Annotated in this window: 52 protein-coding genes (2 of these 52 running past the window's edge); 29 read left to right on the top strand and 23 right to left on the bottom strand. The window is 72.4% G+C overall.

Features of this window, described 5'->3' with window-relative positions; all coding sequences use genetic code 11:
• Nucleotides 1-330, top strand: partial view of a hypothetical protein gene (locus ACIQPT_RS15775; protein ID WP_401156268.1) — the final stretch only. Its footprint begins 660 nt before the window's first position; only the last 330 of its 990 coding nucleotides appear in the window; the start codon falls outside the window, past its left edge; it ends in the stop codon at nt 328-330.
• Nucleotides 331-348: 18 nt separating this feature from the next.
• On the opposite strand, the gene ACIQPT_RS15780 is transcribed toward ACIQPT_RS15775, so the two are convergent.
• The 6 genes from ACIQPT_RS15780 to ACIQPT_RS15805 form a co-directional block, all read right to left on the bottom strand.
• Entirely contained in the window at nt 349-837 is a 489-nt protein-coding gene (locus ACIQPT_RS15780) for a DUF3180 domain-containing protein (RefSeq protein WP_401156270.1), read from the bottom strand.
• A gap of 236 nt (nt 838-1,073) precedes the next feature.
• A complete protein-coding gene (folK, locus tag ACIQPT_RS15785) occupies nt 1,074-1,685 on the bottom strand; it encodes a 2-amino-4-hydroxy-6-hydroxymethyldihydropteridine diphosphokinase (RefSeq protein WP_401156272.1) in 612 nt (203 codons plus the stop codon).
• Nucleotides 1,682-2,041: a dihydroneopterin aldolase gene (gene folB, locus ACIQPT_RS15790; protein ID WP_003968268.1), complete on the bottom strand. Its 360-nt coding sequence runs from the start codon at nt 2,039-2,041 to the stop codon at nt 1,682-1,684. The genes folK and folB overlap by 4 nt, the downstream gene beginning before the upstream one ends.
• A gap of 209 nt (nt 2,042-2,250) precedes the next feature.
• Nucleotides 2,251-2,724, bottom strand: a complete 474-nt coding sequence (locus ACIQPT_RS15795) for a nuclear transport factor 2 family protein (protein ID WP_401156273.1) — start codon at nt 2,722-2,724, stop codon at nt 2,251-2,253.
• Entirely contained in the window at nt 2,721-3,521 is an 801-nt protein-coding gene (gene folP / locus ACIQPT_RS15800) for a dihydropteroate synthase (protein ID WP_401156360.1), read from the bottom strand. The genes ACIQPT_RS15795 and folP overlap by 4 nt, the downstream gene beginning before the upstream one ends.
• 104 nt (nt 3,522-3,625) lie before the next feature.
• Entirely contained in the window at nt 3,626-5,449 is a 1,824-nt protein-coding gene (locus tag ACIQPT_RS15805; protein WP_401156275.1) for a phosphatidylglycerol lysyltransferase domain-containing protein, read from the bottom strand.
• A gap of 177 nt (nt 5,450-5,626) precedes the next feature.
• Between ACIQPT_RS15805 and ACIQPT_RS15810 the strand changes: the two genes are divergently transcribed.
• Nucleotides 5,627-6,748 (top strand): alpha/beta hydrolase, encoded by a 1,122-nt coding sequence (locus ACIQPT_RS15810; protein WP_401156277.1) that lies wholly within the window; start codon nt 5,627-5,629, stop codon nt 6,746-6,748.
• An 11-nt stretch (nt 6,749-6,759) separates the two neighbouring features.
• On the opposite strand, the gene ACIQPT_RS15815 is transcribed toward ACIQPT_RS15810, so the two are convergent.
• A complete protein-coding gene (locus tag ACIQPT_RS15815; RefSeq protein ID WP_401156278.1) occupies nt 6,760-7,962 on the bottom strand; it encodes an ABC transporter ATP-binding protein in 1,203 nt (400 codons plus the stop codon).
• 152 nt (nt 7,963-8,114) lie between these two features.
• Here ACIQPT_RS15815 and ACIQPT_RS15820 point away from each other — a divergent pair, with 152 nt between their 5' ends.
• From ACIQPT_RS15820 to ACIQPT_RS15835, 4 genes are all read left to right on the top strand, one after another.
• Complete coding sequence (locus ACIQPT_RS15820) at nt 8,115-8,861, top strand: ABC transporter permease (protein WP_401156280.1); 747 nt, start codon at nt 8,115-8,117, stop codon at nt 8,859-8,861.
• Between the two features lie 3 nt (nt 8,862-8,864).
• Nucleotides 8,865-9,539, top strand: coding sequence for an ABC transporter permease (locus ACIQPT_RS15825; RefSeq protein WP_401156282.1), 675 nt, complete (start codon nt 8,865-8,867; stop codon nt 9,537-9,539).
• An 82-nt stretch (nt 9,540-9,621) separates the two neighbouring features.
• Nucleotides 9,622-10,593, top strand: coding sequence for an ABC transporter substrate-binding protein (locus ACIQPT_RS15830; RefSeq protein WP_401156284.1), 972 nt, complete (start codon nt 9,622-9,624; stop codon nt 10,591-10,593).
• A gap of 151 nt (nt 10,594-10,744) precedes the next feature.
• Complete coding sequence (locus ACIQPT_RS15835; protein WP_401156286.1) at nt 10,745-11,902, top strand: hypothetical protein; 1,158 nt, start codon at nt 10,745-10,747, stop codon at nt 11,900-11,902.
• Nucleotides 11,903-11,915: 13 nt separating this feature from the next.
• Here the strand turns inward: ACIQPT_RS15835 and ACIQPT_RS15840 are convergent, their stop codons facing one another.
• Complete coding sequence (locus ACIQPT_RS15840) at nt 11,916-13,058, bottom strand: NADH-quinone oxidoreductase subunit D (protein ID WP_401156288.1); 1,143 nt, start codon at nt 13,056-13,058, stop codon at nt 11,916-11,918.
• Nucleotides 13,055-14,077, bottom strand: coding sequence for an SAM-dependent methyltransferase (locus ACIQPT_RS15845; RefSeq protein ID WP_401156290.1), 1,023 nt, complete (start codon nt 14,075-14,077; stop codon nt 13,055-13,057). The genes ACIQPT_RS15840 and ACIQPT_RS15845 overlap by 4 nt, the downstream gene beginning before the upstream one ends.
• Nucleotides 14,078-14,173: 96 nt before the next feature.
• Here ACIQPT_RS15845 and ACIQPT_RS15850 point away from each other — a divergent pair, with 96 nt between their 5' ends.
• A complete protein-coding gene (locus ACIQPT_RS15850) occupies nt 14,174-15,376 on the top strand; it encodes a sensor histidine kinase (protein WP_401156292.1) in 1,203 nt (400 codons plus the stop codon).
• Nucleotides 15,377-15,459: 83 nt separating this feature from the next.
• Nucleotides 15,460-16,140 carry a response regulator gene (locus tag ACIQPT_RS15855; protein WP_401156294.1) on the top strand — a complete coding sequence of 227 codons (681 nt, stop codon included), beginning with the start codon at nt 15,460-15,462 and terminating at the stop codon, nt 16,138-16,140.
• Between the two features lie 50 nt (nt 16,141-16,190).
• On the opposite strand, the gene ACIQPT_RS15860 is transcribed toward ACIQPT_RS15855, so the two are convergent.
• The gene (locus tag ACIQPT_RS15860; RefSeq protein WP_401156362.1) at nt 16,191-17,303 is read right to left on the bottom strand and encodes a DUF5937 family protein; all 1,113 of its coding nucleotides are present in this window, start codon (nt 17,301-17,303) and stop codon (nt 16,191-16,193) included.
• Nucleotides 17,304-17,407: 104 nt separating this feature from the next.
• On the opposite strand from ACIQPT_RS15860, the gene ACIQPT_RS15865 reads away from it, so the two are divergent.
• Nucleotides 17,408-17,617 (top strand): hypothetical protein, encoded by a 210-nt coding sequence (locus ACIQPT_RS15865; protein ID WP_401156296.1) that lies wholly within the window; start codon nt 17,408-17,410, stop codon nt 17,615-17,617.
• Nucleotides 17,618-17,766: 149 nt separating this feature from the next.
• Here the strand turns inward: ACIQPT_RS15865 and ACIQPT_RS15870 are convergent, their stop codons facing one another.
• Nucleotides 17,767-18,921 (bottom strand): threonine aldolase family protein, encoded by a 1,155-nt coding sequence (locus ACIQPT_RS15870; protein WP_401156298.1) that lies wholly within the window; start codon nt 18,919-18,921, stop codon nt 17,767-17,769.
• A gap of 167 nt (nt 18,922-19,088) precedes the next feature.
• Here ACIQPT_RS15870 and ACIQPT_RS15875 point away from each other — a divergent pair, with 167 nt between their 5' ends.
• The 10 genes from ACIQPT_RS15875 (at nt 19,089) to ACIQPT_RS15920 (ending at nt 27,540) form a co-directional block, all read left to right on the top strand.
• Nucleotides 19,089-20,039: a Rossmann-like and DUF2520 domain-containing protein gene (locus tag ACIQPT_RS15875; RefSeq protein ID WP_401156300.1), complete on the top strand. Its 951-nt coding sequence runs from the start codon at nt 19,089-19,091 to the stop codon at nt 20,037-20,039.
• A 37-nt stretch (nt 20,040-20,076) separates the two neighbouring features.
• Nucleotides 20,077-21,141 (top strand): pantoate--beta-alanine ligase, encoded by a 1,065-nt coding sequence (panC, locus tag ACIQPT_RS15880; RefSeq protein WP_401156302.1) that lies wholly within the window; start codon nt 20,077-20,079, stop codon nt 21,139-21,141.
• The gene (locus tag ACIQPT_RS15885; RefSeq protein ID WP_401156304.1) at nt 21,138-22,829 is read left to right on the top strand and encodes an L-aspartate oxidase; all 1,692 of its coding nucleotides are present in this window, start codon (nt 21,138-21,140) and stop codon (nt 22,827-22,829) included. The genes panC and ACIQPT_RS15885 overlap by 4 nt, the downstream gene beginning before the upstream one ends.
• A 139-nt stretch (nt 22,830-22,968) precedes the next feature.
• Nucleotides 22,969-24,051, top strand: coding sequence for a carboxylating nicotinate-nucleotide diphosphorylase (nadC, locus tag ACIQPT_RS15890; RefSeq protein WP_401156306.1), 1,083 nt, complete (start codon nt 22,969-22,971; stop codon nt 24,049-24,051).
• On the top strand, nt 24,051-24,848 hold the full coding sequence (locus tag ACIQPT_RS15895) for a type III pantothenate kinase (protein WP_030087892.1): 798 nt from the start codon (nt 24,051-24,053) through the stop codon (nt 24,846-24,848). The genes nadC and ACIQPT_RS15895 overlap by 1 nt, the downstream gene beginning before the upstream one ends.
• A 163-nt stretch (nt 24,849-25,011) precedes the next feature.
• Entirely contained in the window at nt 25,012-25,596 is a 585-nt protein-coding gene (locus ACIQPT_RS15900) for a hypothetical protein (protein WP_401156364.1), read from the top strand.
• 91 nt (nt 25,597-25,687) lie between these two features.
• The gene (locus ACIQPT_RS15905) at nt 25,688-25,867 is read left to right on the top strand and encodes a hypothetical protein (protein WP_401156308.1); all 180 of its coding nucleotides are present in this window, start codon (nt 25,688-25,690) and stop codon (nt 25,865-25,867) included.
• A 131-nt stretch (nt 25,868-25,998) separates the two neighbouring features.
• Nucleotides 25,999-26,481: a BlaI/MecI/CopY family transcriptional regulator gene (locus tag ACIQPT_RS15910; protein WP_401156309.1), complete on the top strand. Its 483-nt coding sequence runs from the start codon at nt 25,999-26,001 to the stop codon at nt 26,479-26,481.
• A gap of 9 nt (nt 26,482-26,490) precedes the next feature.
• Complete coding sequence (locus ACIQPT_RS15915) at nt 26,491-27,060, top strand: amino-acid N-acetyltransferase (protein WP_401156310.1); 570 nt, start codon at nt 26,491-26,493, stop codon at nt 27,058-27,060.
• 144 nt (nt 27,061-27,204) lie between these two features.
• Nucleotides 27,205-27,540 (top strand): Lsr2 family protein, encoded by a 336-nt coding sequence (locus tag ACIQPT_RS15920; protein WP_003968298.1) that lies wholly within the window; start codon nt 27,205-27,207, stop codon nt 27,538-27,540.
• Here the strand turns inward: ACIQPT_RS15920 and ACIQPT_RS15925 are convergent.
• Nucleotides 27,519-28,121, bottom strand: coding sequence for an SCO3374 family protein (locus tag ACIQPT_RS15925; RefSeq protein WP_401156312.1), 603 nt, complete (start codon nt 28,119-28,121; stop codon nt 27,519-27,521). The two genes, ACIQPT_RS15920 and ACIQPT_RS15925, sit on opposite strands and share 22 nt — an antisense overlap.
• Before the next feature lie 450 nt (nt 28,122-28,571).
• On the opposite strand from ACIQPT_RS15925, the gene ACIQPT_RS15930 reads away from it, so the two are divergent.
• A complete protein-coding gene (locus ACIQPT_RS15930) occupies nt 28,572-31,100 on the top strand; it encodes an ATP-dependent Clp protease ATP-binding subunit (RefSeq protein ID WP_069757166.1) in 2,529 nt (842 codons plus the stop codon).
• 78 nt (nt 31,101-31,178) lie between these two features.
• Here the strand turns inward: ACIQPT_RS15930 and ACIQPT_RS15935 are convergent, their stop codons facing one another.
• Entirely contained in the window at nt 31,179-34,436 is a 3,258-nt protein-coding gene (locus ACIQPT_RS15935; RefSeq protein WP_401156314.1) for an NACHT domain-containing protein, read from the bottom strand.
• Nucleotides 34,433-34,819: a trypco2 family protein gene (locus ACIQPT_RS15940; RefSeq protein WP_401156316.1), complete on the bottom strand. Its 387-nt coding sequence runs from the start codon at nt 34,817-34,819 to the stop codon at nt 34,433-34,435. Before ACIQPT_RS15940 ends, ACIQPT_RS15935 begins: the two co-directional genes overlap by 4 nt.
• A gap of 456 nt (nt 34,820-35,275) precedes the next feature.
• On the opposite strand from ACIQPT_RS15940, the gene ACIQPT_RS15945 reads away from it, so the two are divergent.
• On the top strand, nt 35,276-35,992 hold the full coding sequence (locus tag ACIQPT_RS15945; protein ID WP_401156317.1) for a M23 family metallopeptidase: 717 nt from the start codon (nt 35,276-35,278) through the stop codon (nt 35,990-35,992).
• A gap of 235 nt (nt 35,993-36,227) precedes the next feature.
• Here the strand turns inward: ACIQPT_RS15945 and cseC are convergent, their stop codons facing one another.
• From cseC to ACIQPT_RS15970, 5 genes are all read right to left on the bottom strand, one after another.
• The gene (cseC, locus tag ACIQPT_RS15950; protein ID WP_401156366.1) at nt 36,228-37,565 is read right to left on the bottom strand and encodes a two-component system sensor histidine kinase CseC; all 1,338 of its coding nucleotides are present in this window, start codon (nt 37,563-37,565) and stop codon (nt 36,228-36,230) included.
• A 78-nt stretch (nt 37,566-37,643) separates the two neighbouring features.
• The gene (cseB, locus tag ACIQPT_RS15955) at nt 37,644-38,357 is read right to left on the bottom strand and encodes a two-component system response regulator CseB (RefSeq protein WP_401156319.1); all 714 of its coding nucleotides are present in this window, start codon (nt 38,355-38,357) and stop codon (nt 37,644-37,646) included.
• Nucleotides 38,358-38,440: 83 nt separating this feature from the next.
• Nucleotides 38,441-39,118, bottom strand: a complete 678-nt coding sequence (locus ACIQPT_RS15960) for a hypothetical protein (RefSeq protein ID WP_401156321.1) — start codon at nt 39,116-39,118, stop codon at nt 38,441-38,443.
• Between the two features lie 137 nt (nt 39,119-39,255).
• Nucleotides 39,256-39,927 carry a SigE family RNA polymerase sigma factor gene (locus ACIQPT_RS15965; RefSeq protein ID WP_401156323.1) on the bottom strand — a complete coding sequence of 224 codons (672 nt, stop codon included), beginning with the start codon at nt 39,925-39,927 and terminating at the stop codon, nt 39,256-39,258.
• Nucleotides 39,928-40,105: 178 nt separating this feature from the next.
• Nucleotides 40,106-41,020: an A/G-specific adenine glycosylase gene (locus ACIQPT_RS15970; protein ID WP_401156324.1), complete on the bottom strand. Its 915-nt coding sequence runs from the start codon at nt 41,018-41,020 to the stop codon at nt 40,106-40,108.
• A gap of 303 nt (nt 41,021-41,323) precedes the next feature.
• Between ACIQPT_RS15970 and ACIQPT_RS15975 the strand changes: the two genes are divergently transcribed.
• The gene (locus ACIQPT_RS15975) at nt 41,324-42,076 is read left to right on the top strand and encodes a hypothetical protein (RefSeq protein ID WP_401156368.1); all 753 of its coding nucleotides are present in this window, start codon (nt 41,324-41,326) and stop codon (nt 42,074-42,076) included.
• A gap of 396 nt (nt 42,077-42,472) precedes the next feature.
• Here the strand turns inward: ACIQPT_RS15975 and disA are convergent, their stop codons facing one another.
• Nucleotides 42,473-43,597 carry a DNA integrity scanning diadenylate cyclase DisA gene (gene disA / locus ACIQPT_RS15980; protein ID WP_003968311.1) on the bottom strand — a complete coding sequence of 375 codons (1,125 nt, stop codon included), beginning with the start codon at nt 43,595-43,597 and terminating at the stop codon, nt 42,473-42,475.
• Nucleotides 43,598-43,677: 80 nt separating this feature from the next.
• Nucleotides 43,678-45,099, bottom strand: a complete 1,422-nt coding sequence (gene radA, locus ACIQPT_RS15985) for a DNA repair protein RadA (protein WP_401156326.1) — start codon at nt 45,097-45,099, stop codon at nt 43,678-43,680.
• Between the two features lie 227 nt (nt 45,100-45,326).
• Here radA and ACIQPT_RS15990 point away from each other — a divergent pair, with 227 nt between their 5' ends.
• Entirely contained in the window at nt 45,327-47,243 is a 1,917-nt protein-coding gene (locus ACIQPT_RS15990; protein WP_401156328.1) for a hypothetical protein, read from the top strand.
• Nucleotides 47,244-47,327: 84 nt separating this feature from the next.
• Here the strand turns inward: ACIQPT_RS15990 and ACIQPT_RS15995 are convergent, their stop codons facing one another.
• Complete coding sequence (locus ACIQPT_RS15995) at nt 47,328-48,191, bottom strand: hypothetical protein (RefSeq protein WP_401156329.1); 864 nt, start codon at nt 48,189-48,191, stop codon at nt 47,328-47,330.
• A 39-nt stretch (nt 48,192-48,230) separates the two neighbouring features.
• Here ACIQPT_RS15995 and ACIQPT_RS16000 point away from each other — a divergent pair, with 39 nt between their 5' ends.
• From ACIQPT_RS16000 to ilvD, 4 genes are all read left to right on the top strand, one after another.
• Entirely contained in the window at nt 48,231-49,181 is a 951-nt protein-coding gene (locus tag ACIQPT_RS16000) for a Ppx/GppA family phosphatase (protein ID WP_401156331.1), read from the top strand.
• Nucleotides 49,182-49,274: 93 nt separating this feature from the next.
• Complete coding sequence (locus ACIQPT_RS16005) at nt 49,275-50,138, top strand: sugar phosphate isomerase/epimerase family protein (RefSeq protein WP_401156370.1); 864 nt, start codon at nt 49,275-49,277, stop codon at nt 50,136-50,138.
• Complete coding sequence (locus ACIQPT_RS16010; RefSeq protein WP_401156332.1) at nt 50,135-50,752, top strand: TetR family transcriptional regulator; 618 nt, start codon at nt 50,135-50,137, stop codon at nt 50,750-50,752. Before ACIQPT_RS16005 ends, ACIQPT_RS16010 begins: the two co-directional genes overlap by 4 nt.
• A gap of 157 nt (nt 50,753-50,909) precedes the next feature.
• Nucleotides 50,910-52,760: a dihydroxy-acid dehydratase gene (ilvD, locus tag ACIQPT_RS16015; protein ID WP_401156334.1), complete on the top strand. Its 1,851-nt coding sequence runs from the start codon at nt 50,910-50,912 to the stop codon at nt 52,758-52,760.
• Nucleotides 52,761-52,878: 118 nt separating this feature from the next.
• Here ilvD and ACIQPT_RS16020 read toward each other — a convergent pair whose 3' ends face one another.
• On the bottom strand, nt 52,879-55,062 hold the full coding sequence (locus tag ACIQPT_RS16020) for a protein kinase (RefSeq protein ID WP_401156372.1): 2,184 nt from the start codon (nt 55,060-55,062) through the stop codon (nt 52,879-52,881).
• A 132-nt stretch (nt 55,063-55,194) separates the two neighbouring features.
• Between ACIQPT_RS16020 and ACIQPT_RS16025 the strand changes: the two genes are divergently transcribed.
• Nucleotides 55,195-55,560 carry an SH3 domain-containing protein gene (locus ACIQPT_RS16025; RefSeq protein WP_401156335.1) on the top strand — a complete coding sequence of 122 codons (366 nt, stop codon included), beginning with the start codon at nt 55,195-55,197 and terminating at the stop codon, nt 55,558-55,560.
• Nucleotides 55,561-55,604: 44 nt separating this feature from the next.
• On the top strand, nt 55,605-56,059 hold the 5' portion of the coding sequence (locus ACIQPT_RS16030) for a hypothetical protein (protein WP_401156337.1). It continues 73 nt past the right edge of the window; 455 of the gene's 528 nt are visible here — the first part of the coding sequence; its start codon is at nt 55,605-55,607; the stop codon falls past the right edge of the window.

Here is a 56,059-nt window from a genome sequence, read left to right on the forward strand (position 1 = left end):
GACGGGTGCCGGGCCAAGCACTGGGCCGGCCGGACTCTGGTCAGCGCCAACGTGCCGTTTCTCGTCGACCTGGCCGCGATCATCGGGGCGCGGTTCACTCCCGCCAGGAAGGGCCTGGCGTCGCATCTGACCGTAGTGGACCGCTGGGCGGCCCGCGGCACGTTCCGGCCGGAGCATCACGACGCCGATCCGGTGGAATCGAGCTGGGTGACGGTCGAGTCCGTACGGCCGCGCACCGCGCCGGGCAAGCCGTTCACCCTGTACGGATACCGTCTCCGGCCGCATCCCACGTTTCTGGTGAACGGGCACCTGGCTCGCGAGGCGGCGTGACCCGGCGCGGCGACCGCTCTAGGCGGCTGCCGCGCCCGTGCCGTCGTGGTCGTTGCCGTCCTCCGGGAGGCGGCAGACGCGCTCCAGGAAGAGGGCGGTCGCGATGACCGCGATGCCGGCCACCACCGCCGCGCCCGCGTAGATGGCCTGGTCGCGGCGGGGCGGGATGTCGAGGTAGCTCAGGAGGAAGACGCCGGTGCCGCCGTACACTCCGGCGACCAGGGCGGCGACCAGGGCGCTCGCCTGGCCGAAGACGACCGCGCGGGCCGCGAACAGGGGCTCCACGCCCTTGGCGCCGGGGCGGCGTTCGCGCTGGGCGCGGAGGCGGGCGCGGGTGGAGAGGGCGGTCGCGAGGAGGATCGCCGCGATGACGGCGAGCACGATCGACGCGGCCAGCGGGACGCTCGGCAGGGTGCCGAGGGAGTCCCAGAGGCGGGCTCCGCCCCAGGAGAGGACACCGGCGGCGGTGAAGAGGCCCGCCAGCACCCCGAGCCGTAGTTGCTTCACCGAGTGAGCCGCCCTTCGCGCCGCCTGTGCCCGGTCCGGCCGTGTGCCGGACCACCGTCCGTCGAGCTTAGGGCCTGTCGTTTGGATCAGGCCGGGCTCGCGGGCCCCGGCACGCGCATCTGCGGCGTTGTCGTCAGTCGCCAATGCTCCGCAGTGACTCCCTCCTCCGCCTTGCAGCTGCACGCACCGGACCCCGCTCCCTGATCCGGCCTGATCCAAACGACAGACCCTAACGATTACTCCGGCAGGCGCAGTTCCAGGTCGGCGCGGGGCAGCACGCTGTCGCGGCCGACCTCGGCGAGCAGCTGGGCCACCGGCCCGGCGCCGGGCAGCTGGGCCTCGGGGTCCACGTCGTGCCAGGGGGCGAGGACGAAGGCCCGCTCGTGGGCGCGCGGGTGGGGGAGCGTGAGCACCGGGTCGTCGGAGAGGACGTCGGCGTACGCCACGATGTCGACGTCGATGGTGCGCGGGCCCCAGCGCTCCTCGCGGACCCGGTCGAAGGCCTCCTCGACGGCCTGGCCGCGCTCCAGCAGGGAGGCGGGGGGCAGCGTCGTCTTCACGAGGATGACCGCGTTGAAGTACGAGGGCTGGGAGTTCGCCTCGACGCCCCAGGGCTCCGTCTCGTACACCGGGGAGACGGCCTTGACCCGCAGGCCCGGGGTGTCCTCCAGGGCGTCGACGGCCCCCTGGAGGGTCTCCAGGCGGTTGCCCAGGTTGGAGCCGAGGGCGATCACGGCCATCTTGGGGTTGGAGAGCGTGACGTCCGCGGCGTCCACCTGCCGGACGACGGCGGTCGGGACCGGCTGTACGGTCGGGTCGCTCTGCCCTTCGGTGGAAAATGCAGTCATGCTCGGCTCCGGGTGATGGTGATGGTCACGTCGTCGAAGGGGACGGTGATCGGCGCGTCCGGCTTGTGCACCACCACCTCGACCTCCTGGACGCCTTCGTGCTTCAGGCACTGCTGGGCGATGCGCTCGGCGAGCGTCTCGATCAGATCGACGGGTTCACCGGTCACCACGTCGACGACCTCCTCGGCCACCACGCCGTAGTGCACGGTGCGGGCCAGGTCGTCGGTGGCTGCCGCGGGGCGGGTGTCGAGGCCGAGCACCAGGTCGACGATGAAGGTCTGGCCCTCTTCCCGCTCCCGGGGGAAGACACCATGGTGCCCACGGGCCTTGAGGCCGCGCAGCGCGACACGATCCACGCGAATCACTCCTGCTGTCGTTGGTCGAGAGGCACCCGGCCGCGTGCGGGCGGCGAGGTGCCTTTTTCCGAATCTACCTGCGAGCACCGACAGTGCTCGCCCGTGGGGGCCTCGGACAGCGCCTCACCTGGCTGATAGCCGCCCATACCCGGTGGGCGCCGGTTCCAATCCCTATCGGTCCCGTACCCACTCGGGAGGGTGTTTCCTCCTCAGGAGGGTGTTTCCTCGTCGTCGTCCTCATCGGATTCCGTCAGGACGGGTGACCCGTGGTGGGACCAGAGCTTCCAGCCGTCGGCGGTGCGCCGGAACACGTTCGTGGCGACGACCAGCTGGCCCACGAGCGGGCCCAGCGCGTTGCCCTCCTCGGCGGGGCCGCCGCTGAGGATGTTCTCGGTGCAGGTCACCAGAGCGGTGTCGCCGGTCATCGAGACGTTGACGTCGGTCAGGAAGAACTGGATGTACTCGGTGTTCGCCATGATCAGGGCGTAACTGCGCAGCACCTCGCCCCGGCCCGTGAGCACCGGCCAGCCCGGGTGGACGCAGGAGACGGTGAGGTCCTCGCCCGGCAGCCAGGCGGCGGTGAGCGCGTCGTGGTCGCCGCGTTCCAGCGCCTCGTAGAAGGCGGTGTTGGCCGCTTCGACCTCCGCGATGTCGGCGGCGGCCTGTGCGTGTTCCTCGTTCACGCGGCTCCCTCGACCGCGCGGGCGACGCGGACGGCGTCGGCGGTGGCCCGTACCTCGTGGACCCGGACCGCCCAGGCGCCGGCCGCCGAGGACAGCGCGGAGACGGCCGCGGTCGCCGCGTCCCGTTCGCGGGCGGGCGGCGGCGGGGCCGAGCCCGGACCGGCCAGGACGTGTCCGAGGAAACGCTTGCGGGAGGCGGCCACCAGCAGCGGGCGGCCCAGTACGTGCAGGTCGGCCAGGTGCGCGACCAGCGACAGATCGTGGCCGGCGTCCTTCGCGAAGCCGAGGCCGGGGTCGATCACGACGCGCTCCGGGGCGACCCCGCCCGCGATCACCGCGTCCATCCGCTGCCGCAGCTCGTCGAGGACCTCGGCGACGACGTCCCCGTACACCGCGCGGCTGTTCATCGACTCGCTGAAGCCGCGCCAGTGCATCACGACGAACGGGACCTCGGCGGCGGCGACGGCCGGGATCATGTCGGGGTCGGCGAGGCCGCCGCTGACGTCGTTGACCAGGGCGGCCCCGGCGGCGACGGCCTGCTCGGCGACGCGGGCGCGCATGGTGTCCACGGAGACGGTGACGCCCTCGGAGGCCAGCCCCTTGACGACCGGGACGACCCGGCGCAGCTCCTCGGCCTCGTCCACCCGGCTGGCGCCCGGGCGGGTCGACTCACCGCCCACGTCCACCAGGTCCGCACCCTCGGAGACCAGGTGCAGACCGTGCTTGACCGCGGCCGTGGTGTCGAACCAGCGGCCGCCGTCGGAGAAGGAGTCGGGCGTCACGTTGACGACCCCCATGACCGCACAGCGGTCCCACTCCGGCAGTCCTCGGACCGTGCCCCGCGTGCGTGACGTACTCATACGACCAGACTAGGACCTGCCGTGGACCCTGTGTGCCGCGCTCATGCCGCGCTCACCGTGTGCTCCGACGGCGTACGCGGGGCGTGGCCGCACGGGCGCGGGCCCCGTGAGCGGAACGGCCGGGGCAGCGAGAAGTTCACGAAGCCCTCCGCCCGCATCGCCGCGATCCCGATGCGGGGCAGGTCGCGGCTGGTGCGGAAGACCACGAAGCGGGGCTCCCAGCGGGGCTGGAACTTGGCGTTGAACTTGTACAGCGACTCGATCTGGAACCAGCGCGAGAGGAAGATCAGGAGCCCGCGCCAGCAGCGCAGCACCGGTCCCGCGCCGAGCCGCTCGCCGCGGGCCAGCGCGGAGCGGAACATCGCGAAGTTCAGCGAGACCCGGGCGACGTCGAGCTTCCCGGCGGCCTGGAGGGCGGCGACGATCAGCAGCTCGTTCATGCCGGGGTCGGCCGAGCGGTCGCGGCGCATCAGCTCCAGGGACATCCCGTCCTTCCCCCAGGGGACGAAGTGGAGGACGGCCTTCAGGTCGCCGTGCGGCCCGTCCTCGGAGCCCGGCAGGTGGGCGGTGGCGATCACGCAGTCGCCGTCGGCCGGGTCGCCGATCCGGCCCAGCGCCATGGAGAAGCCGCGTTCGGTGTCGGTGCCGCGCCAGTCGGCGGCGGCGCGGCGGATCCGGTCCAGCTCGGTGTCGCCGATGTCACGTGCCCGCCGGACCCGGGTCTCGTAGCCGCCGCGCTCGATGCGCTTGACCATCTGGCGCACGTTCCGCATGGCGCGCCCGGAGAGGGAGAAATCCGCTACGTCCACCACCGCCTCGTCGCCCAGTTCCAGGGCGGTGAGGCCGGTCTCGCGGGTCCAGACCTGGCCGCCGGTCTCGCTGCAGCCCATCACGGCGGGGGTCCAGGAGTGCGCCTGCGCCTCGTCCATGAAGCGCTCGATCGCACCCGGCCAGGCCTCCACGTCCCCGATCGGGTCGCCGCCGGCCAGCATCACCCCGGAGACGACCCGGTAGCAGACGGCCGCCTTGCCGCTGGGGGAGAAGACGACGCCCTTGTCGCGGCGGAGCGCGAAGTGGCCGAGCGAGTCCCGGCCGCCGTGCCGCTCCAGCAGGGCCCGCAGCCGGCTCTCGTCGTCCTCGGTGAGGCGGGCGGCCGGGTGCTCGGGGCGGAAGGCGAGGTAGATGGTGGTGACGGCGGTCAGCAGGCCGAGCGCGCCCAGCGAGTAGGCCACGGTCCAGGTGGTCCGCCCGGCGTAGTCGACGGGCCCCTCGACGCCGAACAGGCCGTACAGCACGTGCTGGAGGCGGTCGGCGATGGACGGGTCTCCGACGACCCGGCCGGGGTGGACGCTGACGATGATCAGCCCGAGCCCCAGCGAACCGGCCCCGAGCAGGACGAAGTTGGCGAGCGCGCGCCAGCGGCTGCGCGGGTCGGGCAGCGCCCGGAACTGGTCCCGGTGGCGCAGCAGCAGCCAGCAGAGCGTCAGCGAGACGAGCACCCCGACGATCGAGTGGCGGTACGCGAACTGGGCCACGGCCCCCGCGGGCAGCAGGGCCACCGCCGCCCGCCAGGCCCGCCGTTTGCGCCGCTTCAGCCCGTGCGCGAGCAGCAGCAGGAGCATGCCCGCGCTCAGCGAGAGCGCGGCGGCGAACGGGCCGAGCGCGCCGGGGAGCACTTCGGCGACGGTGTGCATCCGACTGTGCCGGAAGCGGGGGAAGACCCCGGCGGCGATGTCGATCAGCCCGACGACGGTGCAGGCGGTACCGACGAGCGTCGGTACGGATTCCGGGCGCGGCCCGTGGAACAACCGGCGGACGCGCTGCGGAACCGACACCGAATTATCCCCATCTAGCGTGACAGACATCGCTTCCCGTGGCTTCGCAAGAGATTCGTCGAGTCCGCCGGCCGGAGCCCCACGGACGATGTGCGCCCTCTAGGACGTGGGTTGTGGAGCGAGGGTTCACCCACATTCCGGAAATTTCCCGCTCCCGGCCCTGGTCCGGAATCACGTCTTGTACGGAATCACGGAGAAAGCTCACTCATGGGTCTCACCAGCACAGCAGTGCTCGCCGTCGTGGCGGTGCTGGCCGTCGCGCTGTTCGCCGCCACGGTCCGGTTCTGGCCACGCCTGGCCCGGCCGGGCGTGGCCGCGGTGTCGGGCAGGATCGGGCTGCTGCTGGCCACCCAGCTGACCCTGTTCGCCGCGGTCGGTCTGGCGGCCAACAACGCCTTCCTCTTCTACGGTTCCTGGGCCGACCTCTTCGGCCGTCAGCAGGAGCTGGGTGTGGTCACCGACCATGCGGGGAACGGGTCCGGCTCGCGGCACATGGCGCGGATCGGTACCCAGCACCCGGACGTGCCGGGCGGCCGGGTCCCGTCGGTCGGCGGGCGGATCGACAAGGTGGTCGTCTCGGGGCGGATCTCGGGCATCGAGTCACCGGCGTACGTCTATCTGCCGCCGGAGTACTTCCAGGCGGCGTACGCCGGGCGGAAGTTCCCGGCGGTCGTGGTGCTCACCGGCTACCCGGGCACGGCGGAGAACCTGCTGAAGGGGCTGCGCTACCCGCAGACCGCGCACGAGCGGGTGAAGGCGGGCACGGCGCAGCCGATGATCCTGGTGATGCTGCGGCCGACGGTCGCGCCGCCCCGGGACACCGAGTGCGTGGACGTTCCGAAGGGCCCGCGGACCGAGACGTTCTTCGCGAAGGACCTCCCCGAGGCCATCACGGGGTCCTACCGGGTCGGCAAGAAGGCCCGTAACTGGGGGATCATCGGCAATTCGACCGGCGGCTACTGCGCGTTGAAGGTCGGGCTGCACCACCCGGACCGGTACGCGGCGAGCGCCGGGCTCTCCGCGTACTACAAGGCGGCCGAGGACCCGACGACGGGCGACCTGTTCCACGGGGACCAGGAGCTGCGCAACCGCGCCGACCTGATGTGGACCCTGGAGAACCGGCCGCCGTCCGGCGGTTCGTTCCTGGTGACGACGTCCCGGCAGGGCGAGGGCAACCTCAGGAGCACGATGAAGTTCATCGAGAAGGTGAAGGCGCCCGCGAAGGTGTCGTCCATCGTGCTCGACAGCGGCGGGCACAACTTCACCACCTGGCGGCGGGAGATCCCGCCGGCCCTGGAGTGGCTGAGCGCCCGCCTCAGCGAGAACTGAGCCCCTGCCGCCTAGGCGGTGGTGGCGATCGTCGCCACCGTCTCCACGGCGACCTCGGCGCGCGGTACGTCCTGGGCGTCGGCGTCGATCGAGCGGCGCAGGGCCTCGTGCAGCCGGGCGGGGGTCAGCACGCCGAGGAAGCGGCCCTCGCTCTCCTTGTCGATGACCGCGATCCAGCCCGCGTCGTGCTGGAGCATGGTGGCGAAGGCCTGCTTGAGGGGTGCGCCGAGCGGGAGCCAGGCCTCCATCCGGCGGGCGTGTTCGCGGACGGTGCCCTTGGTGGCGCCTTTGGCGTTGCCGCTCGCGTCGGCGGTCGCGTCGGCGGGGATCCAGCCGTGGAGGTTGTCCCGGCCGTCCAGGACGACCGCCCAGCGCGCGCCCTGGGACCTGAGCCGTTCGGTGGCGGTGGCCAGCGGGTCGTCGAGGTGGACGACCGGCGGCTGGTCGAGGTCGCTCTCCTCGATGGGCGTCACCGAGAGCCGCTTGAGCCCGCGGTCCGCGCCGACGAAGTCGGCCACGTACGGGGTCGCGGGGGCTCCGAGCACGGTGGCGGGGGAGTCGAACTGCTCGATGCGGCCCTGCCCGTAGACGGCGATCCGGTCGCCGAGGCGGACGGCCTCCTCGATGTCGTGCGTGACGAACAGCACGGTCTTACGGACCTGGGCCTGGAGTTTCAGGAATTCGTTCTGGAGACGTTCGCGGACGACCGGGTCGACCGCCCCGAAAGGCTCGTCCATCAGGAGAACGGGCGGATCGGCTGCCAATGCGCGGGCCACGCCCACGCGTTGGCGCTGGCCGCCGGAAAGCTGTTCCGGATAGCGGTCGCCATAAACGGAGGGGTCGAGTCCTACGAGGTCGAGGAGTTCGGCGGCGCGTTCGCGCCCCTTTCCGCGCTTCCAGCCCAGCAGATGGGGAACGGTCGCGGTGTTCTCCAGCACGGTCTTGTGCGGGAAGAGTCCCACCTGCTGGATCACATAGCCGATACGGCGGCGCAGTTGGACGGGATCGATGGTGGATATGTCGTCCCCGTCGAGGAATATCCCGCCCTCGGTCGGTTCGATCAGCCGGTTCACCATCTTCATGGTGGTCGTCTTGCCACAACCGGAAGGTCCGACGAGCGTGACCAGTTCACCCTCGGCGACCTCGAAGGAAAGGTCGTCGACGGCGGTGGTGCCGTCGGCGTACCGCTTGGTGACGTGCTCGAAACGGATCATGGTTCCCCATTGTGGAGGGCGTTCTGTGAAGGGCATGTTGCCGGAATGCGACAGCCTCCGCGATTGTCAGTGGTCGAGGATAGGCTCGCCAGTCATCAGTTCGATCCGGGGCGATCCGGGCCGGCGGGAGGGAAGCAGGAGGTGAGGGGCGGATGGCCGAGCAGAGCTGCCTGGTGACGAACGACTGGATCTGCGGGGAGTATGTCCGCTCCCGCAGCCAGGAGTTGACCGATGCGACCGTGCAGCACATCGGGATCACGGTGGTCTCGGTGCTGATCGGGCTCGCGGTGGCCCTTCCGCTGGCGCTGCTCGCCCGCCGGGGCCGGCGGTTCGCCGGACCGGTGCTCGGGCTGACCACCGTGCTCTACACCGTGCCCTCGCTGGCGATGTTCTCGCTGCTGCTGCCCCTGTTCGGGCTGTCGGCCGCGCTCGTCGTCACGGGCCTGGTGCTCTATTCGCTGACCATCCTCGTCCGCAACATCCTGGCGGGGCTCGAAGCGGTGCCGCAGGAGGCCAAGGAGGCCGCCCGCGGCATGGGATACGGGCCGGCGCGGCTGCTGTGGGAGGTGGAGCTCCCGCTGGCGCTGCCCGCGGTGATGGCGGGGCTGCGGATAGCCACCGTGTCGACGGTCGCGCTGACCACGGTCGGCTCGCTCGTCGGCAAGGGGGGCCTCGGCAACCTCATCGAGGACGCGCTGCCCAGCTTCTTCAAGGCCCAGGTGCTGACCGCCTCGGTGCTGTGCGTGCTGCTCGCGGTGGCGGCGGACCTGCTGCTGCTCGGCCTCCAGCGGCTGCTGACGCCCTGGACCCGAATATCCGGGGCGTCCGGTTCATCAGGGGCATCCGTGGCGAAGACGGACGCGGGGCCGCCCGCCGTGGCGAAGGTGGAGGCGGGCTGACCCGTGGGAGTCATCGGCGATGCCTGGACCTGGCTGACCACCGGGGCCAACTGGTCGGGGGACGGCGGGGCCGCGCACCGGCTCGGCGAGCATCTGTACGTGAGCGGGGTCGCCCTGGCGGTGGCCTGCGCGATAGCCCTGCCGCTCGCCCTGTATCTGGGGCACATCGGCAGGGGCGGCGCGCTCGCGGTCAACATCTCCAACGTGGGGCGGGCCATTCCGGTCTTCGCGGTGCTGGCCCTGTTCATGGTCACGCCCCTGCGCAACTCGGGGTACTGGCCCACGATCATCGCGCTGGTGCTGTTCGCGGTGCCGCCGCTGCTGACCAACGCCTACGTCGGGATGCGGGAGGTGGACCGGGCCGTGGTGGAGGCGGCGCGCGGCATGGGGATGTCGGGCGGGCAGCTCTTCGTCCGGGTCGAGCTGCCGCTCGCCTACCCGATGATCATGACCGGGCTGCGGTCCGCCGCGGTCCAGGTCGTGGCCACCGCGTCGATCGCCGCGATGGTCGGCCTCGGCGGTCTCGGCCGGATCATCACCGCCGGGTTCAACACCTACGACACCGCCCAGGTCTTCGCGGGCGCTGTCCTGGTCGCCGGTCTCGCCCTGCTGGTGGAGGGCGTGCTGGTGGGCCTGGACCGGCTGCTCTCACCGCTGCGCCGCCGGCGGACCGCGTGAGCGCACATCCTTCTTCCGGTCGCTCTGCTTCCGGTCGCGTTTCTTCTGGTTACTTTTCTTCTGTTCGGACGGAGAACAACACATGAGCAGGACCTCGCGGATAGCCGGAGCGGTCATCGGCATGGTGGCGCTGGCCGGGTCGCTCGCGGCCTGCGGCGGCGACAGCCTGGAGAAGGAGAAGGGCGGCTCCGGCTCCTCGGCGGGCGACGGCAAGAAGGGCTCCCTGGTCGTCGGCTCGGCCGCGTTCACCGAGTCCAAGGTGCTCGCCGAGCTGTACGCGCAGGTTCTGGGCGACGCCGGATACAGCACCTCGGTCACCACGGTGAAGAACCGTGAGCTGTACGAGCCGTCGCTGGAGAAGGGCGAGATCGACGTCGTACCGGAGTACGCGGCCACGATCGCCGAATTCCTCAACGCCAAGGTCAACGGGGCCGACAAGGCCCAGGCGGAGCCGGTGGCCTCCGGGGACGCCGACGCCACGGTCGCCGCCCTGGAGAAGCTCGCCGGGCCGCTGGGCCTCACGGTCCTCCCGGCCGGGAAGGCCGTTGACCAGAACGCCTTCGCGGTCTCGAAGGAATTCGCCGAGAAGAACAGCCTCAAGACCCTTTCCGATCTCGGGAAGTCGAAGCTCAAGGTCAAGATCGCGGCGGGCGACGAGTGCGAGGTGCGGCCGTTCTGCGCACCCGGTCTGAAGAAGACGTACGGCATCGACGTCACGGGTATCGACCCCAAGGGCGTCGGCACCCCGCAGTCCAAGCAGGCCGTCCGCGACGGCAAGGTCCAGCTGGTCCTGACGACCACCACGGACGCCGTGCTGGACGGGCTGGTGTTCCTGGAGGACGACAAGAAGCTCCAGAACGCGGACAACGTTCTTCCCGTTCTGAATACCAAGGACGCGGGCGCGCCGGAGATCGCCGACGCGCTGGGCAAGCTCACGGCCGCGCTCACCACGGAAGATCTCGCCGAGCTGAACCGGAAGGTCGACGCCGAGCGCGCCAAGCCGGTCGACGTGGCCAAGGAGTATCTGGAGTCGAAGGGTCTGATCAAGAAGTAGATCTTGATCAAGGAGTACCAGAGGTAACCGGAGATAAAAGAGGCGAGCGGCGGGCCCGGGAAGGACTTTTGGGGGGCCGTGAGGTAACCGGCGGGGAACAGATTGCCGGGCGGCCCCCCAAGTGACGCGTACACACGGTAAATTTCAGGCCATGCCACGTGGACGCCACCGCCATTCGCCGCCCCTCCACAGAATCCTGCCGCCTTCCGTGGTGGCGGGAGTGTCGGTCGTCGGTGCCGCCGGCGCCTGGTTGCTGGCCGAACCCCTGGTCCTGCGCGGCCTGGTGGCCGCCGTGGCGGCCACCGCCGTCACCGGCGCGTATCTGATGCGCAGCTGGGACCGGGCGGCGGGGCTGCGGGTCGCCGAGCTGACGCGGGCCCGCGCCAGTGACGAATGGCGGGCCGAGGAGCGGATAGCCGAGCTGGAGCAGGATCTGGAGGAGTCGCGCGAGCTGCGCACCCGTCTGGAGACCAAGCTCCGCCGCAAGCGGGTGGAGCTCGCGGGGCTGCGCGGGGAGCACGCCGGACTGCTGCGCCGCTACGCCAACGCCGAGACCGAGCGGGCCAGCGCGCTGGAGGGCCGCAGGCAGCTCGCCATCGAGGCCGCGGCTCCGAAGGAGCTGCCGCCCGCGAGGTCCACGCCGACGCCGGAGTCGTACCGCCGCGCGGACGAGGCCCTGATGAACCTCACGCGCAACGCGGCGCTCCAGGAGACCCGCCGGACGGTGGAGGCGGTCCGGCAGCGTCAGCTGGCCGTCCAGGACCGGCACCGGGACGCGGACGCGGAGGCGGAGGACCCGAAGGGGAAGCACGCGGCGGCCACCGGGGCGGGCGAGCACCTGGACCACCAGCACCGCCGCCCCACGACCACTCCGCCCGCCCCGGCCCCTGCCGCCCCGGCCGTCAACACCCCGGCCCCCGACGCTTCCGCGCTCCCGAGCGCGAAGGCCCCGGCCTCCATCGCGCCGGTGCGCGTGCCGCGCGCGATCCAGGCCGCATCGGCCGTCGTCCCGTACGCCGCGCGCCGCCAGCCGGTCCCCCAGGGCAACTTCGACTTCTTCGGCGCCCAGAGCGCCCAGAACAGCCAGAACTCCCAGAACTCCCCGAACCCCCAGAACTCCCCGCAGGTGAACGCCGCGATCGAGTCCGTACAGAACGAGGACCTCGCGGACGTCGTCGGCGAGGAGGCGCTCGCCGCCCACCGCACGGGAGCGGTCCAGAACCAGGCCGTGGGCAAGGTCATCGACCTCACCGCGCACGACGAGACCGAGCAGATCGACGTGGCCCGACTGCGCGGCGCGGTCTCCTGACGCGCGAGACCGGCTACTTGTCGATGTCGCCGACGACGAAGAACAGCGACCCCAGGATCGCCACCATGTCGGCGACCAGGGTGCCCGGCAGCAGCTCGGTGAGCGCCTGGATGTTGTTGAACGAGGCGGAGCGCAGCTTCAGCCGGTAGGGCGTCTTCTCGCCCTTGGACACCAGGTAGTAGCCGTTGACGCCGAGCGGGTTCTCCGTCCAGGCGTAGGTGTGGCCCTCCGGCGCCTTGAGCACCTTGGGCAGCCGCTGGTTGATCGGCCCCGGCGCCAGGCCGGCCATCCGGTCCAGGCAGGCGTCGGCCAGGTCCAGGGCGTTGAGGGTCTGCTCCAGCAGGCACTCGAAGCGGGCCAGGCAGTCGCCCTCGGTCCGGGTGACGACCTTCAGGGTGTCCTGGAGCTCCCCGTACGCGAGATACGGCTCGTCGCGCCGCAGATCGAAGTCGACGCCCGAGGCGCGGGCGATCGGCCCCGACACCCCGTACGCGTGCACCGCCCCGGCGGACAGCACGCCCACGTCGCGCGTGCGGCCCCGGAAGATCTCGTTGCCGAGGACGAGGTTCTCGTACACGTCCATGCGGGAGCGGACGGAGGCGACGGCGTCGCGGACCCGCCCGGCCCAGCCCGCCGGGACGTCCTCCTTGAGTCCGCCGACCCGGTTGAACATGTAGTGCATCCGCCCGCCGGAGACCTCCTCCATCACCGCCTGGAGCTCCTCGCGCTCCCGGAAGGCGTGGAAGACCGGGGTGATGCCGCCGAGTTCGAGAGGGTAGGAGCCGAGGAACATCAGGTGGTTGAGGACCCGGTTCAGCTCGGCGAGCAGCGTCCGCGTCCACACGGCGCGCTCGGGGACCTCCATGCCGAGCATCCGCTCGACGGCCATCACGACGCCCAGCTCGTTCGAGAAGGCGGAGAGCCAGTCGTGGCGGTTGGCGAGCATGATGATCTGGCGGTAGTCGCGCGCCTCGAAGAGTTTCTCCGCGCCCCGGTGCATATAGCCGATGACCGGCTCCGCGTGCTGGACGCGCTCGCCGTCCAGCACGATCCGCAGCCGGAGGACCCCGTGCGTCGAGGGGTGCTGGGGACCGATGTTCAGCACCATGTCGGTGCTCTCCGCCGCTCCGCCGATGCCGATCGTCGTCTCCGTCATGCGGGACAGTATTCCCTGACCGGTGTCCGGCCAGGGTCCACCCGGTGCAGCAGCCAGCCGAAGTCGCCGAGGCCGCCGCGTGCGGTCAGCTCCGCCGCCTCGCCCGCCGCCGCCAGCGCGGCGACGTAGCCCGCCGGATCGGTGGCGGCCAGGCTCAGCGGCGGCCGGTCACCGCGGACGCCCAGCCGGTGCAGCGCCGCCCGCTGGTCGGTGAGCTCGGCACTCGCGTGTGCCACCGACCCCGATACCGCCGCCGCGCAGGCGTCCAGCGCCACATGCGCGGTCAGGTCGCAGGAACCGTCCGGCACGGGACGCACCTCGCGCCCGCCCCGGAAGCCGGTCAGCGTCCCGAAGGGCGGCCGGGCGCCCCGTACATGCGCGTAGTCCACCGCCACGGCCAGACCGGCGGCGAGCGAACCGACCGCGCCCGCCCACGCCTCGTCCCGGGGGCGGCCGATCTCCGCCCGCTCGCCCGGCGCGGACAGCGGCCACCAGCGCTCCAGCCACGCCGCGTCCGCCCCGGACACCGCGGCGCCGAGCCGCTCCGCGCCGTCCGGCGTCCGCACCTGGACGTACCGGGGGACGCCGTCCGCGTCCGCCTCCGCCACCTCCGCCGGAACGTTGTCCAGCCACTCGTTGGCGAACAGCAGCCCGGTGACCCCCGTAGGCGGCTCCGCGCACCACTCGATCCGGGGGTCCAGGCCCGGCGGCCGGTCGGCCACCTCGACGGCGTACGGGGTCACCTCCAGCCCCTCGGGCAGCGCGGCCAGCACTCCGGTCAACAGCTCGCCGCGCCCCGCCCCGACGTCGACCAGCGCGACCGTGCCGGTGCCCAGCTCCCCGGCGATTCCGGTCAGCAGCCGGGCCACCGCCGCCGCGAAGAGGGGCGAGGCGTGGACCGACGTACGGAAATGGCCCGCCGGTCCCTCCGGGCTTCGCAGTGCGCTGCGATAAAACCCCTCGTATCCGTACAGAGCGGTCTGAGCCGCCTCCCGCCACCCACGCCACTCGTCCGTCACGTAGGCAAGTCTCCACCTTGGGGAGTACGGTCCCAGGACCTGGATCGACCCTCCGGTTGACCCGGGCACCGATCCGCTGTCCCTACGCTGGGTTACGTGCAGCGCCTCTACGATTTCATCCGCAGACACCCGACGGGCGTCGACGTCTTCTGGGCCGTCGTCCTCCTCGGGCTCTCCGGCGTGTCGATGGTGTCGGGCATGTACGACGCGGGGCGCGAGGAGCTCGTCGCCGTTCCGGTGGTCCTGGGGCTCTCCACGGTGGTGGCGCTGCGCCGCAAGGCCCCGGAGAAGATGCTGCTGCTCGCCATCCTGGTGGGCGTCGTGCAGTTGGTGTTCAACGTCCGGCCGGGCATCGGGAACTTCGCGATGCTGGTGATCACGTACACCGTGGCCACGGTCGGGGAGCGCTGGGCGTCCCGGCTCGCCCTGGTCTGCAGCCTGTGCGCGGCGGGCCTGTCCCAGCTGCGGTGGGAGGCCGAGCCCGGCGGGTCCTGGCCCCAGGTGATCTTCGTGACGGTCATCATGACCGTGCCGTTCGTGCTGGCCTGGGTGCTCGGGGACTCGCTGCGGACCCGGCGCGCCTACTTCGACCAGCTGGAGGAGCGTGCCGCCCGCCTGGAGCGGGAACGCGAGGCGCAGTCCAAGGTCGCCGTCGCCGCCGAGCGGGCCCGGATCGCCCGCGAGCTGCACGACGTCGTCGCGCACAACGTGTCCGTGATGGTCGTCCAGGCCGACGGCGCCGCCTATGTCATGGACGCCGCCCCCGACCAGGCCAAGCAGGCCCTGGAGACCATCTCCAGCACCGGCCGGCAGGCGCTCGCCGAGATGCGGCGGCTGCTCGGGGTGCTGCGGACCGGGGACGCCCCGGAGAGCGGGGAGTACGTCCCCCAGCCCGATGTGGAGCAGATCGAGGACCTGGTCGCGCAGGTGCGGCAGACCGGCCTGGAGGTCGACTTCAAGGTCGAGGGCACCCCCCGCCCGCTGCCCAGCGGCGTGGAGCTGACCGCGTACCGCGTCGTGCAGGAAGCCCTGACGAACACCCGCAAGCACGGCGGACCCGACGCCGGGGCCAGCGTCCGGCTGGTCTACTTCGACGACGGCCTCGGGCTGCTGATCGAGGACGACGGCCGGGGCGCGGCGCACGAGCTGTACGAGGACGGCGGCGCGGACGGCGCCGGGCACGGGATGATCGGGATGCGGGAGCGGGTCGGCATGGTCGGAGGCACCCTGGACGCGGGACCCCGGCCCGGCGGCGGCTTCCGGATCAGCGCCCTGCTGCCGCTCAAGCCCCCGGACTGACCCCGGTCCCGCCCGCCCCCTGCCTCACGGACTACGAGACTTCGACCACCACCACGACCGACCCAGGACAGGACACGATCCCCATGACCACGGCCATCCGCGTGATGCTCGTCGACGACCAGGTCCTGCTGCGGACCGGCTTCCGGATGGTGCTCGCCGCCCAGCCCGACATGGAGGTCGTGGCCGAGGCCGGGGACGGGGCGGAGGCGATCGAGATCCTGCGGTCCACCGCCGTGGACGTGGTCCTGATGGACGTCCGTATGCCCCGGCTGGACGGCGTCGAGGCGACCGGCCGTATCTGCGCGCAGCAGGACCCGCCGAAGGTGCTCATCCTGACCACCTTCGACCTCGACGAGTACGCCTTCTCCGGGCTGAAGGCGGGGGCCAGCGGCTTCATGCTCAAGGACGTGCCGCCCGCCGAACTGCTCGCCGCGATCCGTTCCGTGCACAGTGGCGACGCGGTCGTGGCCCCGTCCACCACCCGCCGGCTGCTCGACCGCTTCTCGCCGATGCTGCCCAGCGCCGACAAGGAACCGAAGAACAAGCACATCGGCAAGCTCACCGAACGCGAACGGGAAGTCATGCTCCTGGTCGCCCAGGGCCTGTCGAACGGGGAGATCGCGGCCCGCCTGGTGCTCTCCGAGGCCACGGTCAAGACGCACGTCGGCCGCATCCTCACCAAGCTGAACCTCCGCGACCGGGTCCAGGTCGTCGTCCTCGCCTACGAGACCGGCCTGGTCCGGGCCGGCGGCGGCGCGGGCTGAGACGGCGGCGCGGGGCAGCGGCGCGGGCCGGGACAGCGGCGCGGGCCGGCTCAGCGCAGGACGCCCTCCAGGAAGTCGCTGCCGAGCCGGGCCACGACCGTCAGGTCCAGCTGGTGCAGGACATAGCGGCCCCGGCGGCGCGTGGTGACCAGGCCCGCCTTCTTGAGCACGGACAGGTGGCGGGAGACCTCGGGGGAGGTGATGCCGTTGGATTCGGCCAGCTCGCCGGTGGTGTACGGGGAGCGGGCCAGGTTGCGGCAGAGCCGCATCCGCATCGGGTGGGCCAGGGCCTCCATGCGGCGCTGGAGCTGTTCGACCGAGGCGGGCGACGGCAGTTCGGGCAGGTGGACCGGGTAGTGGATCACCGGGCGCCAGCCCGGGGCGTGCAGCACCATCAGGTGCGGCCAGCCGAAGCTGGTCGGGACGAAGGTCAGGCCATGGCCGACGCCCGGGTCGACGGCGGTGGTCCGGCCCTCGGACAGCTTGTCGACGCTGATCCGGCCCGCTTCCTCGTCCAGCGTCACGGCGGAGGACACCGCCCCGACCGCTTCGGCCAGCCCCTTGCGCCGCAGCAGCTCCGTCTTGTGCCGGGCGTCCGCCACCAGCTGCACGGAGACCCGGCGCCAGGTGTCGGCGAAGAACGCCTCGTCGCAGTCCTCGAAGAGCCGCCGGATCCAGCCGCGTACGGAGGCGGGGTCGGCCAGCAGCCGCCGGGTGAACTCCACCTGCTGCGGGCCACGCGCCGCCGCCAGCTCCAGGGCGCGGTCCCGCATCGCCGCGTCGCTCAGCGGTGACGGCGCCCCGGCCCCGTAATGGGTGGCGCAGGTGAACTCCAGGGCCGCGGCGACGAACCGCTCGTCGTCCATCCTGTCCATCAGGTTCAGGTCCTCGGCGAGCGTCGCCCCGGTCCTGCCGTCGCCGCCCCGGATCCCGGAGAACGGCATGAACACATCGGAGAACGTGTTCCGCCAGAGGAACTCCGCCTCCAGCATCCGGTCCGCGAGATCGGGCTCCAGGGCCGCCGCCGTCGCGGTGGCCCAGCCGTGCAGCCCCGGGTGGTGGCCGGGCTCGGAGAGGGCGTGCAGGGCGAGGCCCAGTTCGGCCAGGGGGGAAGTCGCGAAATCGACGCGATCGGCGGGCAGACCCGCGATGTCTATGTGCACGCTCACCCCTCCATAGTGGGGGTACGCGCACGGGCCGTCGTGCCATTTGACGGGGGCCGTCAATCAACGCGCGGCACCGCCGTGACCTGCGCAGGCTGGACGGTATGGACGCCATGCAGCAGCACATGCTCGACACCTACCGCGCGGCCCGCCTGTCGGAACCCGCACCTCCACCACCGGGCCTGCACGACCGCGCGGTCCTGCGCGACCTGTACCGAAGAATCAAGCAGACCCGCCGAACTCGGCCCACCGCCACACCAGGCCCGTCCGACACATCAGGCCCGCCCGCCACCCCCAGCCCGTCCGGCGCTTGAGGACGGAACCCCGAGGCCGGTCCCGGCCCGCTGGGCAGGGCCTCGCACACCCAGCCCGTCCGGCGCTTGAGGACAAAACCCCGGCGAAGGGGAGCCGGCACTGGACAAGCCCCTCTGCGCCCCGGGGGCCGCCCCCAAGGGCAAGGCCCCTACACCACGTACCCCACGAACCCCGCCACCGCAGCCCGCACATCCTCGGCCGACCACTCGAGCCCCGCCCCCGCCACCGTCACCTCGGTCACCGAGACCCCGGGCGGCAGCCCCGCCCCGCCCGCCCCCGCGAACCAGCGCCGGAAGAGGGCCACGCCCGTCTCCTCGGCCTGCCGCACCGACGCCTCGTCCAGCACCTCGGCCCCGTACGGCAGCCAGACCTGGAACTGATGCGTGTGCGGCGGCTCCGGACGCACCCGGAACCACGGCACCGCCGACGCCGCGAACCCCTCCGCCAGCGCCCCGGCCACCACCTTCGCGTGCGCCACGTACGACGGCAGCCTCGGCAGCTCCCGCTCCAGACCCAGCAGCGCGGACAGCGCCGCCGGGTACTGCTGGAAGACCTGGCCCCCGTACCGGTGACGCCACACGCGCGCCTCCTCCACCAGCGTCGAAGGACCCGCCAGCACCGCCCCCGACAGCCCGTCCAGGGACTTGTAGAACGACACGTACACGCTGTCCGCGAGCGCCGCGATCTCCGGGAGCTCCCGCCCGAAGTGCGGGCCGCACTCCCACAGCCGCGCCCCGTCGAGGTGGACCACCGCGTCCCGCTCCCTGGCCGCCTCCACCACCTCCGTCAGCTCCTCCCAGGACGGCAGCACGAACCCGGCGTCCCGCAACGGCAGCTCCAGCATCAGCGTGCCGAACGGCTCGGGGAACTCCCGGACCTCCTCCGCGTTCGGCAGCCTCGGCGCGGACGTCGGATGCACCGTGCGCAGCCCGCTCACCGCGCCCAGCGCCCCGCCCTCGTGCAGCTCCGGGTGGGACAGCGGATGCAGCGCCACCGTCGCGTCGCCCGTACGTCCCGCCCAGCACCGCAGCGCGACCTGCTGGGCCATCGTCCCGGTCGGGAAGAACGCGGCCGACTCCATGCCCAGCAGCCCGGCCACCCGCCGCTCCAGATCGGCGACGACCCCGCCCCCGTACACATCGGTCCAGTCCTCCGGATCGTGTACGGAAGCGGCGCCGGCCGCGAGCGCCGCCAGCCGCTCGCCCAGCGTGCCGTCCGCGCCGACCCGGGCCAGCACCCGCCGCGACCCCCGCCAAGCGGTCAGCCTGCGCCGCCGCTGCTCCTGCTCATCCGTTGCCGTCATGGGACGATCATCACCCGGACCTCTGACAGCGCGCCCACGGGTTTTCCTCAGGTTCAGAAGTTATCCACAGGCTGTGGGCGGCGGGGGAGCCCCGCCGAAACGCTGGCGTAGCATGCAGAGAAATCGTCCGGTACCCCCCGCGGACTGGAACGGAAGGCCATCGCCGCGTGAACGCATCTGTTTCGAAGGAACCCCTCGACGCGAGGGACCGCCCCGCCCGGCTCACGGTCGGCGTCGTCGGTGCGGGCCGGGTCGGACCCGCCCTCGCCGCGGCCCTCCAGCTCGCCGGGCACCGCCCGGTCGCCGTGTCCGGCGTCTCCGACGCCTCCCGGCGCCGCGCCGCCGAGCTGCTCCCCGACGTGCCCCTGGTGGAGCCCGCCGAGGTGCTGGCCCGCGCCGAGCTGGTGCTGCTGACCGTCCCCGACGACGTGCTGCCCACGCTGGTCGAGGGCCTCGCCGAGACCGGTGCCGTACGGCCGGGGCAACTGCTCGTCCACACCTCCGGCCGGTACGGGGCGAAGGTGCTGGACCCCGCGCTGCGGGCCGGGGCCCTGCCGCTCGCGCTGCACCCCGCGATGACGTTCACCGGCACCGCCGTCGACGTCCAGCGGCTCGCGGGCTGCTCCTTCGGCGTCACCGCCCCCGTGGAGCTGCGGCTCGCCGCCGAGGCCCTGGTCATCGAGATGGGCGGCGAGCCCGAGTGGATCGCCGAGGAGTCCCGTCCGCTCTACCACGCGGCCCTCGCCCTCGGCGCGAACCACCTGGTCACCCTGGTCGCCCAGTCGATGGAGCTGCTGACCAAGGCCGGGGTCGCCGCCCCCGACCGGATGCTCGGCCCGCTGCTCGGCGCGGCCCTGGACAACGCCCTGCGCTCCGGCGACGCCGCGCTGACCGGCCCGGTCGCCCGGGGGGACGCGGGCACGGTCGCCGCCCACATCGGCGAGCTGCGCACGCACGCCCCGCAGGCGGTGGCCGGATATCTCGCGATGGCCCGCGCCACGGCCGACCGGGCCCTCGTCCACGGCCTGCTCAAGGCCGAGCTGGCCGAGGACCTGCTGGTCGTCCTGGCCGACCAGGAACGCCGCCCCGGCGGCCCCGGACCGGGAGAGACCCGATGACGACGATCATCAGCTGTACGGGACCGGGAGAGACCCGATGACGACCACCAGCCGTACGGGAGACGAGAGCGCCGCCCCGGTCCGCCGGAGCACCGCCCCCGCCCTCCTGCGCACCGCCGCCGAGCTCGACGCGCTGCCCCGCCCCGCCGGGGCCGAGCGGGCCGTCGTCATGACGATGGGCGCGCTCCACGACGGCCACGCCGCCCTGATCCGCGCCGCCCGCGAAGCCGCGGGTGCGGCCGGCCAGGTCGTGGTCACCGTCTTCGTGAACCCGCTGCAGTTCGGCGAGGCCGCCGACCTGGACCGCTATCCGCGCACCCTGGACGCCGACCTGGAGATCGCCGCGGCGGCGGGGGCCGACGCGGTCTTCGCCCCCGGTGCGGACGAGGTCTACCCCGGCGGCGAGCCCCAGGTCCGGATCACCGCGGGCCCCATGGGCGAGCGTCTCGAGGGCGCGGCCCGGCCCGGGCACTTCGACGGGATGCTCACCGTCGTCGCCAAGCTCCTCCACCTCACCCGCCCCGACGAGGCGTTCTACGGGCAGAAGGACGCCCAGCAGCTCGCCCTGATCCGCCGCATGGTCCGCGACCTGAATTTCGGCGTCCGCATCACCGGCGTCCCCACCGTCCGGGACCCGGACGGCCTCGCGCTCTCCAGCCGCAACCGCTTCCTCTCCCCCGAGGAGCGGCACACCGCGCTCGCCCTGCCCCGCGCCCTGTTCGCGGCCCGCGACCGGCTCGCCGCCCAGCAGGCCCTGCACGAACGGGCCCGGGCCACCGCGCCCGAGTCCGGCGACCGGGCCGCCGGGCTCAACCGGCTCGGCGAGGCCCGCGCCGCCGCCGACGCCCAGGCCGTGGCGCTGGCCCGGCCCAACGGGGCGCCCGCGGCCGTCCGCGCCGCCGCCCGGACCGTGCTGGAGGAGGCCGCCGCCCGGGACCGGCTGCCGCTCGCCCTGGACTACCTGGCCCTGGTGGACCCGGCGGACTTCACCGAGATCCCGGACGACCGTGAGAGCGGGGAGGCGATCCTCGCCGTCGCGGCCCGGGTCGGGAACACCCGCCTCATCGACAACATCCCCCTCACCTTCGGAGCCCTGACGTGACCGGAATACGGCTGACCGCCCCCGCCCCCGGCTGGGCCATCGACGCGGACGTCGTGGTGGTCGGCTCCGGCGTCGCCGGACTCACCGCGGCACTGCGCTGCGCCGCCGCCGGCCTGGACACCGTCGTCGTCACCAAGGCCCGCCTCGACGACGGCTCGACCCGCTGGGCCCAGGGCGGCATCGCCGCCGCGCTCGGCGAGGGCGACACCCCCGAGCAGCACCTCGACGACACCCTCGTCGCGGGCGCGGGCCTCTGCGACGAGGAGGCCGTGCGCACCCTGGTCACCGAGGGCCCCGACGCCGTACGCCGGCTGATCGACACCGGCGCGCACTTCGACACCACGGACGGCGGCGACATCGCGCTGACCCGCGAGGGCGGCCACCACCGCCGCCGCATCGCCCACGCGGGCGGCGACGCGACCGGCGCGGAGATCTCCCGCGCCCTGGTCGGGGCGGTCCGCGAGGCCGCCCTCCACACCATCGAGAACGCCCTGGTCCTGGACCTCCTCACGGACGCCGAAGGCCGTACGGCGGGCGTCTCGCTGCACGTCATGGGCGAGGGCCAGCACGACGGCGTCGGCGCGGTCCGGGCCCCCTCGGTGGTCCTCGCCACCGGCGGAATGGGCCAGGTCTTCTCCGCCACCACCAACCCCTCCGTCTCCACCGGCGACGGTGTGGCGCTGGCGCTGCGGGCCGGGGCGGAGGTCTCCGACCTGGAGTTCGTCCAGTTCCACCCGACCGTCCTGTTCCTCGGCGCGGACTCCGAGGGCCAGCAGCCGCTGGTCTCCGAAGCCGTACGGGGCGAGGGGGCGCATCTCGTCGACGGCGACGGCGTCCGCTTCATGCTCGGGCAGCACGAGCTGGCCGAGCTGGCCCCCCGCGACATCGTCGCCAAGGGCATCACGCGCCGGATGCACGAGCAGGGCACCGAGCACATGTATCTGGACGCCCGGCACTTCGGGGCGCGGATGTGGGAGCAGCGCTTCCCCACCATCCTGGCCGCCTGCCGGACCCATGGCATCGACCCGGTCACCGAGCCGATCCCGGTCGCCCCGGCCGCGCACTACGCCTCCGGCGGCGTCCGCACCGATCTGCGGGGCCGCACCACCGTCCCCGGGCTGTACGCCTGCGGCGAGGTCGCCTGCACCGGTGTGCACGGGGCCAACCGCCTCGCGTCCAACTCCCTCCTGGAGGGCCTGGTCTTCGCCGAGCGCATCGCCGCCGACATCGCCGAGGTCCGCCCGTCCCGCACCGAACCGGCCGCCGTCCCGGGCACCGGCGATCCCGCCCCGCTGCTGGCCCCCGAGACCCGTACGGCGATCCAGCGCGCCATGACCCGGGGCGCCGGAGTCCTGCGCTCCGCCGACAGCCTGGCCACCGCCGAAGCGGAGCTGGAGGCCCTGCACCGCGAGGCCGCCGCCGACGCGGACGGGGCCAGGGTCTCCAAGGCCGTCGTCCCCGGGGTCGAGGCCTGGGAGGTCACCAACCTGCTCCTGGTCTCCCGGGTCCTGGTCGCCGCCGCCCGGGCACGCGAGGAGACCCGCGGCTGCCACTGGCGCGAGGACCGGCCCGACCGCGACGACGCCCACGGCCGCCGCCACCTGGTCGTCCGTATCGGGCCGGACCGCACCCCGGTCGTCCACCGCACGGAGACCGCCGCATTCCCGCCCGTACGCCCGTCGGATTGAGCAGACTGCTGGAAGCACCCGCTCCGCCGCACCCGCGGGGCAGCACCGGCAGCACCGGCAGCAACACACGCACCACCGGCACCACCCGAAGCACCAGCCGCACCCGCACCGCCCGCCACGCCCCCGAGGAGCCGACACCGTGAGCACGCCCGAAGAGAATCCGCGCCCCACACCCGTGGACGTACCGCTGATCAGCGTCGGCGCGCCCGCATCGTCCGCACCGGCGGGAGGCGGCTGCGGCGACGGCTGCGGCTGCGGCGGTGACGACGGGTTCGACCCCGAAGCCCTGGAGTGCGGCCTGGACCCGGCGCTCGCCCTGCTGCTGGCCCAGGCGGGGCTCGACCCCGTCCAGGTCGAGGACGTCGCCCATGTGGCGATCGAGGAGGACCTCGACGGCGGGGTGGACGTCACGACCGTGGCGACCGTCCCCGAGGACGCCGTGATCACCGGTGACTTCACCGCCCGCGAGGCGGGCGTGGTGGCCGGGCTCCGGGTCGCCGAGGCGGTCCTGTCGATCGTCTGTACCGAGGAGTTCGAGGTCGAGCGGCACGTCGAGGACGGCGACCGGATCGTCCCCGGCCAGAAGCTGCTGACCGTCACCACCCGCACCCGCGACCTGCTGACCGGCGAGCGCAGCGCGCTGAACCTGCTCTGCCGCCTCTCGGGCATCGCGACCGCCACCCGCGCCTGGGCGGATGTGCTGGAGGGCTCCAAGGCCCGGGTCCGCGACACCCGTAAGACGACGGCGGGCCTGCGCGCGCTGGAGAAGTACGCGGTGCGCTGCGGCGGCGGCGTCAACCACCGGATGTCGCTCTCCGACGCGGCCCTGGTCAAGGACAACCACGTGATCGCGGCGGGCGGCGTCGCCGAGGCGTTCAAGCGGGTCCGCGCCGAGTTCCCCGAGCTGCCCATCGAGGTCGAGGTCGACACGATGGACCAGGTCCGCGAGGTGCTGGACGCGGGCGTCGACCTGATCCTGCTGGACAACTTCACCCCGGCCGAGACCGCCGAGGCGGTCGCCCTGGTCGACGGGCGGGCGATCCTGGAGTCCTCGGGCCGCCTCACCCTCGACTCGGCCCGCGCCTACGCGGACGCGGGCGTCGACTATCTCGCGGTCGGGGCGCTCACCCACTCCTCGCCGATCCTCGACATCGGCCTGGACTTCCGCGACGCCGACGCATCCGCCACCGGCACCTCCGCCACCGACGGGGCCGACGCCTGATGCTGCTCACCATCGACGTCGGCAACACGCACACGGTCCTCGGCCTCTTCGACGGCGAGGAGATCGTCGAGCACTGGCGGATCTCCACCGACGCCCGCCGCACCGCCGACGAGCTGGCCGTCCTGCTCCAGGGCCTGATGGGCATGCACCCGCTGCTCGGCATGGAGCTGGGCGACGGCATCGAGGGCATCGCGATCTGCGCCACCGTCCCCTCGGTCCTGCACGAACTGCGCGAGGTCACCCGCCGCTACTACGGCGACGTCCCCGCCGTCCTGGTGGAGCCGGGCGTCAAGACCGGCGTGCCGATCCTGATGGACAACCCCAAGGAGGTCGGCGCGGACCGCATCATCAACGCGGTCGCCGCCGTCGAGTTGTACGGGGGCCCGGCGATCGTCGTCGACTTCGGCACCGCCACCACCTTCGACGCGGTCTCCCCGCGCGGCGAGTACGCGGGCGGGGTGATCGCCCCCGGCATCGAGATCTCGGTCGAGGCGCTCGGTGTCCGGGGCGCCCAGCTCCGCAAGATCGAGCTGGCCCGGCCGCGCAGCGTGATCGGCAAGAACACCGTCGAGGCCATGCAGTCCGGCATCATCTACGGCTTCGCGGGCCAGGTCGACGGGGTGGTCGCCCGGATGAAGAAGGAGCTGGCCGCCGACCCGGACGACGTCACGGTCATCGCGACGGGCGGCCTTGCTCCGATGGTGTTGGGGGAGTCCTCGGTCATCGACGAGCACGAGCCGTGGCTGACGCTCATCGGGCTGCGCCTGGTGTACGAGCGGAACGTGTCCCGGTCGTAGCGGCCGGCTCGCCGGAACCCCGGCGGTACCTGCGGGAACGGCCGGGGGCGGGGCCGGAGGACCGGGCCGGGCACGCCGCGCCACCGACGACCAGTTAAACGGATTTTGTCCATTTAGCACGTATTGTCGCGTTATGCCCACGCCCTACGGTTCACGAGGCGGCATGGCGTTCAGCGCGGACGAGCTGCGGGTGCTCCGACGTGCCCTCGCCATCGCCCTCCACCCCATGCCCCTGTCCGACGAGGACGTCCAGGACTGCCTGCGGCTCGCCGGCTCCGTGGACGAGGCGGCCGGCGAGGCGGGTCGGCTGCGAGCGTTCCTCCTCGCCGACCTCGCCCGCTACCGCAACGCCCTCCCCGGCTCCGCCACCGGCTATCTGGAGCTGCTCCAGGACGCCCTGGCGGCCGGCTACGACCCCCGCCCGGACGATCTGGCCGCCCTGCGGGCCCTGCGCGGGGGGCGGCTCGCGGCGGCCCTCCTGGAGCGCTGTCAGGTGCTCGCCGAGCGTTCCGTACGGGCCCGGCTCGCCGGCCGCTCCGCCGGACTCACGGCCCCGGGGCCCCGCAGCCGGCTGCTCGCCCTGCCCGGCGGCCGCGCCGCAGACCGGGAACCGGACCGACCCAGGACCCCGGCCGCCCCGGGCCGCCCGCAGAAGCCCGGCGACCGCCCGATGCCCAAGCCCTCCGAGGTCTTCCCGCCGCGCCGCCGGCCCGCACCGCCCCCGTCCGAGGAGCGGGCGGCCGGCTGACCGCACCCGCACCCCCGCTCGGTCCCGACGCGGCGGCCTCCACCGGGAGGGCGCCGCGTCGGGGCGTCCGGGGCTCGCTACTCTGGACGGCATGGACTATGTATCCGCGCTCGTGCCGCCCGTGGTGATGGCCGTCTTCTTCATCGCTCTGATCGTGATCATCGTCAAGAGTCAGGGTGGTCCGAACAAGACCAAGGAGGACGGCGCGGTGGACGCGGCGCTGGCCCGCGCGGAAACCGTAAAGCAGACCGCTCGTCCGGAGAACGTCTGACCGCGGGAGCGGTCCGCCCGCACCGCGTCTTCCCGGCGTACGTCCCAGGAGCGCACGACTCGTCGGAGCCGTGCGCTCTTTTGCTGTGTAAATACCAGAACATTCAGGACATCTAGCACTAAAGTGATCTCGTGCCCCGTCAATTGGGAGACCTCGAAGACGCCGTGATGACACGCGTCTGGCAATGGAACAGGCCGGTCACCGTGCGGGAAGTCCTCGAGGACCTTCAGCAGGAGCGGTCCATCGCCTACACGACCGTGATGACGGTAATGGACAATCTCCATCAGAAGGGCTGGGTACGCAGGGAAGTCGACGGCCGCGCCTATCGATATACGGCCGTCTCCACCAGGGCCGCCTACTCGGCCGCGCTGATGAACGAAGCCTGGTCACACAGCGACAACCCCGCCGCCGCACTTGTCGCGTTCTTCGGCATGATGTCCGCCGAGCAGCGCGAAGCGCTGCAGGATGCCGTTCGCATGGTTTCCCCCAACCCTGCCGAAACCGCCCCCGGCGACCCCGCCGAAACTGCCCCCGGCAACCCCGCGGAACCGACCGCGGACACCGCCGGAGATGGCGCCCCGGCCGATGACGCGACGCCGGAGAGCGGGCGATAGCGTCGGGGCATGTCCTCAGAGCAGCCGCAAAGCGATCCGGAAACCGAACTCCATACCGACCCGTCGGTAAATAAGCCCGCCATCACCGTGCGGCGGGCCAGGACGAGTGATGTCGCGTCGGTACGACGACTCCTCGACGGGTACGTGTCCGGAGGCATCCTGCTCGACAAAGCGACCGTCACCCTTTACGAGGACATCCAGGAGTTCTGGGTCGCGGAACGCGACGAGGACGCGACGGTCATCGGCTGCGGGGCACTTCATGTCATGTGGGAAGACCTGGCGGAAGTACGGACCCTTGCCGTCGACCCCCGCATCAAGGGCGCGGGCGTCGGGCATCACGTACTGGACAAGCTCTTGCAGACCGCGCGATGGCTCGGTGTCCGCAGGGTTTTCTGTCTCACCTTCGAAGTGGACTTCTTCGCGAAGCACGGCTTCGTCGAGATCGGAGAGACGCCTGTCGACACCGATGTCTACAGCGAGCTGCTGCGTTCCTACGACGAGGGTGTCGCGGAGTTCCTCGGTCTCGAACGAGTGAAGCCGAACACCTTGGGCAACAGCCGGATGCTTCTACACCTGTGATCTGCAGAAGGACCTGCAACCCTATGTCCGAATCGCGCACGTTTCCCGTCTTCTCGGGCTGCTGAACCTCTCCCGAGGGTTTGTGTTTTCGAGGGAAAAGCGGTTTCCTTTCCGCGTACTCCATTTTCGATGAAAGGATATCCCGTGGCACAGAAGGTTCAGGTCCTTCTTGTCGATGACCTCGACGGTGTCGAGGCCGACGAGACCGTCACGTTCGCTCTCGACGGCAAGACGTACGAGATCGACCTCACCACGGCCAACGCGGACAAGCTTCGCGGCCTTCTCGAGCCCTACACCAAGGGTGGACGTCGTACCGGTGGCCGTGCCGCCACGGGCCGTGGCAAGGGCCGCGCCGTGGCCGGCGGTAACAAGGACACCGCGGAAATCCGCCGGTGGGCGCGGGAGAACGGCCACAATGTGAATGACCGCGGCCGCGTTCCCGCCGAGATCCGTGAGGCTTACGAGAAGGCCAACGGCTGATCCGCGGAACCCCTTGTCGGCACCCCGGAACGGGCGCGTGACAACCGGACCCGATGGCATTCCGTAGCCGCGGCGTCCACCAGGCGTACGAGATCGGGGGCATCCCCACCGCTGCTCCCGAAGCCCGTGAGAGCCGGCAGCGCCGGCTCGGGCGCATGCCTCGGCTCTGGGGGCCGCAGCCAGCGCGCGGCCCCCGGCGAGTCCCCCGGGGCTCCGGGGAGAGGCGGGGCCGTGACGCGGCCCCCCGCACCCACGGCGGTCAGGTCCAGCGGGACCGGACCCCACTCCAGCCAGTCGAGCAGCCCCGGCAGCTCATCGGCGCCGCCCGCGGCGACCAGCAGCCCCATCCGCGCACCGGACAGCAGCACGGGACCGGTGCGCACCCCGCGCCGCAGCACGGCGTGACCGGCCTCGGCGGGCAGCTCCAGCACATCGAAGCGCACCCCGGTGAGCAGCCGCAGCGGAGCGCGCCCCTCGGTCGCCCAGCCCAGCGCCCCCGCGTACCGCCGGGCGAGAGCGGCGTCGGCGGAACCCGGAGCGGCATCGGGCGACGATCGGGGCTGCGGGACGGTGGGGGTCATGCCCGATGAACCGCCGAACCGCCCCCGGAGTTACGCAGGGTCCGCGCCGCATCACGTTGCGTGCCGCCCGTGGGGGCGTGCGAGGGCGTTGAGCAGCGCGAGGTTGTTCGCCCGTAGCGGAGGGAACCGGGGCGCGCCGCATGGACTGTCAGTGATTGCGGGTAAGACTTTCCTAGTGGGAAGGGGCGACACGCTGGCCGAGGCGTCTCACGTTCGCCATCGGCGTACTGGCGAAAGGGGTATCTGCCTGGCCTGCGGGAACATCGTCTCGCACCATCGGGTTGGAGCAGTTGTCAGCTGTTCGGCAGTAAGAATCCCCGCCCGGCGCGGGGTGATCCGGACGGATGTCGGCAGTTGGAATGAGCTGTCCCGTCCTGCGGGACTAGCATGCGGAAGGACTGGGAGGGGACCGACCCCTCACTGACCGACCGCTCTGAGGAGCGATTAACGATGTTCGAGAGGTTCACCGACCGCGCGCGGCGGGTTGTCGTCCTGGCTCAGGAAGAAGCCCGGATGCTCAACCACAACTACATCGGCACCGAGCACATCCTCCTGGGCCTGATCCATGAGGGTGAGGGTGTCGCCGCTAAGGCCCTGGAGAGCCTCGGGATTTCGCTCGAGGCGGTCCGCCAGCAGGTGGAGGAGATCATCGGACAGGGCCAGCAGGCTCCTTCCGGGCACATCCCCTTCACCCCGCGAGCCAAGAAGGTCCTGGAGCTGTCGCTCCGCGAGGCTCTTCAGCTGGGCCACAACTACATCGGCACCGAGCACATCCTGCTCGGCCTGATCCGCGAGGGCGAGGGCGTCGCCGCCCAGGTCCTCGTGAAGCTGGGCGCCGACCTGAACCGGGTCCGGCAGCAGGTCATCCAGCTGCTTTCCGGGTATTCGGGCGGCAAGGAGGCGGCGACCGCGGGCGGTCCCGCCGAGGGCACGCCCTCCACGTCCCTGGTGCTCGACCAGTTCGGCCGGAATCTCACCCAGGCCGCTCGTGAGTCCAAGCTCGACCCGGTCATCGGGCGCGAGAAGGAGATCGAGCGGGTCATGCAGGTGCTGTCCCGCCGGACCAAGAACAACCCGGTCCTCATCGGCGAGCCCGGCGTCGGCAAGACGGCGGTCGTCGAGGGCCTGGCCCAGGCGATCGTCAAGGGCGAGGTGCCCGAGACCCTCAAGGACAAGCACCTCTACACCCTGGACCTCGGCGCCCTGGTCGCCGGTTCGCGGTACCGGGGTGACTTCGAGGAGCGCCTGAAGAAGGTCCTCAAGGAGATCCGCACCCGCGGCGACATCATCCTGTTCATCGACGAGCTCCACACGCTGGTCGGTGCGGGTGCCGCGGAAGGCGCCATCGACGCGGCTTCGATCCTGAAGCCCATGCTGGCGCGCGGTGAGCTCCAGACCATCGGCGCCACCACGCTCGACGAGTACCGCAAGCACCTGGAGAAGGACGCCGCTCTCGAGCGCCGCTTCCAGCCCATCCAGGTCGCGGAGCCGTCGCTGCCGCACACCATCGAGATCCTCAAGGGTCTGCGCGACCGTTACGAGGCCCACCACCGGGTCTCCATCACGGACGAGGCCCTCGTCCAGGCCGCGACCTTGGCAGACAGGTACATCTCGGACCGCTTCCTGCCGGACAAGGCGATCGACCTGATCGACGAGGCCGGCTCCCGGATGCGCATCCGCCGGATGACCGCGCCGCCGGACCTCCGCGAGTTCGACGAGAAGATCGCGGGCGTCCGCCGCGACAAGGAGTCGGCCATCGACTCCCAGGACTTCGAGAAGGCAGCTTCGCTCCGCGACAAGGAGAAGCAGCTGCTGGCGGCGAAGGCCAAGCGGGAGAAGGAATGGAAGGCCGGCGACATGGACGTCGTCGCCGAGGTCGACGGCGAGCTCATCGCCGAAGTCCTGGCCACGGCCACCGGAATCCCGGTCTTCAAGCTGACGGAGGAGGAGTCCTCCCGTCTGCTGCGCATGGAGGACGAGCTCCACAAGCGCGTCATCGGGCAGAAGGACGCCATCAAGGCCCTTTCGCAGGCGATCCGCCGTACGCGAGCCGGCCTGAAGGACCCGAAGCGCCCCGGTGGCTCGTTCATCTTCGCCGGCCCGTCCGGTGTCGGTAAGACCGAGCTCTCCAAGACGCTCGCCGAATTCCTCTTCGGCGACGAGGACGCGCTGATCTCCCTCGACATGTCGGAGTTCAGCGAGAAGCACACGGTTTCCCGCCTCTTCGGTTCGCCCCCCGGCTACGTGGGGTACGAGGAGGGCGGCCAGCTCACCGAGAAGGTGCGCCGCAAGCCGTTCTCCGTCGTCCTCTTCGACGAGGTCGAGAAGGCCCACCCCGATATCTTCAATTCCCTGCTCCAGATTCTGGAGGACGGTCGCCTGACCGACTCCCAGGGTCGGGTCGTGGACTTCAAGAACACGGTCATCATCATGACGACCAACCTCGGGACCCGGGACATCTCGAAGGGCTTCAACCTGGGCTTCGCCGCCCAGGGTGACGTCAAGACGAACTACGAGCGGATGAAGACCAAGGTCAACGAAGAGCTCAAGCAGCACTTCCGGCCGGAATTCCTCAACCGTGTCGACGACACGGTGGTCTTCCACCAGCTGACCGAGGAAGACATCATCCAGATCGTCGACCTCATGCTCGCCAAGGTCGACGAGCGTCTCCGGGACCGCGACATGGGCATCGAGCTCAGCTCCGAGGCCAAGTCGCTCCTGGCGAAGAAGGGCTACGACCCCGTGATGGGCGCCCGGCCGCTGCGCCGGACGATCCAGCGGCAGATCGAGGACATCCTCTCCGAGAAGATCCTCTTCGGTGAGCTGCGTCCCGGTCACATCGTGGTCGTGGGCACCGAGGGCGAGGGTGACGACCAGAAGTTCACCTTCCGCGGCGAGGAGAAGTCGGCACTGCCCGACGTCCCGCCGATCGAGCAGGCGGCAGGCGGCGCCGGCCCGAACCTGACGAAGGACGCGTGACGCCCGCGTAGGGCACCACGTGAGGGGCTGCCCCGGAACCGGTATCCGTACCGGTCCGGGGCAGCCCCTTTTCCGTGGTCAGTACGGGGTGACGGTCAGGCGGTCGCCCAGTTCCTCCGCACCGATGAGCCGGGGTTGCCCCAGCCCGGTCACCCGCACCTGAAGGTCCGGCCAGGTGTGCAGGGAAGTGAGGTCCAGTACGCGCCGGGCGGAGGCGTCGACCGTGAGCCGGGTGACCCCGGGGAACAGCTGCCGCAGCATGCCCATGTCCTCCGTGTGCGGAGGGGCCTGGACGGACAGGTCGCTGATGCCGGGGGCGCACAGCTTGGAGTCCGGCCGGTGTGTCCAGGGGAACGCGGTGAGGCACAGCCCCGTGATCCGGGGCTGGTCCCGCAGCGCGACGAGCGCGTCGTCCGGAGAGGCGAGCGCGGAGGTCTCCAGCCGGGTGAGCGACGCCCAGGCGCCCAGCCCGTCCAGTACGAGCGGACGGTCGCTCGTCACCGCCAGAGTCTCGACGCCCGGGTGCGCGGCGATCTCGCTCAGCCTGCCCACCGTGAGGTTGTTCAGCTCCAGGACCGTCAGGTGGTCGAACCGTGCCAGTGGCGCCAGTTCGGCGGGGCACAGCGCCTGCGCGTCCAGACCGAGAATGCTCAGGCGGCGGAGTCCGGCGAGCGGCGTCAGATCGCGTACCCCCGGGCACGAAGTGACGGTCAGCTTTGACACGGTGTCCGCGAGTGCGTCGAGGTGGGAGAGGTGGACCAGCAGAGCGTTCGCGTCGATGCCGAGCACCTCGACCCGGCGGCCCCTCAACGCCGCCCCGATCTCCTCCTCGGGCAGGTCCGACGTCAGCACCAGGACCTTGACCGCCGGAATGTGCCGCAGGGCCCTCAGCCGCTTCCGGTCGCCCACCACGAGGGCGGTGGCCGAGGCATCGCAGTGGGCCAGCACGTCGGCGGCGTACTCCTCGGGCGGGAAGAAGGGCCAGGCAGAACCGAAGAGACCGCTCAGACCGGGGTGGGACCGCAGCCAGGCCCGGGCATGTGGGACACCGGGGGCGCCCCCGATCCGCACGATCAGCTCCGCCACGCTCCTGACGGAAGGATCCTCACGGTCCACCCGACCGGGCTCGGGCAGGAAATCCAGAGCGGCCGATCCCAGCCGGACCAGCGCGCGCACCTGCCTTTCGTCGGTCGGCGGGAACAGCGCCGCCGTGCTGCGCCGGACCCGCTCGCTCACCGCCTCGTCCAAGTAGGCCCCGTGCTGGGCGCAGAGGGCGGCCCGGACCCACAGGCGCATGCGCTCGATCGACCCCTCCTCGTGCCGCTCTCCCGTATCCAGCAATCCGCTCACCAGCGATGCCAGGTGACCTCGGTCGCAGTGTCCCGCCGCCAGCAGGATCACGTCCTGCCAGTGCTCCTCGTTCGCGTGGCTCCCCAGTTCCCCGATGTGATCGTCCTCGACGAGTTCCTTCGCCGCCAGGTAGTCCTGGAAGGTGCGGTGGATGAACTGGTAGGTGTCGTCGCCGTGCTCCCGGAGCAGGCCGCTGCGGTTCAGCAGATACGCGAGGATCTGCTCCGGAGGCCCCTGGGCCCTCACCCGTTCCATCCCTCGCAGGGTGTCCCGGAGGAGGCGCAGCGCTTGGGCACGGGTGAACTCCGACTGGCCGTCGCGGACCAGCCAGGCCGCGATGCGCTGGAAGATCTGGGCCTGCTCCTCGACGCGCAGATGGACGCCCTCGGGTTCGCCCATCCGACGGCGGTCGTCGCGATCACCGAGGAGCAGGCTCAGGGCCGAGCGGTAGAGGTCCCAGCGGGTCTCCGGGAGCAAGCCGTCGCGGCGGCGGTGCAGGGCACAGATCACCGCGCAGAGCAGGGGCGTACGCGACAGATCGCGCAGCGTCGGGTTCTGGTCGAACTGGCGGGAGAGATCCTGTTCCAGTTCGTCCAGCCGGTCGGCGTCCTCCTGCTCGGACAGCCGGGCCGCCCGGTGCCAGGAGGCCACGAACGCCTGGATGTCCTCGGTCCGCATCGGCAGCAGACGCAGTTCCTCGAAGCCCTCCGACCGCAGCCAGTCCGGCTCGACGGCGAGCGGCCGTACGGTCGCGACGCAGCGGGTCTCCGGGTAGCGGGCCAGCAGCTGGGCGAGCCAGGTGTGCGCCTGTTCGCGGTCCTCGGGCGGCACCTCGTCCAGGCCGTCCACCAGTAATAACGCCCGGCCCGACGCCAGGACCCGACCCGCCCAGCCCTCCGGGGCCGCGTCCGCCACCAGGCCCGCCGCACCCGACAGCTCCGCCGGGCTCGGGAACGTACCGCCGCGAGCACGCAGGGTCCGCAGCGGGACGACGAGAGGGACCAGGCCGTTCAACGGGGCCAGGTGGTCCTCCAGGGTGCGCGCCGAGGCGTGGGAGGCCAGCCACCACAGCAGGGTCGTCTTGCCCGCGCCCGCCTCGCCACGCAGCAGGATCCGGGGGCGGTCGGCGAGGAGGTCGTCGATGCGCCGGGGGAGCGGAGGGCCGGGGGTGGTGCGGTCCTGCGACTGGGCCTCCAGGCTGAGGTAGGCCGTGTTCAGGTCCCACTCCGAGTCGTGCCTGCTCAGCTCGTCGAGGCCGAAGATCTTCGTACGGCGGTACGCGACGCTCAGCGCCTGGGCGTACTCCGCCTCGTACCGATGGTCCCCCGGGAAATGCCCGTGGACCCGTTCCCGGCGCGGATCCAGGCCCGCCGTGCGGCAGGCCCTGACGAACGGTTCCGCCGCCAGGGCCCGCTCCAGCGGGACGCACTCGACCCGGCGGCCGTCGCGTTGCCGGGGCACCAGGCGGGCCACGCCCAGCAGCACGTCCCCCAGGAAGACAGGGCCGCCGGAAAGCCCGGACAGCGCCGGGGGCTCGGCGTCCGGGCGGGCGGCGGGCGCCCCGTCCAGCTCGCCGACCAGCAGATCGCGGACCCGGCCCGCCATGGGCAGGACCGTCGCCGTGTACTGGTCCACCTCCAGGCGCAGGTCCCGGCCGTAGCGCTGGACGCGTGGAAAGCCGGTGATCTCGCAGCCGGGTATCGCCTGGCGGGTGTCGAGCACGCCGAGCCGCACGGGCGGGACCGGGTGCACCGGATCGGGGGTCTCCAGCAGGGCCGCGTCCAGCTCGTGGTCGATCCAGGCGACGGTGGCCGGTATCCGGTCCGCCAGCGCGGGGTGGGCGATGTGGACGGAGTCCGACGTGACCACGTGGGCGCAGGTCAGGACCAGCCGGTCGGTGAGCAGGACGCCGCTGCCCTGGAGGCCGCCGAAGACGGCCACCGTACGGTCGCCGAAGTGCGCGGCGGGCGGGATCGCCGAGGTCACGGGCGGCCTGCCCCCGCACCGTCCCCGCCCGGCCCGGGGCTCCCGCCGAACCCCGCCGTCGACCCGTCGTCCGCCGTCCCGATCTCCCAGGCCTCGCCCGTCGCGGCGTTGCGCGGGGTCAGGGTGAAGGCCACCTTGTGCGTGCGGCCCGTGGTGCGGGCGGCGTCCGCGCCCGCCTCGACCACCCAGGCCTTCACCTTGCCGCCCGCCCCGGCCTCCCGGCGCAGTTCCAGGGTGAACTCCATCTGGATGTCGCCGACCGCGAAGGAGACGGGGTGGTCCGTGGCCCGGGTCGCCGCGTCGATGAGCTGGTTGCGGATGGACGCGACGGCATCGGCGAGCTCGATGCCGTCCAGTGCGTGGGTGGTGTTCTCGGTCGTCATGGGGTCCCCCGGGGTGCGGCGCCGCTTTCCCGTCAGCGTAGTGAAGTAGCAGGCCGAAGGTCCCGAATCGGAAGGGCTTAGGTCCCACCGGCGGTGACAAGGCGCACAGGCCGAAACAGGCCTACTACCCGGGCTAGGAGCAAGGGTCATGATCGGCCGCGGGACCTTCGGCCCGGCGTCGGCAGGCCCTTTCGAGGATGTGGGCGATACGGCCCTTTCGCGGTGCCATGTCCGGAAAGGGGCCCATGGAACAGGCGTTAAACGTCTTCCGCGCGAAGGATTTCGTAGCCCGCGCCGCCTCCTCGTAACGGGACAAGCGCGCTGAATTCCCCCGGCCCCCTCTACGGCTTTTCTTCGTAGATGGGGGGTTTGAGTACCGGCGGGGGTGCGGGTTACCAAGGTGGAGCAAGCCCGGACAGCACGCCGGGTCCACTCACCTCCGGAGGACTTCCTCGTATGAAGCGCGCAACGAACCAGCACACCATCCGCCCGTCCGCCTTCCGCGTCCGTGGCGCCGTCCTGGCCGCCGGCCTGGGGGCGTCCGTGGTGCTGGGTGCCGGTACGGCGTTCGCCTCCAGCGGCACCGGCGCCGCTGCCGCCCCCCTCGCCGCCGCCACCACCGCCGACGCGGTCGCCCAGCAGGCGACCGCGCAGGGCAAGGCCGCCGACGCGGCCAAGAAGGCGGCCGCGAAGAAGGCCTCCGACGCGAAGAAGAAGGCCGAGGACAAGAAGAAGGCCGCGAAGAAGAACGCCGCCTCCTGGAAGTCCCCGGTCAAGAAGTACACGCTGAGCGCCAGCTACGGCACCGGCGGCGCCCGCTGGGCCGCCAAGCACTCCGGCCAGGACTTCGCCGTGCCGATCGGCACCGACGTCGTGGCCGCCCACAAGGGCACCGTCGTGAAGGCCGGCCCGAACGGCGCCGGCGACGGCCCCGCGTACGGCAACGCCGTCGTGATCAAGCACTCCAACGGCAAGTACTCGCAGTACGCGCACCTGTCGAAGGTCAACGTGAAGATCGGCCAGACCGTGAAGACGGGCCAGAAGATCGCCCTGTCCGGCAACACCGGAAACTCCAGCGGCCCGCACCTTCACTTCGAGATCCGCACCACCCCGAACTACGGCTCGGCGCTGAACCCGGCCGCGTTCCTCCGCTCGGTGCACGTCTCCATCTGATCCGGCCGGGCCCAGGGTCTGTCCGGCCCTGATCCGCCGGACACCCCCGCAGCACAACCGAAAAGTGTCAGTGGACCCGTTACACCCCGGTACCCGGGGCGTGCGCCCGGGTCACCCGACCGACGGCGACGTCGAGGACAGCCTCACGGCTCACTCCTCGGGGTCGCCGTCGGCGTTCCCGCGCCCGGTGTTCCGCCGCCCTGCCCGGCGAGCCCCTGCCCGGCGGACGCGCGGCTCAGTCCGACGGCTGCCGCTGGTCCGCCATCCGCAGCACCGGGAAGCTCCCCGTCACCGTCGGCGCGTGCTCCGGCAGCCACAGCACCGCGATCGCCCCGCCCGTGCCCTCCGCCGCACCCGAGGGCGCCGCGTTCCGGAAGGTCAGCCGGGCCCCCAGCACCCTCGCCTGGCCCGCCGCGATCGTCAGGCCCAGACCGTGTCCGTGCCCGGCCCGGTCCATGGAGCCCGTACGGAACCGGCTCGGCCCGTCCCGCAGCAGCTCCTCCGGGAACCCCGGACCGTGGTCGCGGACCCGTACCACCCGGCCCTCGACCGTGACCTCCACCGGGGTGGAGCCGTGCTTGGCGGCGTTCCCGAGCAGATTGCCGAGGATGCGCTCCAGCCGGCGCGGATCGGTGGAGACCCACGATTCATGGATCACCCGTACGGTCACCTCGGGGTTCAGCAGCCCGATCCGCCGGCTGACGAACTCGCCGAGCGGCAGCTCCTGGAGCTCCGCCCGCTCCGAAGCGCTGTCCAGGCGGGCCACCTCCAGGACGTCCTCGACCAGCGTGCGCATCGCCTGGGCCCGGTCCCGTACCAGCTCGGTGGGGCGGCCCGGCGGCAGCAGCTCGGCCGCCGTGAGCAGCCCGGTCACCGGGGTACGCAGCTCATGGGCGATGTCCGCGGTGACCCGGCGCTCCGCCTCGATCCGCTCGTTCAGCGCGTCGGTCAGCGCGTCGACCGCCCGCGCCAGCTCGTCGGTCTCGTCGCGGACGACCCCGCCGACGGCCTCCCTGACCCGTACGTCCGTCTGCCCCTGGGCGACCCGGCCCGCCGCGGCCGCCGCCTTGCGCAGCCGGCGCGAGAGCTGGCCGCCGATGAGCACCCCGAGCGCGCAGCCGCCGAAGACCACCGAGACCGAGCCGATGATCAGGGCCCGGTCCAGGTCGTCCATGATCGTGGCGGAGCGGTCCGCGAACCGGGTGTGCAGCGAGAGCACGTCGCCGCCCGCCAGCGGAACCGCCGCCCAGACCTCGGGGACCCCGTCGGAGCCGTGCGCCACATGGGTGGCGCGGCGGTTCTTGCGGACCTCGTCGCGCAGGCTCGGCGGGATCGTCGGGTCGTTGAGCTTCGCCCCGAACTTCGGCCCGCCCTTCTGCATGCTCGTCGCCTCGTAGAAGCGCTGGGCGCCCAGCAGCCGTTCCAGCTGCACCTCGCGGGCGTTCTCGATCATCGAGACGCGGGCGGCGTTGTGCACCACGAGGCTCAGCGCCACCGCGATGAGCGCGCCGACCGCCGCGATGGCGATGCTGATCTTCCAGCGGACACCGGTCCGCAGGGCCAGCCGCTTCATCGGCACCTCACCGGCCACGTCACCGGCCACGTCACCGGTTGCCCCACCCGTCGCCCCACTCGTCGCTTCATCCGCGCCTCAGCCGCGCAGCTTGTAGCCGAAGCCGCGGACCGTGTCGATCCGGTCCTGGCCGATCTTGGTCCGCAGCCGCTGGACGTGCACGTCCACGACCCGGGTGTCACCGCCCCAGCCGTAGTCCCAGACCCGCTCCAGGAGCTTGTCGCGGGACAGGACGGTGCCCGGCGCGGACGAGAACTCCAGCAGCAGCCGCATCTCGGTGGGCGTCAGCGCCACCTGCTCGCCGGCGCGCCGCACCTCCATGCCGTCCGTGTCGACCTCCAGATCACCGAAGACCAGCACCCCGCCGAGCCCCTCGGCATCCCCCTCCGCACCGCCCTGGCCCAGGCCGTCCGGCCCGGCCGCGTGGCCGAAGCGGCGCAGCACCGCCCGGATGCGGGCGACCAGGACCGCGCCGTCGAAGGGCTTGGTGACGTAGTCGTCGGCCCCGGCCTCCAGGCCGAGTACGACGTCGATCGAGTCGGCCCGCGCGGACAGCATGATCACCGGCACGGTCGACTCGTCCCGGATACGGCGGCACAGGCTCACCCCGTCCAGGCCCGGCACCATCACGTCGAGCAGGGCGATGTCCGGCCGGTCGGCGCGGAACGCCTCCAGACCGGAGAGCCCGTCGGGCATCGCGGTGACCGTGAAGCCGACCCGCTCCAGGGCGAGCTGGGTGGCCTCGCGGATGACGTCGTCGTCCTCGACGAAGAGGACGTGGGTCTCGGCCATGGGACTGCTTCTCGCTTTCCGTTCCTGCCCGGTTCCACCGGCGTTCCGGCGTCTCACCGGCACGACTGCGTTCCTGCCCGGGTTCAGTTCCTGCCCGGCTCCACCGGCTCGTCCGACGGAACCGGTTCCACCGGATCCAGCGGCTCCGACTGCACGGGCAGATCACCGTCCGTGCCCTCGACGGCACGGCTGAAGTCGTTGTGCACCCGGTCGTGCTCGGTGAAGCGGTCGCTCGCCCAACGGTAGGTGACCACCTCCGAACCGGACGGGTACGCCAGCGGATCCTTCGAGCCGTAGACCTGGGTGGTCACCACCAGGTCGCCCCGGTCGATCGTTCCGTAGACGGCGGGGACCTCGGCGGCGAAGACGTTCTTGTACGAGCCGTCGCCGTCCGCCCGGTACACATACGTCCCGACGCCCACCGAGTCGGCGCAGCTCATCACGTTGACCACCACGTCGGCGGCCCGGCCGCCGGTCATCGACCCGTACGAGGTGTCGATCGGATAGGCCTTGCCAGCGCAGGGCTTGAGCCCGTCCCTGACCTGCTCGCCCACCTGGGGATCGCCCTTGAGGAGCCGCACGGCGTCGACCCGCCTGACGGGCGGGGTGGTGCCGGAAGGGCTGGCCCGCGGGGTGATCTGGGCGACCGGCTGACTGCCGGCGGGGCCCTCGTCCCGGGTGCCGGTGCCGCCCGTGGAGCAGCCGACGCCGAACAGCCCGAAGGCGACGAGTCCGGCCAAGGCCGTGCCACTCGCCGCCATAACGCTCCGGAAGCCCCGGCTCCGGCACCGGCCCGGTCTCCCCGGGGCGTCGCCGCCGTCGTCCGAGCCGCTCAAGGAGCCGTCCCCGGAGCCGCCCCCGATGTCCCCGGCGGTGTCTCCGCCGCTGCTGCTGCCGCTCAGGCCGCGCACCGCTCCATCCCCCGCTCGTCGTGACGCCCGTTCCGCTGCGCCGGTGTGTGCGCCCTCGCCCCCGGCACCATCGTGACCGGCGACCGCTGGGCAGGGACACGGGCGGAGGCGACCGGCGCCGCGCTCCGGTGGCCCCCGGTCTCCCGGGCGACCGCCTCGCGGCTGTCCAGCTCGCGGCTCTCCAGCTCCTGCCGCAGTCGCGCCAGGGCCCGGTGCAGCGTGCTCTTGACCGTACCGGCCGACATGCCGAGCGCCGCGGCCGTCTCCTCCGTGCTCATCTGCTCCCAGTGTCGCAGTACGACGACGCTGCGCTGCTTGGGAGCCAGAATGCCCAGAATGTCCATCAGGAGGGCGCGGTCGGCGCGCTGCTCGCTGCCGTCCTCGACGCTCGCGTCGGGCAGCTGCTCGGTCGGCACCTCGTCGAGCTTGCGCGCCCGCCACCACTCCGTACGGGTGTTGATCATGACGCGGCGCAGATAGGCGTCGGCCAGGGACTTGTCAGCGATGCCGTCCCAGCGGCCGTAGGTGCGCACCAGGGCGGTCTGCAGCAGGTCCTGGGCATCGACGGGGTCGGGAACCAGACGGCGCGCGCTGCGCAGCAGCGCCTCCTGCCGTGTGCGTACGTAGTCCTCGAACGCGAGCACCTCGCCCTGCGCCATGACAACCGCCTCCGTCCCCGAACATCCCCGTGTACCGCCGGGCCGCGGGGTGTTCCGCGGTCCGGCCGTCCTGCTGTCGAAGACGCTACGGAGGCGTTGTCACGGCGATGTGCGGAGCAGCCGTAGGCCGGTGCACGGCTGCCCATCGGTTGTGTAACAGCGGGGACGGAGCGGGGAATCAGGTCAGCGGAAGGCGGTACCGGCCATCGGCCAACGGCTCGACCAGCCCGTCCGCCACCAGCCCGTCCAGCGCACGGGCACGCTGGACCGGCTCCTCCCACACCGCGTCCAGGGCGGCCTGCGGTACGGGATTGAGCGCGTCCCGCAACACCGCCAGCAGCCGCCCGCGCACCTGGCGGTCGGTACCGGCGTACGTCTGCCCCTTGCGCGGCGGCCCCTGATGCGCGGGCTTCCCGGCCAGCCGCCAGGCACACCGCGAGGCGATCGGGCACCGGTCGCAGTCCTCGTTGCGCGCCGTGCACACGAGCGCGCCCAGCTCCATCGTGGCCGCCGCCCAGCGCGCCGCCCGCTCGTCCTCCTCGGGCAGCAGCGCCCGCGCGAGCTTGCGCTCGGCGGCCGTGGTCGCGTTCGGCGGGTACTGGACCCCGGACGCGGCGCGGGCGAACACCCGGCGGACGTTCGTGTCGAGCACCGCGTGCCGCTGTCCGTACGCGAACGAGGCCACGGCCGCCGCCGTGTACTCGCCGATCCCGGGCAGCGCCAGCAGTTGGGCGTGCTCGCTCGGCACATCGCCGCCGTGCCGTTCCGTTATCGCCTGCGCGGCCCCGTGCAGGCGCAGGGCGCGGCGCGGGTAGCCGAGCCGGCCCCAGGCACGGACCGCTTCCCCGGGCGCCTCGGCGGCCAGGTCGGCGGGGCGGGGCCAGCGGGCGAGCCACTGTTCGTACACCGGGAGGACCCGGCTCACCGGGGTCTGCTGCAGCATGAACTCGCTGACCATCACGCCCCACGCGCCCGCTTCGGGGCGGCGCCAGGGCAGATCGCGGGCATGCTGCTCGAACCACCCGATGACGGGGGTGTGGAGGGAGGCGGCGGCGGGGGGCGTCTGGGCTGAAGTCGAAGTCATGGCAGTCATGGCACTGACGATCCTGGCACGGAACAGGGAGCGGCGGTCACGGGCGCGGGGGTGTCGGCCCGTGCGACGGTCCAGGGGGTGACAACGCCACCCGTTCTGTCCCCTGTGACCGGCTCGCGACCCCGTTCCCGTGATGATGATCGGCAAAACTTGTGACCGGAGCGGCGGGTGGGGCCGGAGTCGGCCCGGATCTCTCGTAGAGTTCGGACCGTGGGATCTATGCGCAATCCGGTCGGTCCGCTTCCCTCCAGCATCTACTGGCGTCGAAGGGCGGTAGCGGGACTTCTGGTTGCGCTCCTCGCCGTGCTGATCGCCTGGGCGGTGACGTCAGGAGGCGGCGGGGGGAGCCGGGACGACGGCAAGTCCGGCGGCTCCGGCCCGGCCAAGTCGATCGACCCCGGGCCGTCGAGCTCCGGCCCCGCGATCAGCCAACAGCCGGGCGGCCGCGACGAGTCGGACGAGAACGGCGGTACGGGCGATTCCTCCGGCGGCGCGAACGACGGCGCTTCGTCCGGCGGTTCCGCGTCCGACGGAGCGTCAACAGGCGGTGCGGACACGGCTGGTGGGGACACGGCCGGTGCGGACACGGGCGGTTCGGGTGCGGGCGGCGGCGGCACGGCGGGCCAGCAGGTCCCGGCCGGCTCCCCGATCCCCGAGTGCAAGCCCGACGCGGTGCGGTTGAGCCTGCGGACGAAGGTCAGTTACGGCCCCGACGACAAGCCGAAGTTCGAACTGATCGCGAAGAACACCTCGTCGACCACGTGCAAGGCCGACTTCGGGCCGAAGAACGCGGTGCTCACCGTCACCGAGGCCGGTGGCGACGACGACGATCCGATCTGGTCCTCGAAGGACTGCCCCGCAGCGGCCGGCCCGCTGTTCCTGAAGGTCCCGGCGGGCGCGACGGTGATCCACACGGTGGACTGGAACCGCACGCTGTCGGCCCCCGGCTGCGCGAGTCCGCCGGCGGGCAAGGCGGGCCCGGGAACGTACCTCCTGGAGGCGAAGGCCCCCGGCGAACCGGTCCAACGAGCCTCGTTCGTCCTGTCCAAGGACTGAGCAACGTCCGGCCGGTCCGGCACCCACCCCAGCCGGTCCGGCGCCCACCCCAGCCGGTCCGGCGCCCACCCCAGCCCGTCCGGCGTTTGAGGACGGAACCGTCCACGCGGACGGGCGGTGCGCACACGGCCCCGGGCAGCCCGGCAATCCCAGCCCGTCCGGCGCTTGAGGACGGAACCATCGACGTGGGCGGGCGAGGCATTCACGGGCCCGGGCCAGCCCTTATGGGCACCGCCTGTCCAGGCCCAGGGTTCCGTCCTCAAACGCCGGACGGGCTGGTGGTGGCCGAGGTTTCCGTCCTCAAGGACGGGCTGAGGCGGGCGCGAGCGAGCCCGTGTGCGCAAGGCACGCAAAAGAGGGCGTCCACCCGGACGCCCTCCCGACCCGCGCCAAGCCTCAGACGTACCGCTCCAGGATCGACGACTCCGCCAACCGCGAAAGCCCCTCCCGCACGCTCCGCGCCCGCGCCTCGCCCACGCCGTCCACCGTCTGGAGGTCGTCCACACTCGCGGCCAGCAGCTTCTGCAGACCCCCGAAGTGCTCCACCAGCCGCTCGATGATCGCCCCCGGCAGCCTCGGCACCTTCGCCAGCAGCCGGAAGCCCCGCGGGGAGACCGCCGAGTCCAGCGTCTCGGGCGAGCCGCTGTAGCCCAGCGCCCGCGCCACCACCGGCAGCTCCAGCAGCTCCGTGTGGCTCAGCGCGTCCAGCTCGGTCAGCGCCTCCGCCACCGTGCGCGACCGTTTCGCCGTCGGCTCGGGGACGTAATCCCGGACCACCAGCTCCCGCTCCGGCTCCACGCCCGCGATCAGCTCGTCCAGCTGGAGTGAGAGGAGCCGTCCGTCGGTGCCGAGCTCGACCACGTACTCCGCGATCTCCGTGGCGATCCGCCGCACCATCTCCAGCCGCTGTGCCACCGCCGTCACGTCCCGGACGGTGACCAGGTCCTCGATCTCCAGCGCGGACAGCGTGCCCGCCACCTCGTCCAGCCGGAGCTTGTACCGCTCCAGCGTGGCGAGCGCCTGATTGGCCCGGGACAGGATCGCGGAGGACTCCTCCAGGACCCGCCGCTCCCCGTCCACGTACAGCGCGATCAGCCGCATCGACTGGGAGACCGAGACGACGGGGAAGCCGCACGCCTTGGAGACCCGGTCCGCCGTACGGTGCCGGGTGCCCGTCTCCTCCGTGTGGATCGAGGCGTCCGGGACCAGCTGCACACCGGCCCGCAGGATCTTGGTCATGTCCTTGTCGAGGATCAGCGCCCCGTCGAGCTTGCACAGCTCGCGCAGGCGCGTCGCCGTGAACTCCACGTCCAGCACGAATCCGCCGGTACACATCGACTCGACGGTCTTGTCCATGCCCAGCACGATCAGCCCACCGGTATTGCCGCGGAGAATGCGCTCCAGGCCGTCCCGCAGGGCCATTCCGGGCGCGACCGCGCTCAACGAGGCGCGCATCAGCGCCTCGTTACCGGTGCCTTGGCCGGACTTTCCGGGCGTCGTCGCCCGGTCGTTGGCTGCCACTGCACTCCTCCGGTCACAGGTTTGCGGTGCCCTTGCGTCCCCCATGCCGTGTCCACGGGCGGGCGAGACCAGGGCAAAGTCTACCGGCGCGCGTTGTCTTCCTGACGAGGTTGCGGCGCCTCTTGACGAGACCGGCGCGGGAGGACCCGCAGAGCATCGCCCATGTCGGCGACTTCCGTGACCTTCATACCGGCCGGGACCTTCCCCGGATCCGTCGGGACCAGGGCATGGGTGAAGCCCAGACGGTGCGCCTCGGCCAGTCTCCGCTGCACCCCCGTGACCCTTCTGACCTCGCCCGCGAGCCCCACCTCACCGATCGCGACCAGGTTCTTCGGAAGCGGGGTGTCGCTGGCCGCACTGGCCAGCGCGAGCGCGATCGCCAGGTCGGCGGCGGGCTCGGTGAGCTTCACGCCGCCCACCGTCGCGCTATAGATGTCCCGCTTGCCGAGCGCGGTGATCCGGCCGCGCTGCTCCAGAACCGCGAGCATCATCGACACCCGGGAGGTCTCCAGACCGGAGGTCGTGCGCCGGGGCGAAGGGATCTGCGAGTCGACGGTGAGCGCCTGCACCTCGGCGACCAGCGGCCGCTTGCCCTCCAGCGTCACCGTCAGACAGGTGCCCGGCACCGCCACGTCGCGGCGGGTCAGGAAGAGGCCCGAGGGGTCGGCGAGACCCGTGATGCCCTCGTCGTGCAGCTCGAAGCAGCCGACCTCGTCGGTCGCCCCGTAACGATTCTTGACGCCGCGCACCAGACGCAGCCGGGCGTGGCGGTCGCCCTCGAAGGAGAGCACCACGTCCACCAGGTGCTCCAGCAGCCGGGGCCCGGCGATCGCGCCGTCCTTCGTGACGTGGCCGACGAGCAGCGTGGCCATCCCGCGCTCCTTGGACGCCCGGATCAGCGCCCCGGCGACCTCCCGGACCTGCGCCATCCCGCCGGGCGCGCCGTCGATCTCGGGCGAGGCGACCGTCTGCACCGAGTCCAGGACGAGCAGCGAGGGCTTCACCGCGTCCAGATGGCCGAGCACCGCCGACAGATCGGTCTCCGCCGCGAGATAGAGGTGGTCGTTGATCGCCTTGATCCGGTCGGCCCGCATCCGGACCTGGCTCGCGGACTCCTCGGCGGTCACATAGAGCGTGCGGTGGTCGTCGCTCGCCGCCTTGGCCGCCACGTCCAGCAGCAGCGTCGACTTGCCGACACCCGGCTCGCCCGCCAGCAGCACGACCGCGCCCGGCACGAGCCCGCCGCCCAGCACCCGGTCCAGCTCACCGACGCCGGTCGACCGGGCGGTGGCCTGCCGGCTGTCGACCTGGCCGATCGGCACGGCCGCCGTGGAGACCCGGCCCGCCGCGGTGGTGCGCACGGCGGGCGCGCCGCCGAACTCCTCGACCGTCCCCCACGCCTGGCACTCGGGGCAACGCCCGAGCCACTTGGCGGTGGTCCAGCCGCATTCGGTACAGCGGTAGGACGGCCGGTCCTTCGCGGATTTCGTACGGGCAGCCATGGCGTCACCGTATAGGTGGGGTACGACAACGCCGCCCGCACGGTCGGCATGCACGGCCCGCACGGTCGTCGGTGCGCGCTGTCCGTCCGCACGCAGGGCGCACGGAAGCACTCCCGAGTGCTCCTGGGCGCTCCCGCCCGAATCCATGATCTCTGTCCCCTTTCACGACTCTTTCGAGGGATACATTCACCCGTAAGGATTAAATGTGCTCAAGGGGCACTTGAGGCATGCGCTCCTCTGCCTACGGTCGCCGGGTGACGAGCAGCAGGCTGGAGACCCCCACGCACACCACCGGCGCACACCGGGCGCACCGCCGAGCACCCCACGCCCCGGCACAGCGACCGCCCGCACGTTACGAGCCGTATCTCGACGGACTCTTCACCTACTGCCTCTCCGTGCTCTGCGATCACGACGCGGCCACCGAGGCGCTCGGTGCCGTCCTGGCGATCGCGGACCGGCAGGACGCCCGGGGCCCCACGGCCGAGGAGGAACGTAAATCCTGGCTGTACGCGCTGGCCCGGTGGACCTGTCTGCGCACCCTCACCGAGCGCAAGCGCGGCCGCCAGGCCCACCGCCAGCCCTCCGGGACGGTCAAGCCGCCCCGTACGGCCAAGGCCTCCGAGACCGGTACGGCCGGTACGGCCAAGGCCCCCGGGACCGGCAAGGGGGCGCACTCCGCCCGGCGCACGCCGGAGCACGCCTCGCCCGCCGCCGCCCCCGCCACCCCCGAGGACGCCACCGCCCCCGCCCCCGCCGAGTCACCGGCCGCCGAAGCCCGCCGCCGGGAGCTCGCCACGCTCGCCTGGCCCGAGGCCGCGGGCACCACCCCGGAGCAGCGCGAGGCCCTCGAACTGGCCGTACGCCACCGGCTCACCCCGCGCGCCGTCGCCGCCGTCCTCGGACTTGAGCCCGCCACCGCCCGCGAGCTGCTGGCCGCCGCGGCCTGCGAGGTGGAGCGCACCCGCGCCGCCCTCGCCGTCGTGGAGGCGGGCAACTGCCCCACCGTCGCCCGGCTCACCGGCGACCACCAGGTGCTGCTCTCCGCCGCCCTGCGCCGCGAGCTCGTCCGGCACGTCGACGACTGCCCCCGCTGCCGCCGCGCCGCCGAGCGGGCGGACGCCGCGGGCCCCTGGCCCGGAGCGGCCCTGACCCCGGTCGCCGCCCTGCCCGTCGTCGAGGCACCCCGCCCCTCCGTGTACGTCGCGACGGCCCAGGCCCAGCGCTCCCGCGCCGGCGGCCCGCGCTTCGACCGGGCCGGGTTTCCGCTCGACCCCAAGGACCAGGCCGCCCGCCGGGACCGGCTGCGCGCCCGGGTCGTGACGACCACGGTCGTCGCGACGGTGGTCGCCGCCCCTGTGATCGCCCTGTGGGCCGCCTACCGGGGAGCGCCGCAGACCGGCGAGGGCCACGGCGGTACCTCGGTCACCGCCACCGAGGTGGAGGACGCCGGCGGCATGAGCGGCGACCCGTACGCCCCCTACGAGAACACCGGCAACGGCCGCCCCGGCGACCGCTTCGGAGCCCGTGTCCCGGATGTCACCGCCGAGGTCGTCAGCACCGGCGGCACACAGCGGGGCGACGCCCGGATGACGGTGACGGCCCGCACCTCCGGGGCCGTCACGACGCTCACGCTGACCGCCTCCGGCCGGGGGCCGGTCAGCTGGTCGGCGACGACGGACGCCCCCTGGCTGCGCCTCAGCCGTACGTCCGGCACGCTCGCGGCCGGGCAGTCCACCACGATCGCGGTCTCGGTGATCCGGGACGCGCAGCCGGGCGGGCCCTGGCAAGCCCGGATCTCGCTGACCCCCTCGGGTTCCGCCGTGCTCATCGACGGCCACGGGGTGACGTCCCCGACGACGGGCGGCCCGCGCCCCACCCGCCCCGGCACGCACTCGCCCCGCCCCACGGACCCGGGCACCACGGACCCCGGCCCGACCGACCCCGGCCCGACCGACCCGGGCTCCGACCCCACGGACCCCGGGCCCACCGACCCCGGCCCGACCGACCCCACGGACCCGCCGGACCCGACCGACCCACCGGACCCGCCCGACCCGACACCGGACCCCACCGACCCGACCGACCCGGGCCCCACGGACCCGGACCCGACCGACCCGGGACCGTCCGACCCGGGCCCGACGGACTGAGGGCCCGGCCGCCCGTACGTCTCCGTTACGTCTCCGTACGCCTCGTACGTCTCCGTAAGCCTCGCCGCCCCCCCCCGCCGCCCCTCAGCGCTTCTTCGAAGGCGCGGGAAGCGGCGGGTCCGCCGGGTGCGGGGCCATCGGCAGCAGCGAGGACAGCCGCTCCTCGCACAGCTCGACCAGCCGGTCGTAGCCCTCCTTGCCCATCAGCTCGATCAGCTCCGGGCGGTAGGACACGTACACCGGGTCACCGGCCCCGTGCGCCGACGTGGCCGAGGTGCACCACCAGTGCAGGTCGTGACCGCCCGGGCCCCAGCCCCGGCGGTCGTACTCCCCGATCGTCACCTGGAGGACCCGGGTGTCGTCGGGCCGGTCGATCCAGTCGTACGTCCGTCGCACCGGCAGCTGCCAGCACACGTCCGGCTTGGTCTCCAGAGGCTCCTTGCCCTCCTTCAGCGCCAGGATGTGCAGCGAGCAGCCCGCCCCGGCGGGGAACCCCGGCCGGTTCTGGAAGATGCAGGAGCCCTCCCAGCGGCGCGTCTGGCGTTCGCCGTCCTCGTCGACGCCGACCCAGCCCGTCTCCGCACCGACGTCGTGGAACTGCCACAGCTCCGGAGTCAGCCGCGCCACGTTCTCGGCGACCCGCTTCTCGTCGTCCTCGTCGGAGAAGTGCGCGCCCAGCGTGCAGCAGCCGTCGTCCGCCCGGCCCAGCTGGATGCCCTGGCAACCGCTGCCGAAGATGCAGGTCCACCGGGAGGTCAGCCAGGTCAGATCGCAGCGGAAGACCTGCTCGTCGTCGCCGGGGTCGGGGAACTCCACCCAGGCCCGGGCGAAGTCGATGCCCTTCTCGTCGGACGGGTCCGGTCCGCTCCCCTCCGCCTGTGATGTCTCCCTGTTCGTCTTCTGCTTCTTCGAGGCTTTGTCCTGCTTAGCCTTTTTCGTCTTTGGCACGCGGACAGCGTAAGTCCCATGGCGCAGTAGCGTTCCCGTATGAGACTCGGAGTCCTCGACGTGGGATCGAACACGGTTCATCTGCTGGTGGTCGACGCCCACCCCGGCGCCCGCCCGCTGCCCGCGCACTCGCACAAGGCGGAGCTCCGGCTGGCCGAACTGCTCGACGAGGGCGGCGCGATCGGCCCGCTCGGCGTGGACCGGCTCGTGGCGACGATCGCCGGCGCGGTCCAGGCCGCCGAGGACAAGGGGTGCGAGGACGTGCTCGCCTTCGCCACCTCCGCGGTGCGCGAGGCGACCAACGCGGACCTGGTCCTGGAGCGCGTACGGGTCGAGACCGGCGTCGACCTCGCGGTCCTCAGCGGCGAGGAGGAGGCCCGGCTGACCTTCCTGGCCGCCCGCCGCTGGTTCGGCTGGTCGGCGGGCAAGCTCCTCGTCCTCGACATCGGCGGCGGCTCCCTGGAGATCGCCTTCGGCATCGACGAGGAACCGGACACCGCCGTCTCCCTCCCGCTCGGCGCGGGCCGCCTCACCGGCGCCTGGCTGCCGGACGACCCCGCCGACCCGGAGCAGGTCAGGGCGTTGCGTCGGCATGTACGGGCCAGCATCGCGCGGACGGTCGGCGAGTTCAGCCGCTCCGGCCGCCCCGACCACGTCGTCGCCACCTCCAAGACCTTCAAGCAGCTCGCCAGGATCGCCGGAGCCGCCCGCTCCACCGAGGGCCTGTACGTCCAGCGCTCGCTGAGCCGCAAGGCGCTGGAGGACTGGGTGCCCAAGCTGGCGGCGATGACGATCGAGGAGCGCGGCCGGCTCCCCGGAGTCTCCGAGGGACGGGCCGCCCAGCTGCTCGCCGGAGCGCTGGTGGCCGAGGGTGCGATGGATCTGTTCGGCGTCGAGGAGCTGGAGATCTGTCCGTGGGCCCTGCGCGAGGGCGTCATCCTGCGCCGCCTGGACCACCTCCCGGCGGAACGGGCCGCGCTGCCGGGGTGACATGTCTCCGGGGCCCATGGCCCTGATCACTTTCCGCCGGGGTCCCTCGGCGCGGCGCGCCACTGCCCGTACGCTGTCCAGGTGGCAGAACCAGTGGTGCGCATCCCCGATGCGAAGGTCGCCCTGTCAACGGCCTCGGTCTACCCCGAGTCCACCGCGACGGCCTTCGAGATCGCCGCGCGCCTGGGGTACGACGGCGTCGAGGTCATGGTCTGGACCGACCCCGTCAGCCAGGACATCGAGGCCCTGCGCCGGCTCTCCGACTACCACCGGGTGCCGATCCTCGCGGTGCACGCCCCCTGCCTCCTGATCACCCAGCGGGTCTGGTCCACCGACCCGTGGGTCAAGCTCCAGCGCGCGAAGGCGGCGGCCGAGAAGCTCGGGGCGTCGGCCGTCGTGGTGCACCCGCCGTTCCGGTGGCAGCGCAACTACGCCAAGGACTTCGTGACCGGGATCTGGCGGATGGCGGACGAGACGGACGTCCGGTTCGCCGTCGAGAACATGTACCCCTGGCGCTACCGGGACCGCGAGATGCTCGCGTACGCCCCCGACTGGGACGTCACCAACGACGACTACCGGCACTTCACGGTCGACCTCTCGCACACCGCGACCGCCCGCACCGAGGCGCTCGCCATGGTGGACCGGATGGGCGACCGGCTCGCGCACGTCCACCTCGCCGACGGCAAGGGCTCCGCCAAGGACGAGCACCTGGTGCCCGGCCGGGGCGACCAGCCGTGCGCGGAGCTGCTGGAGCGCCTGGCCCGTACGGGCTTCGACGGCCATGTCGTCATCGAGGTCAACACCCGCCGCGCGATGTCCTCCGCCGAACGCGAGGCCGACCTCGCGGAGGCGCTGGCCTTCACCCGCCTCCACCTGGCCTCCGCCTCCGCGTCCGCCGCCGACCCGGCCTCCGCGTCCGCCGCCCCCGACCCGGCCTCCGAGATCCGCCGCCCGTGACCGAGGACGCACCCGCACCCCGGCGGCGGGGCCGCCCCTCCCGCCAGGCCGCCGCCGAGGGCCCCGACGCCCGTACGCGCATCCTGGAGGCGGCCCGTACGGAGTTCGCCGAGCGCGGCTACGACAAGACGTCGGTCCGGGGCATCGGCAAGGCCGCCGGGGTCGACGCGGCCCTCGTCCACCACTACTTCGGTACGAAGGACGAGGTCTTCGCGGCCGCCGTCGAGCTCTCCTTCGAACCGGCCCTCGTCGTCCCCACCATCCTCGGCGGCCCCCCGGAGGGCCTGGGGGAGCGGCTGGCCCGCTACTTCCTCTCCGTGTGGGAGAACCCGGCCACCCGCGCCCCGCTCCTGGCGATCCTGCGCTCGGCGCTCACCCACGAGGCGGCGGCGAAGGTGCTGCGCGGCTTCGTCCTGCGGCGGCTGCTGGAGCGGATCGCGGCCGACCTCGACGTCCCCGACGCGACGTTCCGCGCGGAGCTCGCCGCCTCGCACATGATCGGCATCGCGATGCTCCGGTACGTGATCCGCGCCGAGCCGCTCGCGTCGGCCGACCCGGAGGACATCGTCGCGATGGTGGCCCCGACGCTCCAGAGATACTTGACGGAGAGCTGACGGCGCACCGCGATGCACAGGGCGCATGCCCACGGAGCGACCACCGCATCCCGCATTCCGGACAGCCTGTCCAGATCTTGGATCCGGGGCGTACGCTCGAAGACAGTCTTTTCTTTATCTGTCGGAGGCAGTCCCCCTGCCGAAGGAGCGAGCGACGATGCCGCAGCTGAGGTCCCGCACGGTCACCCACGGACGCAACATGGCGGGCGCGCGCGCCCTTATGCGCGCCTCGGGCGTAGCGAGCGCGGACATCGGCAAGCCGATCATCGCGGTGGCCAACTCGTTCACCGAGTTCGTCCCCGGCCACACCCACCTCGCCCCGGTCGGCCGCATCGTCTCCGAGGCGATCCTGGCGGCGGGCGCGGTCCCCCGCGAGTTCAACACCATCGCCGTGGACGACGGCATCGCGATGGGCCACGGCGGCATGCTCTACAGCCTGCCCTCGCGCGACCTGATCGCCGACTCCGTGGAGTACATGGTCGAGGCGCACTGCGCGGACGCGCTGATCTGCATCTCCAACTGCGACAAGATCACCCCCGGCATGCTGATGGCCGCGATGCGCCTCAACATCCCGACCGTCTTCGTCTCCGGCGGCCCGATGGAGGCCGGCAAGGCCACCCTCGTCGACGGGACCGTGCGAAAACTCGACCTGGTCAACGCGATCAGCGACGCGGTCGACGAGTCCATCTCCGACGAGGACATCCTCCGTATCGAGGAGAACGCCTGCCCCACCTGCGGCAGCTGTTCCGGCATGTTCACCGCCAACTCGATGAACTGCCTGACCGAGGTCCTCGGCCTCTCCCTCCCCGGCAACGGCTCGGTCCTCGCCACCCACACCGCCCGCAAGGCGCTGTACGAGGACGCCGGCCGCACGGTCGTCGAGATCACCAAGCGCTACTACGAGCAGGACGACGAGACGGTCCTGCCGCGCGCCATCGGCACCCGCGCCGCGTTCGACAACGCCATGGCGCTGGACATCGCCATGGGCGGCTCGACCAACACGATCCTGCACCTGCTGGCCGCCGCCGAGGAAGCGGAGCTGGCGTACAACCTCGACGACATCAACGAGGTCTCCCGCCGGGTCCCGTGCCTCTCCAAGGTCGCCCCCAACGTCGCCCCCGGCGGCACGTACTACATGGAGGACGTCCACCGGGCCGGCGGCATCCCCGCCCTCCTCGGCGAGCTCCACCGCGGCGGTCTGCTCAACGAGGACGTGCACTCGGTGCACTCCGACACCCTCGCCGAGTGGCTGAAGAACTGGGACGTGCGCGGCGGCTCCCCGTCCCCCGAGGCCATCGAGCTGTGGCACGCCGCCCCCGGCTGCGTCCGCTCCGCGACCGCCTTCTCGCAGTCCGAGCGGTGGGACACCCTCGACCTGGACGCGGCTGGCGGCTGCATCCGCGACGTCGAGCACGCGTACTCCAAGGACGGCGGCCTCGCCGTCCTCAAGGGCAACCTCGCCGTGGACGGCTGTGTCGTGAAGACGGCCGGCGTCGACGAGTCGATCTGGACCTTCGAGGGCCCGGCCGTCGTCTGCGAGTCGCAGGACGAGGCCGTCGACAAGATCCTCCGCAAGGAGATCGAGCCGGGCGACGTCGTCGTCATCCGCTACGAGGGCCCGCGCGGCGGCCCCGGCATGCAGGAGATGCTCTACCCCACGTCCTTCCTCAAGGGCCGGGGCCTCGGCAAGGTCTGCGCGCTGGTCACCGACGGCCGCTTCTCCGGCGGTACGTCGGGCCTCTCCATCGGCCACGCCTCGCCCGAGGCGGCCTCCGGCGGCACCATCGCGCTCGTCGAGAACGGCGACCGGATCCGCATCGACATCCCGAACCGCTCCATCGAGCTGCTCGTCGACGACGCCGAACTGGCCACCCGCCGCGAGGCGCTGAACGGCGTGTACGCGCCGAAGAACCGCGACCGCAAGGTGTCGGCCGCGCTGCGCGCCTACGCGGCGATGGCGACGAGCGCGGACCGCGGCGCGGTCAGGGACGTCACGAAGCTGGGCTGACGCCGGGGCTTTCCAGCCGCATTTCAGCCCCTGCGGGCGTCTGCCTTTCAGCCCCTCCGGCGTTTGAGGAGCGGGGTCCGGGGCGGAGCCCCGGGGAACCCCGAGGGCACCCCGCCCCTCACCACGCCCCCGGATCCGCCCCGTCCACCGCGAACACCGACCCGTCCGGCGCCGTCCCCACGACCGTCCGCCCCGCAGTCACCGGGGCGGGCAGGTCGGACGCGTACGCCAACTTCCCCCCGCTCAGCCGCGCCCGCGTCTGCCCCACCAGCGCACCCCGGACCGTGTCGACGGCCAGCAACCGCCCGTCCGCCGCGGAGAAGTACAGGTGCCCGCCCTCCCCGAGCACCGGAGCGGAAGCCCGCCCGACCCCCGTCTCCAGCCGCCACAGGTCCGCCTTCGCCCCGTCCGCCGCGGTGTCGACGGCGAGCAGCGACCCGCCCCGCGCCAGCAGATACGCGACGTCCCCGGCCATCACCACCTGCGGCCCGTCCAGCGTGAAGGGCAACGTGACCCGGGCGGACGCCCCGCTCCCGGGGGCGTACCGGACGAGCGCGGCGGTGTCCGAGTTCTCGTCCATCGCCGTCAGCACCAGCTCCCCGGCGCCGGCCGTGCCGACCGGGGTGAGCACCCCGTCCAGCCGCCGCTGCCAGGACGCCCGGCCGCTCACGGCGTCCACCGCCGTGACGAGGGTCGACCCGCCGGAGGACGCGTGCTCGAAGGCGTAGGCGAGCCCGGACGCCCCGTCGTACAGGGCGAAGTCCGGCCGCGTGTGCTGGGCCAGCGGGCCCTTCCAGCGGGCCGCACCGCTCGCGCCGTCCAGCGCCGTCACCGTGCCGTCGTCCGTGACGGCCAGCAGGGTGTCGCCCGCAGGGAACGTGCCACCGGGGCTCGCGGACAGCGCGGTGTCCCGGACGGCGGTGCCCTTCACCGGGTCGAACGCGCGCAGCTTTCCGTCCGGCCCACCGGCCAGCACGACCCCGCCCGAGACGATCGGGACGTGGGCCGCCCGCGTCGAGGACGACCGGGCCGACCACACCACGCGCCCGTCCGCCGGGTCGATCCTGGCCGTGCCGGTCCCGGCCACCGAGCAGTACAGCGCGCCCCTCGACCCGGCGGTGGAGCAGACGGGCGTGGCACGGCCGGACGTCCGCAGCTCGGTACGCCACGGAGTGACGGCCGAGACACCTCTGCTCTCCCCGCCCTCCCCTCCCGCGCGTTCCGGCTCCGGACGGCCCACCCCCGCTTCGCTGCCGCCGCCCCACACGGCGTACGCGCCCGCGCCCGCCCCCGCCACCAGCAGGAGCAGCGCCGCCGCCACGACCATCCGGGCGCGCGGCAGCCGCCGACGCCGGACCGGGGGCGCGGCGCGCACATGGGTGTCCTCCTCCGAACCGTCCCGCTCCTCCGCCGAAGGCACCGCCGCCGCGACCGGCGTCCGCCGCCGCTGCGCCGGTATGAACGCGTCGGCCTCGTACGACGGCGGCAGCAGCGCCTCCATCACCTCGCCCGGAGTGGGCCGGTCGCCCGGATCCTTCGCCAGGCACCGGCCGACCAGCGGGGCCAGCTCCTCCGGCACCCCGCTCAGATCCGGCTGGTCGTGCACCACCTGGTACGCCACGATGTACGGGCTGTCCGAGTCGAAGGGCCCCCGGCCGGTCGCCGCGTGGACGATCACGGCGCCCAGCGCGAACACGTCGGCGGGCGGCCCGACCTCACGCGGCCGCTGGAACTGCTCGGGAGCCATGTAGGGCGGCGAGCCGATCAGCTTGCCCGTCTCGGTGCGCAGATCACTGTCGTACGGCCGGGAGATCCCGAAGTCGATGACCTTGGGGCCCCCGTCGGTCAGCAGCACGTTGCTCGGCTTCAGATCGCGGTGGATGACGCCCGCCCGATGGATGTCCCGCAGCGCCTCGGCCAGCCCCGCGGTCAGCCTGCGCAGCTCGGCCGGGGCCATCGGGCCGTTCCGCTTCACCTGCTCGGCGAGCGTGGGCCCGGGAATGTAGAGGGTGGCCATCCAGGGCCGCCCGGCCTCCGGATCGGCGTCGACGACGGGCGCGGTGAACGCCCCGCTGACCCGCCGCGCGGCCGCCACTTCCTGCCGGAACCGTGCCCTGAAGTCGGGATCCGCCGCGTACGGCGCGTGCACGACCTTCACCGCGAGCTGCATCCCCGAGGCGGAGCGCGCCAGATGCACGACCCCCATGCCGCCCGAGCCGAGAGGGGCCTCAAGACGGTAGGAGCCGGCGTACTGCGGAAACTCCGCTTCCGGATGCGCTCCGGTCCCTCGCAGCGGCGGCATCGCCCACCCCCGTGTGTTCGTGCGCATGCGACGCACGGAGCCTAGTCGATGGTGCGTACGACAGGCACGGGGCTTGCTAGCCTGCGCGTCGTGCGCGCATCGCGTACGCGTTTCTCAACGGGGGAGGCCCACATGGGCGTTGAAGAGCAGACCGCAGAGCCCACCCAGAACGAGGCGGCCGCGGCGGCCGAGACGGAAGGGGCGACGGCCACGGCGGAGGCGGAGCTGACGGTGGAGACCACCGCGACCGGCACCCGCTACCCGATCGCCCCGGGCTACCGGGTCAATGTCCGCACCGGACCGGGCACCAGTTACCGCATCGTCAGGACCATGCCGTACGGGCAGAAGATCCCGATCTACTGCCAGAAGCCGGGGGAGCGGGTCACCGGCCCGTACGGCACGTCGAACATCTGGGACAACATCGCCAACGGCCAGTTCGTCTCCGACGCGTACGTCTACACGGGGCGTGACGGCTACATCGCACCGCGCTGCGACTGACGGCTCCGCCCGGGCGCCGGGGGCAACGGGGGATAATCGACCCCGTGAGCGAGAACAGCGCAGCCCCCGGCACCCCGCCCGCAGTCCCGGGCCCGCAGCCCGAGCCCATCCGCTTCTTCGGCACGACGTGGGTCGACCACGACGGCGGCTACGGGCTCCGCCGCGCCGGCGTCGCCGTCGGCTCGCTGGCCGCCGCCGTGGCCGCCTGCTTCCTCCTGCGCTTCGCCTACCAGGGCCTGGAGATCGCGGAGGTCGACAGCCTCGTCGGGGTGCTGGTGATCGCGATGTTCTCCATCTGCAGCGCCATCGCGTTCCGCAAGACCTGGGAGGGCTTCGGCGCCCGCCCGAAGGACCCGGCCCGCGAGGACAACCTGCGCGGACTGAAGTCGATCGGTTTCATCGGCTCGCTCCTCGCCTACTTCGTCCGCTCGCTCACCGAGGCCCCGGGCGAGAAGCTGCGCCGCGCCGAGTACGAGAAGGCCCGCGTCCAGTTCGAGAA

Source organism: Streptomyces sp. NPDC091289 (assembly GCF_044757365.1).
Taxonomy (GTDB): domain Bacteria; phylum Actinomycetota; class Actinomycetes; order Streptomycetales; family Streptomycetaceae; genus Streptomyces.

What these genes read in the sequence shown, in the direction of transcription:
- folK (WP_401156272.1), bottom strand. Translation starts at nt 1,685, where the DNA reads ATGACTGCATTTTCCACCGAAGGGCAGAGCGACCCGACCGTACAGCCG.
- folP (WP_401156360.1), bottom strand. Translation starts at nt 3,521, where the DNA reads ATGGGGGTCGTCAACGTGACGCCCGACTCCTTCTCCGACGGCGGCCGC.
- ACIQPT_RS15805 (WP_401156275.1), bottom strand. Translation starts at nt 5,449, where the DNA reads ATGTCTGTCACGCTAGATGGGGATAATTCGGTGTCGGTTCCGCAGCGC.
- ACIQPT_RS15810 (WP_401156277.1), top strand. Translation starts at nt 5,627, where the DNA reads ATGGGTCTCACCAGCACAGCAGTGCTCGCCGTCGTGGCGGTGCTGGCC.
- ACIQPT_RS15815 (WP_401156278.1), bottom strand. Translation starts at nt 7,962, where the DNA reads ATGATCCGTTTCGAGCACGTCACCAAGCGGTACGCCGACGGCACCACC.
- ACIQPT_RS15820 (WP_401156280.1), top strand. Translation starts at nt 8,115, where the DNA reads ATGGCCGAGCAGAGCTGCCTGGTGACGAACGACTGGATCTGCGGGGAG.
- ACIQPT_RS15830 (WP_401156284.1), top strand. Translation starts at nt 9,622, where the DNA reads ATGAGCAGGACCTCGCGGATAGCCGGAGCGGTCATCGGCATGGTGGCG.
- ACIQPT_RS15835 (WP_401156286.1), top strand. Translation starts at nt 10,745, where the DNA reads ATGCCACGTGGACGCCACCGCCATTCGCCGCCCCTCCACAGAATCCTG.
- ACIQPT_RS15840 (WP_401156288.1), bottom strand. Translation starts at nt 13,058, where the DNA reads ATGACGGAGACGACGATCGGCATCGGCGGAGCGGCGGAGAGCACCGAC.
- ACIQPT_RS15855 (WP_401156294.1), top strand. Translation starts at nt 15,460, where the DNA reads ATGACCACGGCCATCCGCGTGATGCTCGTCGACGACCAGGTCCTGCTG.
- ACIQPT_RS15865 (WP_401156296.1), top strand. Translation starts at nt 17,408, where the DNA reads ATGGACGCCATGCAGCAGCACATGCTCGACACCTACCGCGCGGCCCGC.
- ACIQPT_RS15870 (WP_401156298.1), bottom strand. Translation starts at nt 18,921, where the DNA reads ATGACGGCAACGGATGAGCAGGAGCAGCGGCGGCGCAGGCTGACCGCT.
- panC (WP_401156302.1), top strand. Translation starts at nt 20,077, where the DNA reads ATGACGACCACCAGCCGTACGGGAGACGAGAGCGCCGCCCCGGTCCGC.
- ACIQPT_RS15895 (WP_030087892.1), top strand. Translation starts at nt 24,051, where the DNA reads ATGCTGCTCACCATCGACGTCGGCAACACGCACACGGTCCTCGGCCTC.
- ACIQPT_RS15900 (WP_401156364.1), top strand. Translation starts at nt 25,012, where the DNA reads ATGGCGTTCAGCGCGGACGAGCTGCGGGTGCTCCGACGTGCCCTCGCC.
- ACIQPT_RS15905 (WP_401156308.1), top strand. Translation starts at nt 25,688, where the DNA reads ATGGACTATGTATCCGCGCTCGTGCCGCCCGTGGTGATGGCCGTCTTC.
- ACIQPT_RS15915 (WP_401156310.1), top strand. Translation starts at nt 26,491, where the DNA reads ATGTCCTCAGAGCAGCCGCAAAGCGATCCGGAAACCGAACTCCATACC.
- ACIQPT_RS15925 (WP_401156312.1), bottom strand. Translation starts at nt 28,121, where the DNA reads ATGACCCCCACCGTCCCGCAGCCCCGATCGTCGCCCGATGCCGCTCCG.
- ACIQPT_RS15930 (WP_069757166.1), top strand. Translation starts at nt 28,572, where the DNA reads ATGTTCGAGAGGTTCACCGACCGCGCGCGGCGGGTTGTCGTCCTGGCT.
- ACIQPT_RS15940 (WP_401156316.1), bottom strand. Translation starts at nt 34,819, where the DNA reads ATGACGACCGAGAACACCACCCACGCACTGGACGGCATCGAGCTCGCC.
- ACIQPT_RS15945 (WP_401156317.1), top strand. Translation starts at nt 35,276, where the DNA reads ATGAAGCGCGCAACGAACCAGCACACCATCCGCCCGTCCGCCTTCCGC.
- cseC (WP_401156366.1), bottom strand. Translation starts at nt 37,565, where the DNA reads ATGAAGCGGCTGGCCCTGCGGACCGGTGTCCGCTGGAAGATCAGCATC.
- cseB (WP_401156319.1), bottom strand. Translation starts at nt 38,357, where the DNA reads ATGGCCGAGACCCACGTCCTCTTCGTCGAGGACGACGACGTCATCCGC.
- ACIQPT_RS15960 (WP_401156321.1), bottom strand. Translation starts at nt 39,118, where the DNA reads ATGGCGGCGAGTGGCACGGCCTTGGCCGGACTCGTCGCCTTCGGGCTG.
- ACIQPT_RS15965 (WP_401156323.1), bottom strand. Translation starts at nt 39,927, where the DNA reads ATGGCGCAGGGCGAGGTGCTCGCGTTCGAGGACTACGTACGCACACGG.
- ACIQPT_RS15970 (WP_401156324.1), bottom strand. Translation starts at nt 41,020, where the DNA reads ATGACTGCCATGACTTCGACTTCAGCCCAGACGCCCCCCGCCGCCGCC.
- radA (WP_401156326.1), bottom strand. Translation starts at nt 45,099, where the DNA reads ATGGCTGCCCGTACGAAATCCGCGAAGGACCGGCCGTCCTACCGCTGT.
- ACIQPT_RS15990 (WP_401156328.1), top strand. Translation starts at nt 45,327, where the DNA reads ATGCGCTCCTCTGCCTACGGTCGCCGGGTGACGAGCAGCAGGCTGGAG.
- ACIQPT_RS16000 (WP_401156331.1), top strand. Translation starts at nt 48,231, where the DNA reads ATGAGACTCGGAGTCCTCGACGTGGGATCGAACACGGTTCATCTGCTG.
- ilvD (WP_401156334.1), top strand. Translation starts at nt 50,910, where the DNA reads ATGCCGCAGCTGAGGTCCCGCACGGTCACCCACGGACGCAACATGGCG.
- ACIQPT_RS16020 (WP_401156372.1), bottom strand. Translation starts at nt 55,062, where the DNA reads ATGCCGCCGCTGCGAGGGACCGGAGCGCATCCGGAAGCGGAGTTTCCG.
- ACIQPT_RS16025 (WP_401156335.1), top strand. Translation starts at nt 55,195, where the DNA reads ATGGGCGTTGAAGAGCAGACCGCAGAGCCCACCCAGAACGAGGCGGCC.